The 57,671-nt window shown below is 69.4% G+C and carries 52 protein-coding genes (2 of these 52 only partly in view); 11 read left to right on the forward strand and 41 right to left on the reverse strand.

Annotation, left to right across the window (positions count from 1 at the left end; all coding sequences use genetic code 11):
- The 5 genes in view from HQ308_RS02120 to HQ308_RS02140 are tightly spaced (at most 57 nt apart) and all read right to left on the reverse strand, a layout consistent with a single transcriptional unit that may run on beyond the window.
- On the reverse strand, positions 1 to 1,094 hold the 5' portion of the coding sequence (locus HQ308_RS02120) for a ribonuclease J (protein ID WP_027505112.1). The gene continues 931 nt to the left of window position 1, outside the view; the window shows 1,094 of its 2,025 coding nt (coding positions 1-1,094); it begins with the start codon at positions 1,092 to 1,094; its stop codon lies beyond the left edge, outside the window.
- Positions 1,094 to 2,050 (reverse strand): 4-hydroxy-tetrahydrodipicolinate synthase, encoded by a 957-nt coding sequence (gene dapA, locus HQ308_RS02125; RefSeq protein WP_081821173.1) that lies wholly within the window; start codon positions 2,048 to 2,050, stop codon positions 1,094 to 1,096. Before dapA ends, HQ308_RS02120 begins: the two co-directional genes overlap by 1 nt.
- A gap of 57 nt (positions 2,051 to 2,107) precedes the next feature.
- Complete coding sequence (thyX, locus tag HQ308_RS02130) at positions 2,108 to 2,881, reverse strand: FAD-dependent thymidylate synthase (protein WP_222645317.1); 774 nt, start codon at positions 2,879 to 2,881, stop codon at positions 2,108 to 2,110.
- Positions 2,882 to 2,907: 26 nt separating this feature from the next.
- Entirely contained in the window at positions 2,908 to 4,149 is a 1,242-nt protein-coding gene (locus HQ308_RS02135) for a winged helix-turn-helix domain-containing protein (RefSeq protein ID WP_222645318.1), read from the reverse strand.
- The gene (locus tag HQ308_RS02140; protein WP_027505108.1) at positions 4,142 to 5,053 is read right to left on the reverse strand and encodes a DMT family transporter; all 912 of its coding nucleotides are present in this window, start codon (positions 5,051 to 5,053) and stop codon (positions 4,142 to 4,144) included. The genes HQ308_RS02135 and HQ308_RS02140 overlap by 8 nt, the downstream gene beginning before the upstream one ends.
- A 122-nt stretch (positions 5,054 to 5,175) precedes the next feature.
- Here HQ308_RS02140 and HQ308_RS02145 point away from each other — a divergent pair, with 122 nt between their 5' ends.
- Entirely contained in the window at positions 5,176 to 5,946 is a 771-nt protein-coding gene (locus HQ308_RS02145; protein WP_222645319.1) for a trans-aconitate 2-methyltransferase, read from the forward strand.
- Positions 5,947 to 5,984: 38 nt separating this feature from the next.
- Positions 5,985 to 6,638 (forward strand): DUF3105 domain-containing protein, encoded by a 654-nt coding sequence (locus HQ308_RS02150; protein ID WP_222645320.1) that lies wholly within the window; start codon positions 5,985 to 5,987, stop codon positions 6,636 to 6,638.
- On the opposite strand, the gene HQ308_RS02155 is transcribed toward HQ308_RS02150, so the two are convergent.
- From HQ308_RS02155 to HQ308_RS02220, 14 genes are all read right to left on the reverse strand, one after another.
- Positions 6,639 to 7,091 (reverse strand): NAD(P)H-dependent oxidoreductase, encoded by a 453-nt coding sequence (locus tag HQ308_RS02155; RefSeq protein WP_308115642.1) that lies wholly within the window; start codon positions 7,089 to 7,091, stop codon positions 6,639 to 6,641.
- Entirely contained in the window at positions 7,088 to 7,510 is a 423-nt protein-coding gene (locus HQ308_RS02160) for a hypothetical protein (protein ID WP_197027766.1), read from the reverse strand. Before HQ308_RS02160 ends, HQ308_RS02155 begins: the two co-directional genes overlap by 4 nt.
- 70 nt (positions 7,511 to 7,580) lie before the next feature.
- Positions 7,581 to 8,333, reverse strand: coding sequence for a 4-hydroxy-tetrahydrodipicolinate reductase (gene dapB, locus HQ308_RS02165; protein WP_027505103.1), 753 nt, complete (start codon positions 8,331 to 8,333; stop codon positions 7,581 to 7,583).
- 35 nt (positions 8,334 to 8,368) lie between these two features.
- A complete protein-coding gene (locus HQ308_RS02170) occupies positions 8,369 to 9,475 on the reverse strand; it encodes a zinc-binding dehydrogenase (protein ID WP_056444936.1) in 1,107 nt (368 codons plus the stop codon).
- Positions 9,476 to 9,484: 9 nt separating this feature from the next.
- Positions 9,485 to 12,178, reverse strand: a complete 2,694-nt coding sequence (locus HQ308_RS02175; protein ID WP_222645321.1) for a glucosidase — start codon at positions 12,176 to 12,178, stop codon at positions 9,485 to 9,487.
- Between the two features lie 54 nt (positions 12,179 to 12,232).
- Positions 12,233 to 12,952: an AMP-binding protein gene (locus HQ308_RS02180; RefSeq protein WP_222637672.1), complete on the reverse strand. Its 720-nt coding sequence runs from the start codon at positions 12,950 to 12,952 to the stop codon at positions 12,233 to 12,235.
- 120 nt (positions 12,953 to 13,072) lie between these two features.
- Positions 13,073 to 13,906 (reverse strand): IclR family transcriptional regulator, encoded by an 834-nt coding sequence (locus HQ308_RS02185; protein ID WP_037185313.1) that lies wholly within the window; start codon positions 13,904 to 13,906, stop codon positions 13,073 to 13,075.
- A gap of 31 nt (positions 13,907 to 13,937) precedes the next feature.
- A complete protein-coding gene (locus HQ308_RS02190; protein ID WP_222645322.1) occupies positions 13,938 to 15,842 on the reverse strand; it encodes a DUF294 nucleotidyltransferase-like domain-containing protein in 1,905 nt (634 codons plus the stop codon).
- Positions 15,820 to 17,337, reverse strand: coding sequence for a GMC family oxidoreductase (locus HQ308_RS02195; RefSeq protein WP_027505097.1), 1,518 nt, complete (start codon positions 17,335 to 17,337; stop codon positions 15,820 to 15,822). Before HQ308_RS02195 ends, HQ308_RS02190 begins: the two co-directional genes overlap by 23 nt.
- On the reverse strand, positions 17,334 to 18,878 hold the full coding sequence (locus HQ308_RS02200; RefSeq protein ID WP_027505096.1) for an APC family permease: 1,545 nt from the start codon (positions 18,876 to 18,878) through the stop codon (positions 17,334 to 17,336). The genes HQ308_RS02195 and HQ308_RS02200 overlap by 4 nt, the downstream gene beginning before the upstream one ends.
- Positions 18,879 to 18,908: 30 nt before the next feature.
- On the reverse strand, positions 18,909 to 20,438 hold the full coding sequence (locus HQ308_RS02205; protein WP_051613194.1) for an aldehyde dehydrogenase family protein: 1,530 nt from the start codon (positions 20,436 to 20,438) through the stop codon (positions 18,909 to 18,911).
- Between the two features lie 23 nt (positions 20,439 to 20,461).
- A complete protein-coding gene (locus HQ308_RS02210) occupies positions 20,462 to 21,619 on the reverse strand; it encodes an aromatic ring-hydroxylating dioxygenase subunit alpha (protein ID WP_222645323.1) in 1,158 nt (385 codons plus the stop codon).
- On the reverse strand, positions 21,616 to 22,758 hold the full coding sequence (solA, locus tag HQ308_RS02215) for an N-methyl-L-tryptophan oxidase (RefSeq protein WP_222645324.1): 1,143 nt from the start codon (positions 22,756 to 22,758) through the stop codon (positions 21,616 to 21,618). The genes HQ308_RS02210 and solA overlap by 4 nt, the downstream gene beginning before the upstream one ends.
- Entirely contained in the window at positions 22,755 to 25,229 is a 2,475-nt protein-coding gene (locus tag HQ308_RS02220; protein ID WP_222645325.1) for an FAD-dependent oxidoreductase, read from the reverse strand. The genes solA and HQ308_RS02220 overlap by 4 nt, the downstream gene beginning before the upstream one ends.
- A 212-nt stretch (positions 25,230 to 25,441) precedes the next feature.
- Between HQ308_RS02220 and HQ308_RS02225 the strand changes: the two genes are divergently transcribed.
- From HQ308_RS02225 to HQ308_RS02235, 3 genes are all read left to right on the forward strand, one after another.
- On the forward strand, positions 25,442 to 25,771 hold the full coding sequence (locus HQ308_RS02225; RefSeq protein WP_222645326.1) for a bifunctional 3-phenylpropionate/cinnamic acid dioxygenase ferredoxin subunit: 330 nt from the start codon (positions 25,442 to 25,444) through the stop codon (positions 25,769 to 25,771).
- Positions 25,772 to 25,791: 20 nt separating this feature from the next.
- The gene (locus HQ308_RS02230; RefSeq protein WP_222645444.1) at positions 25,792 to 26,937 is read left to right on the forward strand and encodes an FAD-dependent oxidoreductase; all 1,146 of its coding nucleotides are present in this window, start codon (positions 25,792 to 25,794) and stop codon (positions 26,935 to 26,937) included.
- Between the two features lie 120 nt (positions 26,938 to 27,057).
- Positions 27,058 to 28,140 carry a fused (3R)-hydroxyacyl-ACP dehydratase subunits HadA/HadB gene (locus HQ308_RS02235; protein WP_056444959.1) on the forward strand — a complete coding sequence of 361 codons (1,083 nt, stop codon included), beginning with the start codon at positions 27,058 to 27,060 and terminating at the stop codon, positions 28,138 to 28,140.
- A 6-nt stretch (positions 28,141 to 28,146) separates the two neighbouring features.
- On the opposite strand, the gene HQ308_RS02240 is transcribed toward HQ308_RS02235, so the two are convergent.
- From HQ308_RS02240 to HQ308_RS02255, 4 genes are all read right to left on the reverse strand, one after another.
- Positions 28,147 to 29,451, reverse strand: a complete 1,305-nt coding sequence (locus tag HQ308_RS02240; RefSeq protein WP_051613192.1) for a pitrilysin family protein — start codon at positions 29,449 to 29,451, stop codon at positions 28,147 to 28,149.
- 61 nt (positions 29,452 to 29,512) lie between these two features.
- Positions 29,513 to 31,795 carry a polyribonucleotide nucleotidyltransferase gene (locus HQ308_RS02245; RefSeq protein WP_222637680.1) on the reverse strand — a complete coding sequence of 761 codons (2,283 nt, stop codon included), beginning with the start codon at positions 31,793 to 31,795 and terminating at the stop codon, positions 29,513 to 29,515.
- A 361-nt stretch (positions 31,796 to 32,156) separates the two neighbouring features.
- A complete protein-coding gene (gene rpsO, locus HQ308_RS02250) occupies positions 32,157 to 32,426 on the reverse strand; it encodes a 30S ribosomal protein S15 (protein WP_027505086.1) in 270 nt (89 codons plus the stop codon).
- Between the two features lie 140 nt (positions 32,427 to 32,566).
- The gene (locus tag HQ308_RS02255; protein ID WP_222630856.1) at positions 32,567 to 33,535 is read right to left on the reverse strand and encodes a bifunctional riboflavin kinase/FAD synthetase; all 969 of its coding nucleotides are present in this window, start codon (positions 33,533 to 33,535) and stop codon (positions 32,567 to 32,569) included.
- A 66-nt stretch (positions 33,536 to 33,601) separates the two neighbouring features.
- On the opposite strand from HQ308_RS02255, the gene HQ308_RS02260 reads away from it, so the two are divergent.
- Positions 33,602 to 34,270 carry a metal-dependent transcriptional regulator gene (locus tag HQ308_RS02260; protein WP_027505084.1) on the forward strand — a complete coding sequence of 223 codons (669 nt, stop codon included), beginning with the start codon at positions 33,602 to 33,604 and terminating at the stop codon, positions 34,268 to 34,270.
- Positions 34,271 to 34,291: 21 nt separating this feature from the next.
- On the opposite strand, the gene truB is transcribed toward HQ308_RS02260, so the two are convergent.
- The 11 genes from truB to rimP form a co-directional block, all read right to left on the reverse strand.
- Positions 34,292 to 35,209, reverse strand: a complete 918-nt coding sequence (gene truB / locus HQ308_RS02265) for a tRNA pseudouridine(55) synthase TruB (RefSeq protein WP_056444968.1) — start codon at positions 35,207 to 35,209, stop codon at positions 34,292 to 34,294.
- A 47-nt stretch (positions 35,210 to 35,256) separates the two neighbouring features.
- Entirely contained in the window at positions 35,257 to 35,931 is a 675-nt protein-coding gene (locus HQ308_RS02270) for a 4'-phosphopantetheinyl transferase (RefSeq protein WP_222637813.1), read from the reverse strand.
- Positions 35,932 to 35,951: 20 nt separating this feature from the next.
- Entirely contained in the window at positions 35,952 to 36,911 is a 960-nt protein-coding gene (locus HQ308_RS02275; protein WP_027505081.1) for a metallophosphoesterase, read from the reverse strand.
- A 2-nt stretch (positions 36,912 to 36,913) separates the two neighbouring features.
- Positions 36,914 to 38,284: an MATE family efflux transporter gene (locus HQ308_RS02280; RefSeq protein WP_308115643.1), complete on the reverse strand. Its 1,371-nt coding sequence runs from the start codon at positions 38,282 to 38,284 to the stop codon at positions 36,914 to 36,916.
- A complete protein-coding gene (locus HQ308_RS02285; protein ID WP_222645446.1) occupies positions 38,281 to 39,222 on the reverse strand; it encodes a bifunctional oligoribonuclease/PAP phosphatase NrnA in 942 nt (313 codons plus the stop codon). The genes HQ308_RS02280 and HQ308_RS02285 overlap by 4 nt, the downstream gene beginning before the upstream one ends.
- A gap of 31 nt (positions 39,223 to 39,253) precedes the next feature.
- Positions 39,254 to 39,703 carry a 30S ribosome-binding factor RbfA gene (gene rbfA, locus HQ308_RS02290; RefSeq protein WP_027505079.1) on the reverse strand — a complete coding sequence of 150 codons (450 nt, stop codon included), beginning with the start codon at positions 39,701 to 39,703 and terminating at the stop codon, positions 39,254 to 39,256.
- A 19-nt stretch (positions 39,704 to 39,722) separates the two neighbouring features.
- Positions 39,723 to 40,013 (reverse strand): DUF503 domain-containing protein, encoded by a 291-nt coding sequence (locus HQ308_RS02295; RefSeq protein WP_027505078.1) that lies wholly within the window; start codon positions 40,011 to 40,013, stop codon positions 39,723 to 39,725.
- Between the two features lie 94 nt (positions 40,014 to 40,107).
- Complete coding sequence (gene infB / locus HQ308_RS02300; protein WP_027505077.1) at positions 40,108 to 42,972, reverse strand: translation initiation factor IF-2; 2,865 nt, start codon at positions 42,970 to 42,972, stop codon at positions 40,108 to 40,110.
- Between the two features lie 186 nt (positions 42,973 to 43,158).
- Positions 43,159 to 43,572, reverse strand: a complete 414-nt coding sequence (locus HQ308_RS02305; protein ID WP_308115644.1) for a YlxR family protein — start codon at positions 43,570 to 43,572, stop codon at positions 43,159 to 43,161.
- Positions 43,521 to 44,525 (reverse strand): transcription termination factor NusA, encoded by a 1,005-nt coding sequence (gene nusA / locus HQ308_RS02310; RefSeq protein ID WP_027505075.1) that lies wholly within the window; start codon positions 44,523 to 44,525, stop codon positions 43,521 to 43,523. Before nusA ends, HQ308_RS02305 begins: the two co-directional genes overlap by 52 nt.
- Positions 44,526 to 44,529: 4 nt before the next feature.
- The gene (gene rimP, locus HQ308_RS02315) at positions 44,530 to 45,144 is read right to left on the reverse strand and encodes a ribosome maturation factor RimP (protein WP_027505074.1); all 615 of its coding nucleotides are present in this window, start codon (positions 45,142 to 45,144) and stop codon (positions 44,530 to 44,532) included.
- 162 nt (positions 45,145 to 45,306) lie between these two features.
- Between rimP and HQ308_RS02320 the strand changes: the two genes are divergently transcribed.
- Together HQ308_RS02320 and HQ308_RS02325 are read left to right on the forward strand one after the other, a co-directional pair.
- Positions 45,307 to 45,846 carry a hypothetical protein gene (locus HQ308_RS02320; protein ID WP_231476265.1) on the forward strand — a complete coding sequence of 180 codons (540 nt, stop codon included), beginning with the start codon at positions 45,307 to 45,309 and terminating at the stop codon, positions 45,844 to 45,846.
- Entirely contained in the window at positions 45,843 to 46,289 is a 447-nt protein-coding gene (locus HQ308_RS02325) for a ferritin-like domain-containing protein (protein ID WP_027505072.1), read from the forward strand. Before HQ308_RS02320 ends, HQ308_RS02325 begins: the two co-directional genes overlap by 4 nt.
- A gap of 25 nt (positions 46,290 to 46,314) precedes the next feature.
- Here the strand turns inward: HQ308_RS02325 and HQ308_RS02330 are convergent, their stop codons facing one another.
- Complete coding sequence (locus tag HQ308_RS02330) at positions 46,315 to 46,821, reverse strand: hypothetical protein (protein ID WP_222645328.1); 507 nt, start codon at positions 46,819 to 46,821, stop codon at positions 46,315 to 46,317.
- A complete protein-coding gene (locus HQ308_RS02335; protein ID WP_056444999.1) occupies positions 46,818 to 48,572 on the reverse strand; it encodes a proline--tRNA ligase in 1,755 nt (584 codons plus the stop codon). Before HQ308_RS02335 ends, HQ308_RS02330 begins: the two co-directional genes overlap by 4 nt.
- Before the next feature lie 44 nt (positions 48,573 to 48,616).
- On the opposite strand from HQ308_RS02335, the gene yaaA reads away from it, so the two are divergent.
- Together yaaA and HQ308_RS02345 are read left to right on the forward strand one after the other, a co-directional pair.
- Positions 48,617 to 49,360, forward strand: a complete 744-nt coding sequence (gene yaaA / locus HQ308_RS02340; protein WP_056445002.1) for a peroxide stress protein YaaA — start codon at positions 48,617 to 48,619, stop codon at positions 49,358 to 49,360.
- Positions 49,357 to 50,583: a DUF2786 domain-containing protein gene (locus tag HQ308_RS02345; protein ID WP_222645329.1), complete on the forward strand. Its 1,227-nt coding sequence runs from the start codon at positions 49,357 to 49,359 to the stop codon at positions 50,581 to 50,583. The genes yaaA and HQ308_RS02345 overlap by 4 nt, the downstream gene beginning before the upstream one ends.
- Here the strand turns inward: HQ308_RS02345 and HQ308_RS02350 are convergent.
- From HQ308_RS02350 to HQ308_RS02360, 3 genes are read right to left on the reverse strand one after another with little or no spacing between them, the layout of a single operon-like run.
- Positions 50,574 to 52,031 carry an MFS transporter gene (locus tag HQ308_RS02350; RefSeq protein ID WP_222630838.1) on the reverse strand — a complete coding sequence of 486 codons (1,458 nt, stop codon included), beginning with the start codon at positions 52,029 to 52,031 and terminating at the stop codon, positions 50,574 to 50,576. The two genes, HQ308_RS02345 and HQ308_RS02350, sit on opposite strands and share 10 nt — an antisense overlap.
- Positions 52,032 to 52,039: 8 nt before the next feature.
- Positions 52,040 to 53,272, reverse strand: a complete 1,233-nt coding sequence (gene cobA, locus HQ308_RS02355; protein WP_222645330.1) for a uroporphyrinogen-III C-methyltransferase — start codon at positions 53,270 to 53,272, stop codon at positions 52,040 to 52,042.
- A gap of 35 nt (positions 53,273 to 53,307) precedes the next feature.
- Entirely contained in the window at positions 53,308 to 54,990 is a 1,683-nt protein-coding gene (locus tag HQ308_RS02360; protein ID WP_027505066.1) for an alkaline phosphatase D family protein, read from the reverse strand.
- A gap of 151 nt (positions 54,991 to 55,141) precedes the next feature.
- On the opposite strand from HQ308_RS02360, the gene HQ308_RS02365 reads away from it, so the two are divergent.
- A complete protein-coding gene (locus tag HQ308_RS02365; RefSeq protein WP_027505065.1) occupies positions 55,142 to 55,558 on the forward strand; it encodes a helix-turn-helix domain-containing protein in 417 nt (138 codons plus the stop codon).
- A 17-nt stretch (positions 55,559 to 55,575) separates the two neighbouring features.
- Here the strand turns inward: HQ308_RS02365 and HQ308_RS02370 are convergent, their stop codons facing one another.
- Together HQ308_RS02370 and HQ308_RS02375 are read right to left on the reverse strand one after the other, a co-directional pair.
- Complete coding sequence (locus tag HQ308_RS02370; RefSeq protein ID WP_222645331.1) at positions 55,576 to 56,226, reverse strand: pentapeptide repeat-containing protein; 651 nt, start codon at positions 56,224 to 56,226, stop codon at positions 55,576 to 55,578.
- A gap of 130 nt (positions 56,227 to 56,356) precedes the next feature.
- Positions 56,357 to 57,671, reverse strand: the 3' portion of a protein-coding gene (locus HQ308_RS02375) for a cobyrinate a,c-diamide synthase (protein ID WP_222645332.1). 68 nt of this gene lie beyond the right edge of the window; only the last 1,315 of its 1,383 coding nucleotides appear in the window; its start codon lies off the right edge, out of view; its stop codon occupies positions 56,357 to 56,359.

Genomic DNA, 57,671 nt, shown 5'->3' on the forward strand with positions numbered 1-57,671 from the left:
TGTGCGACGTCGATGACCTGCTGGATGCGGTGCACGTGGCTCGCGAACGACGCGACGATCACGCGGTTCCTGGCCTTGCCGATGACCGTGTCCAGGACACCGCCGATCTCACGCTCGGGCGTGACGAATCCGGGCACCTCGGCGTTGGTGGAGTCCACCAGGAAGAGGTCGACACCCTCGTCGCCGAGTCGCGAGAACCCGCCGAGATCGGTCAGGCGGCCGTCGAGCGGCAGCTGGTCGAGCTTGATGTCGCCGGTGTGCAGCGCGACACCGGCATCGGTACGGATGGCGACGGCGAGCGCGTCGGGGATCGAGTGGTTGACCGCGAAGTACTCGAGCTCGAACGGTCCGTGGTTCGTGCTCTCGCCCTCGCGCACCTCGACGAGCTTCGGCTTCTGGCGGTGCTCACGGCACTTCGCCGCCAGCAGCGCCAACGTGAACTTGGAGCCGATGACCGGGATGTCCGGGCGCAGGCGCAGCAGGAACGGCACGGCACCGATGTGGTCCTCGTGACCGTGGGTGAGCACCAGGGCGACCACGTCGTCCATCCGGTTCTCGATGTGACGGAAGTCCGGGAGGATCAGGTCGACACCGGGCTGTGCGTCCTCGGGGAAGAGCACACCGCAGTCGACGATGAGCAGCTTGCCCTTGTGCTCGAAGACCGTCATGTTGCGGCCGATCTCGCCGATGCCGCCGAGAGCGACGACGCGGAGACCGTTCTTCGGTGCCTTGGGCGGAGCTCCGAGTCGCTGCGTCTTGTCCACGACCGTGCGCGCATCGGGTCGCTGGATGGCAGCGGAGTTCTGCGGGGTGCGCGCGGGACGCGACCGAGGACCGCGGCCCCCACCCGAGCCCGAGTTGCCGTTCGACGATCGCGAGCCGCCCGACTGGCGGTCGCGGCCGGTCGGCGCGTCCTTCACGGGCGCCTCCTTCACGGGAGCGGCTTTCGCCGGCGCCTGCGCCGCGGGGGCGTCCTGCACGGGCGCGGCCTCGGCCTTCGGTGCAGGAGGAGCGGGCTGCTGTTCCTGCGGAGGAAGTTCCGCGGGCGGTCCGGCACTACGGGTGGCACTGCGCCGCCTGGGCGGTCGAGTCATCAAAGAACTCCTGCACGGTGAAGATCGGCTGCCAGAGCATCGATCTGATCGGTGGACGGTGGAACTTGCGGCAGACGGGGCTCCCCCACGTCGATGCCGAGAAGACGAAGGCCCGCCTTGGAGCCCGTGACGCCGCCGAGTCGGGCGAACGACCGCACGATCGGGAGCAGACCGACGTTGATGGCTTGCGCTGCGGCGATGTCGCCCGCGGCCCAGGCGGAGTGGAGATCCCGGAGCTTGCCGGGCACGAGGTGCCCGATGACGCTGACGAAGCCGACGGCCCCGACGGACAGCCAGGGCAGGTTGAGCGGGTCGTCGCCCGAGAAGTACTCGAGACCGGTCGAGGCGATGAGTTCGGCTCCCGCGGCGAGGTCGCCCTTCGCGTCCTTGACGGCGAGGATGCGCGGATGATCGGCGAGGCGACGCAACGTCTCCGTCTCGATCGGCACCACCGAGCGGGGCGGGATGTCGTACAGCATGACGGGCAGATCGGTCGAGTCGGCCACGGCGACGAAGTGGGCGTACAGGCCGGCCTGCGGCGGGCGCGAGTAGTACGGGGTGACGACGAGCAGTCCGTGTGCCCCGGCGTCGGCGGCGGCACGAGCGAGTTCGATGCTGTGCGCGGTGTCGTTGGTACCGGCGCCGGCGACGATGCGAGCGCGATCTCCGACGGCAGCGACCACGGCGCGCAGCAGGTCGGCCTTCTCGCGATCCGTCGTGGTCGGCGACTCGCCCGTCGTTCCCGAGATCACGAGGCTGTCGCACCCGCTCGAGACCAGATGCGCGGCCAGTGCGACGGAGGCGTCGATGTCGAGAGCACCGTCCGGAGTGAACGGTGTCACCATCGCGACGGAGACGGCACCGAACGGCGAGGGCGTGCTGCTCGTCTGCACTCGTGCCGCAGTGTCGACAGTCCCCGCAGCGTCGACAGTCCTCGCGGTGTCACCGATGGTCATGGTCAGGAAGGTTACCCGGTCCCCGTCCGGCCGCCGGACCCCCACGACCCGCGCCGCCTATTCCCCCGCGTACGAACTCCTGGCGACTTCCGTTCCGTCGGCCAGTGTCTCGATCTCGAAGTCGGCGAAGACGTCGGGTGCGACCTCGACGAGGCGCCGCAGGCAGGCCACCGCGAGCCGTCGGATCTCGAGATCCGCGTGCTCGGAGGCCCGCATGGTGACGAAATGCCGCCACGACCGGTAGTTCCCGGTCATCACCAGGCGCGTCTCCACGGCGTTCGGGAGCACTGAGCGCGCGGCCTGCCGCGCCTGCTTCCCGGCGACGACCGCAGGCGAGTCCGCACCGGTCTCCGCTTCGAGTGCGGACAGCAACGCGTCGTACGCGGCACGGGACGAGTCGGTCGCATTCTGGAACAACTCACGCAACGTCGCGTCGGACTCGAGAGCTGGAGGCACGACCATCAGCGCGTCGCGTTCGGACACCGAACGCTGGGAGAGCTGAGAGAAGGAGAAGTGGCGGTGCCGGATCAACTCGTGACTGCAGGAGCGTGAGATGCCGGTGATGTAGAAACTCGCGGACGCGTGCTCGAACACCGACCAGTTCCCCACGGCCAGTAGATGGTTGAGATACCCGGCGTTGGTCGCGGTGCGCGGATTGGGCTTCGACCAGCTCTGGTAGCAGGCCCGGCCGGCGAACTCGACCAACGCCTGACCGCCGTCGGCGTCGGTCCCCCACGGCACCTCCGACGGAGGGGTGAAGGACGTCGCGGCCACGAGCTGAACGGACAACGGGGCACCGGCTCGATGCTCTGACACTGGACGCTGGGACATTCGACACAGACTATGGGGTGGCGGAGTCATCGAGAGACGGCGCGTACCTCGCGGCCCAGGTCGGCCGCGAGATCCCCACGGTCACCGACCACGACGTCGGCCACGTCCAGCCATCGCGCCATCTCCGTCACCGACGCGGCCAGCGCCGCCGCCACCTCGCCACGGCGGCCGCGGGCGTCGACGGAGGGCTCGGTGAACGCACCGGGCACCGTGAGCACTCCGGCGGAGCGATCGACCCGGATGTCGACGCGGGCGACGAGCTCGTCGTGCAGCAGGAACGGGAAGACGTAGTACCCGTACGTCCGCTTCGGCTCGGGCGTGTAGATCTCGATGCGGTAGTGGAAGTCGAAGAGACGCTCGGTGCGCGGACGCCCGAAGATCAGCGGATCGAACGGGCACAGCAGTGCGGCCGACTCGACCGACCGCGGTACCCGGGTGTCTCGATGCAGGAAAGCCTGATCCCGCCACCCGGTCACGGTCACGGGCACCAGCACGCCCGCGTCCACCAGGTCGGCCACGGCCCGAGTGGTCTGGGCCGCCGACAGCCGGTAGTGATCGCGCAGGTCGGCCGCCGTGGCGACCCCCATCGCCTCGGCCGACTTCTCGACGAGCTGACGCACCGCGTCCACCTCGTCCACCCGTCGCGACACGACGTCCGGGGGCAGCACGCGCTCGGCGAGGTCGTACAGCCTCGTGAACCGTTCCCGCCGCGGTACCGACAACACGCCGCCGGCGAAGAGCTGTTCGCACACCACCTTGACGTCACTGTGGTCCCACCACGGCCCCTTGGGGCCGGGTCTCCGGCGATCCAGCAGAACTTCGAGCTCTCGCGCGGTGACGGGCCCCTGGTCGCGGATCGCGTCGAGCACGTCCTCCACCAGTCCGGGACTGCGCGCAGCGACCCTCGCGGCGCCGCCCCACCGACCGTGCTCGTACTGATCCATCCGCCACCGCATCAGCGGCCAGTCGGCGACGGGCAGGAATGCCGCCTCGTGCGCCCAGTACTCGACGAGCAGGCGCGGCGATCGCGCCATGTCGGTCCACGCCGCATCGTCCAGCGCCTGACGGTCGTAGGGGCCGACACGACTGAACACCGGCGCGTAGTGCGCCCGCACCGCCGCGGACACCGAATCGATCTGCAGCAACTTCGTCGAGCGCACCACACCCACCACCGCGCGCCTGCCGGAGACCGCACCGGACCGCGCTCGACCGAAGCCCTGGGCCGCGACGGCCGTGCGACGCGCTGCCGCCGCGGACAGCTCACGCATGGGCACCGCCCGCGTTCGTCCGGGCGTGGGTCACTCCGGCGTCGACGACGGACACCAGGAGCAGCACCGCACCGACGGCGCCCACCGCCGTGAGTCGTTCGTCCAGCAGGATCACTGCGAGGACGGTACCGGTGAGAGGTTCGAGGAGTGCGACGACCGCCGCCGTCGACGCCGCCGCGGTCCGCAGTCCGCGGAAGTACGCGCTGTAGGCCACAGCCGTCGGGACGAGGGCGAAGCTGAGCACGAGGAGAATGCTCGTCACCGACACGACCGGGAGCAGCGCCGTGCGGTCCGTGGCTGTCGCTGCCACCGCGAGCAGCGCCCCGCCCAGCACGAACGACCATCCGGTGACGACGGTGTCGTCGCCCTGCGCGGCATGTCGACGACCGACGAGGGTCATCGTCGCGAACGCACTGCCCGACACCACCGCCAGAGCGCCGCCCACGACGGTGGATCGCAGATCGCCGTCGGCCGGGGAACCGACGAGCAGCCCGAGCCCCGCGACACCGACGACGACGGTCCGCACGACGGCACCCGCCGGGCGGCGACGTGCCGTCAGCGACTCCACGAGGACGACCACCACCGGAGCCGACCCGATGGTCACCAGGGTCGCGGCCGCCACGCCCGCCGTGACGGTGGCCGCGAAGTAGGCACCCTGGAAGACCGCGGCGAGTGTTCCGATGACGGCGATGCGACGCCACACAGGTCGGCCGCGCGGCAGGACGCCCCCGGTCGCGGCCACGACCGCGAGGAGCATCAGCCCGCCGAGGCCGAGCCGGTACGCGGCGACCGCGGTGGACGGGAGGTCCGCGGAGCGACCCAGCGCGGTTCCGAGAACACCGCCGGTCCCCCACAGCACGGCGGCGACGACGAGCAACGCCACACCGGATCGCGGGTACTGCACCGGCAGCCTCCTCACCCTCACGTGTCCAGCGACCGTAGCGCCGGTGGACAGTGCTGCTCACTCCGGCGTAGCGTGCGTAACAGTACAAGCGTACTGTTTGCCGGCCCGACGAAGGAGCCATCATGTGGAGCCCGCCCGACTACCTCACCTTCGCCGACGAGCGCACCCGTCCGTTCCGCGAACTGCTCGCACGCATCTCTGTCGGGAGTCCCCGGCGCGTCGCCGATCTCGGCTGCGGCCCGGGCAATGCGACGGCGTTGCTCGCGCACCGCTGGCCGGACGCCGCCGTCGAGGCGTCGGACAACTCGCCGGACATGGTCGCGGCCGCGCGCGCTGCCGGTCTGGACGCCACCGTGCTCGACGTGCGGGACTGGGTGCCGTCCTCCGACACCGACGTCGTCGTCTCCAACGCGACTCTGCAGTGGGTGCCCGAACACCGGGAACTGCTGGCGCGCTGGCCCGGCCAGTTGCCGGACGGTGCCGTGATCGCCGTCCAGATGCCCGGCAATTTCGATGCACCGTCGCACCGCATCATCCGGGACCTCGCGACATCGGACGCCTGGGCGCCGCGACTTCCCACTCTCGAGCTGCGGCACGCGAACGCCGTGGACGATCCCGAGCAGTACGCCGACCTGCTGGCCGCCCGGGGTTGCGCCGTGGACGCCTGGGAGACCACGTACGTCCAGCAACTCCGTGGTGCCCGGCCCGTTCTCGACTGGGTCTCCGGCACCGCTCTCACCCCGATCTTCGACCTCCTCGACGAGAAGGGTCGGGACGAGTTCCGCGACGACCTCGCTCCGTTGTTGGCCGAGGCCTACCCGGCACGATCCGACGGGACCACCTTCTTCCCGTTCCGACGCGTCTTCGTCGTCGCGGTGGTGCGGAACGGCTGACGAGCAGGACGGTGCGGCCGGACGGATACTCTCGAATCATGCATCGGTCGGCGCTCGTTCCCCTGATCCTGTCGGCCGCCCTCCTCGCCGGGGGCTGCGGCAGGGCCGTCGAGGGACGTCCGACGGCCGACGAGTGGGTGCCCACCGCCGACAATCCCGACCCCTCTCTCGCGCTCGACGGCATCGAGGTGGTCGACTACCCGCCCGCCTACCACGTACTGCCGAACTACCGTGTGGCGTACGCCTTCTCACCGCCGATGGGTGGTCGACACGACAACGCGTGGGCGACGTGCACCGGCGTGGTCTATCCGGAGGCCGTGCGCACCGAGAACATGGTGCACTCCCTCGAACACGGTGCCGTGTGGATCGCATACGACCCCGAAGCGCTCGACGACGGCGAGATCGCAGCGCTGGCCGCGCGGGTGGAGGGCGAGCCGTACCTGATGATGTCGCCGTATCCGGGCATGGATCGCCGGATCTCGCTGCAGTCGTGGGGGCATCGCCTGGCAGTGGAGAGCAGCGACGACGAGCGCATCGACCGTTTCGTCTCGGCACTGCGCCTGAATCCGAACACTTTCCCGGAGCCCGGCGCGACGTGCGCGACCCTGCCCACCACGTTCGACACGGCGAACCCGCCGGCGTTCGTCGAGAGCGCGCCGGATCCCGCATCCCCGCTGACCCTTCCGGAGTGATCAGGCAGGCATGATCGTCGCGGCCACCGTGCCACCGAGTTCGACGAGCCGTTCCCGCGCAGCGGCGTCGAACCCGGTCACCTCGACGGGCACCGCGGCCGGCTCGAGGCCCCATCCGCTCACGATGCTCGACAGTGCGCGCACCGCGCCCGCAGTGTCGTTGTTGCCGTACACCCAGGCGCCCCAAGGCTTTCCGTTCATCGACCCGAGCGTCGGGTAGTACACCGTGTCGAGGAAATGCTTGAGAGCACCCGACATGTACCCGAAGTTCGCGGGAGTGCCGAGGAGGATGCCGTCCGCGTCGACCACGTCGGCGATCGTGGCACCCAGGGCCGGGCGCACCCGGACGTCGACACCCTCGATGTCGGGATCCCGCGCCCCGGCCAGCACCGCCTCGAGCATCTCCGCCATGGGCGGCGACACCGTGTGGTGCACCACCAGCAGGACGGTCACGCGCTCTCGGTGCGCTCGAGTTCCACGGCGCGCCGCATGATCTCGCGTGCGCGCCCGCGATCGCCCGCGTAGTCGTACGCACGGGCGAGACGGTAGTTGGTGCGCCAGTCGTCGGGCGACTTCTCGTACTCCGCCTTGACGTCCGCGAAGAGCGAATCCGCCGCGCCGCGCTCGATGCGCCCCGACGGCATGCGCGGAAGGTCGTCGACGTCCAGCTCGAGATTCTCGTCGTGGATCCGACGGGCCAGGTGCTGGTGCCGAAAACCCGCCCGCAGCGTCGCCGCCACGATCCACAGGCCCAGCAGCGGAAGGATCAGCACACCGATACCCAGCCCGATGTTCACCGGACCGCCGAGCTGGATGAAGTCGATCCCCCGCCCGCCCAGGATGACGAAGTAGACGCCGAGAACCAACACCATCACGGCGATGATCGCGACCACCCGCGAATACTTGCTCACTCCGACCGTCCTATGGACTTCCCGCTGCTCATCACAGATCCATCAGCGGTTCGATGCCCAACGTCAACCCGGGCCGCGCCGCGATGGACCGGACGCCCAGCAGCACACCGGGAGTGAAGGAGGTGCGGTCGATCGAGTCGTGCCGGATGGTGAGAGTCTCGCCCTGCGTTCCCAGGAGCACCTCCTGGTGCGCCACCAGACCGGCGAGGCGCACGGAGTGCACACGCACTCCGTCGACGTCGGCGCCGCGCGCACCGTCGAGTTCGGTGGTGGTCGCGTCGGGACTCGGGCCCACTCCCGCCGCGCGCCGCGCGTCCGCGATGAGCGCCGCCGTGCGGTACGCGGTGCCGGACGGCGCGTCCGCCTTGTTCGGGTGGTGCAGCTCGATCACCTCGACCGAGTCGAAGAAGCGTGCCGCCTGCTGCGCGAACGCCATCGACAGCACGGCGCCGATGGCGAAGTTGGGAGCGATGAGCACTCCGGTCGCGGGCGAGTCCGCGAGCCAGGACCGCACCTGATCGAGTCGCTCGTCGTCGAACCCGGTGGTGCCCACGACGGCATGGATCCCGGCGCCGATCAGGTACTGCAGGTTGTCCATGACGACACTGGGATGGGTGAAGTCGACCACGACCTGCGCGCCGTTCTCAGCGAACGTCTCGAGCCGGTCGTCCTTGTCCACGCGAGCGACGAGCTCCGTGTCGGCCGCGGCCTCGACGGCCTCGCACACCGCCTGGCCGACCTTGCCGGCCGCGCCGAGTACTCCGACACGTATCGCCTCTGTCACCTGTTCACCCCTCACCTGGAACCGTCGGGGACAGCCTAGTGGTCGAACTCGATGACCTGACGAATCGCCTTGCCGTCCGCCAGTTCGTCCATCGCCCGGTTGATCCCGTCGAGCGTGATGCGTGAGGACACCAGTTTCTCCACCGGGAAGCGGCCCTCGCGCCACATCTGCTCGTACGTCGGAATGTCCCGTTCGGGAACGGCGGACCCGAGGTAGCTCCCGACGATGGTCCGCGCCTCGGCCACGAGCGTGAGGGGCGAGATCGACGCTCGGGCGTCCGGCGACGGCAGGCCCACTGTCACGGTGGTGCCGCCCGGAGCAGTGGCAGCGAGAGCGGTCTCGAAGGCGCGCGCGTTGCCGGCGGCCTCCACGACGATCTGGGCACGCACGCCGGACTCGGCCAGTTCCTGCGGGGTGTACACGGACGTGGCGCCCAACTCGCGGGCCGTCTCCAGCTTCTCCGGCATCGAATCGACCCCGATGACGTCGCCCAGTCCGAGCGAGGCCGCGGTGAGCACCGCGGCCATGCCCACTCCGCCGAGCCCCACCACCATGATGGTGTCGCCCTCGGTGGGGGACGCGGCGTTCAGCAGTGCGCCGCCGCCGGTGAGCACCGCGCACCCGAGCACCGCGGCGACGGCCGGCGGGACGTCGTCGCCCACGGGCACCACCGACCGGCGGTCCACCACCGTGTGCGTCGCGAAACCGGACACCCCGAGGTGGTGCTTGATCTCGACGCCGTCGCGGCGCAGCCGCACGTCTCCGCCGAGCAGAGTGCCGGCGTTGTTGGCCGCGCTGCCGGGGATGCACGGTGTGCGCCCGTTCGACCGGCACCCCGAGCACTCACCGCATCGAGGCAGGAAGGTCATCACCACGCGCGTGCCGAGCGCGAGATCGACCCCCGGGCCGACGCCCTCGACGATGCCCGCGGCCTCGTGCCCCAGCAGCATCGGGACGGGGCGCACGCGGTTGCCGTCGACCACCGACAGATCGGAATGGCACAGCCCCGCCGCCTCGATGCGTACGAGGATCTCCCCCTCACCGGGAGGATCGAGCTCGAGCTCGGACACCGTCAGGGGACGCGACTCCGCGAACGGCCGCGAACGGCCGATCTCTTCCAGGACAGCTCCGCGAATCTTCATGCCGCCACGTTAACCCGGCGGCGTCGGCGGTTGCGGCACTCTGGGATTGAGAAGATGCGCGACCAGCGCGGTCCAGCCGGTCTGATGGCTGGCGCCGAGCCCCTCTCCGGTGTCCCCGTCGAAGTACTCGCTGAAGGTCGGATGCTCCGACCACAGCGGATCGTCCGAGGACTCGATGCGATCGCCGTCCGACGGCCGACCGGATCCGCGCACGCGGAACAGGTCCGCGAGGCCGTTCTCGATGATCTCGGCGGCCTCGACCAGGGTGTGCTGCACGCCGGACCCGGTGGGGATCTCGATGGTGAACGTGTCGCCGAAGTAGCGACCGTAGGCGCGGAGCTTGTCGGCGAGCAGCACGTTGACGGGGAACCACACCGGGCCGCGCCAGTTCGAGTTCCCGCCGAACATCGACGTGCGGGACTCCCCCGGCTCGTACTCGATGGACAGTGATCGGCCCTCGACCTCCATCGTGACGCCGTCGCGGTAGGACGCGGACAGCGACCGGATACCGAAGGACGACAGGAACTCGTCGCTGTCGAACATGCGCTCGAGGATGCGCCGCAGCCGATCGGGATCCACGAGGGCGAGGAGCATGCGCCAGGTCCCGTTGTCGTTGCGCGACATCATCGGGGACACCAGATCCGGTCTCCGGTGCTGCAACCACCGCAAGCGAGACGTCAGGTCCGGACACTCCTTCGGCACCCACGACGGGATCTCGGTGGCCCCCAGGATCGGCAGGAGGCCCACCATCGAGCGCACCCGCAGCGGCACCGCGTCACCGTGCGGTGGGGCGAGGACGTCGTAGAAGAATCCGTCCTCCTCGTGCCACAGCGACATCTGCGCCGACCCGAAGGATCCCACGGCCTCCGCGATGGACAGGAAATGCGCGAAGAACTTCGTCGCGACGTCGTCCCAGGCGGAGTCGTGGCGTGCCAGTTCGATCGCGATCTTGAACATCTGCTGGCAGTAGAACGCCATCCAACTGGTCGCGTCGGACTGCTCGAGTCGGAAACCGGGAGGCAGTGGCTCCGAGCGGTTGAACATCCCGATGTTGTCCATCCCGAGGAAGCCGCCCTCGAAGATGTTGGAGCCGCCCGCGTCCTTGCGGTTGACCCACCACGAGAAGTTCAACAACAGCTTGGTGAACACCCGGACCAGGAACTCACGGTCGCGGTGTCCGTCGATGCGGTAGACCTGCCACACCGCCCACGCGTGGACCGGCGGGTTGACGTCTCCGAACTCCCACTCGTACGCGGGCAGTTGACCGTTGGGGTGCATCGCCCACTCGCGACACATCAGCACGAGCTGTTCCTTGGCGAAGTCCGGGTCGACGTGCGCCAGCGGGATGGTGTGGAAGGCGAGATCCCATGCGGCGAACCACGGGTACTCCCACTCGTCCGGCATGGAGACGACGTCCGCGAGCGAGAAGTGCGACCAGGCATGGTTGCGGGCGGTCGCGTCGAGTCGCGACTGCGGCGCCGACGCTCCCACCGGATCACCCTGCGCCCACTCGCGTACGTCGTAGCGGTAGAGCTGTTTGCACCACAGCAGGCCGGCGTAGGCGCGCCGTGCGACGTGGCGGTCTGCCGCGGACAGATCCGGGCCGATGACGTGGTCGTAGAACTGGTCCGCCTCGTACCGTCGGTCGGCGAGGACCGCGTCGAAGCCGGGGCCGAACGTGAACGAGTCCGGCACCGCGGTGCTCAACCGGAGACGGATGCTGCGGGTCTCGCCGGGCGCCACGTCGTCGAGCGAGTACCAGAACGCACTCTTCGTCCCCGTGCCGTCCGGATTGACGGCCGACTCGTCGCCCTCGACGATGCGCCGCCCGATGCCGTCCTTCGTCCAGGCCGAGAGGTTCTCCGCGGCGCCGAACAGCTCCACCGCATTCGTCTCGTTGTCGCAGAACAGCACTCGCGCATCACCCTGAGCGGCGAGGTGGTACCGGCCGAGAAAACCGTGCTCCGCACGCACCACGGCCATGTCACCGGGAAGCGCGTCCGCCGTGACGTCGACGATGGAGGCGGTGCGATCGTCGCGCCCCCAGGACCACGTGTTGCGCAACCACAGATGCGGCACCACGTCGACCGATGCGGCCTCGGGCCCGTGATTGGTGACGTCGACGACGATGCACACGTCGTCCGGCGACGCCTTGGCGTAGGTGACGACCACGTCGAAGAACCGGTTCTCGTCCAGCACCCCGGTGTCGGCCAGTTCGAACTCGCGGTCCATGCGTGTGCGCGCGCGGCTCGCCTCACGCAGCCCCTCGTAGGGGTACTCGGCCTGCGGGTAGCGGTAGAGCCAGGTCATCCAGCTGTGGGTGGGCGTTCCGTCGAGCGCCCACCAGTACTCCTTGGCGTCCTCGCCGTGATTGCCCTCACCGTTGGTGAGTCCGAACAGCCGCTCCTTGAGGATCGAATCGCGCCGGTTCCACAGGGCCACCGAGAAATTGAGGAAGCCGAAGCGGTCGCAGATGCCCCCGAGGCCGTCCTCGCCCCATCGGTAGGCGCGCGAGCGGGCGTGGTCGAAGGGGAAGGACTCCCAGGCGTTGCCGTCCTCGGAGTAGTCCTCGCGCACGGTGCCCCACTGACGGCCCGCGAGATACGGGCCCCAGGTACGCCAGGCGCTCTGTGCTCCGGGCGATTCGGCGAGCCGAGAGTGCTCGACGGTCGGGTGTGCAGGCTGATCTGCGGCGTCGGTCACCGCCACAGTGTGCCCCGACGGACGCGGACGTGCATCGCACCGGAGGCCCGGGCGTCACACCGCCGCGGGAAATCCCCGTCCGGGCGCGCTGACGGTGCAGCCGGTGACCAGACCGGCCAGAAGTCCGACGAGACCCGCGACCGAGGCCGACGGGTGGGACAGGTCGAAGAGAGTGCCCGGCGCGAGACCCGCACGGACGGCGAGATCGGACACCGACGCGGCCAACTCCTCGTGCGTGACGGTGACGCGTCCGGTCGTGCCCGGACCGAGCGCGACGAGGGCGGGCCGCCAGGTGTCGAGTGCGGTGGGCCGGCCGGCTTCGGTGAGACCCTGATCCCAGGCGGGCGACTCCCACCAGACACCCTCGTGATCCACGACGGCGTCGCGACGAGCATCGAACGTCACCGACGCGGCCGGTACGGCACCGACGGCCGCGCAGGCGTGCGCGCGGAGCACGTCGGGAAGTTCGGCGTCGACGGCGAACAGGGGATGTCCGGAGGCGAGGACGGCCAGGACGGAGGTGACCGCGTCGACCGAGCCGTCGGCGAGTACGGCGAGCGGGACGCGGTCGCCGGCGTGGGCACGGCGCAGCGCGGCTCCGCGGTTTCTGGCGGCCACGGCGAGCTCGCCGTAGGTGATCGAGTCGGCGGGTGAGACCAGCGCGAGACTCGACGGGTTCCGCCGCGCCACCGCGTCGATCGCGGCGACGACACCGCTCTGGAGCGCCGACGACGGCGGTGCGTCGAGCACGCCGCGCGGGTGGAGACCGGTCATACCGCAACACCGCCAACTGCCGAGGAAACTATCGGCGATCAGGTCAAGGACTCTGTAACCATACCTGCAGTATGTTTCCATTCGTAACACTCACCGTCGAGACTGTGAGAAGTCACGGTGTCAGTCGCCGCCGTATCCCAGCTTGCGGCTGATCTCGAGGGCCGCACTCATCGCGTCGGCCGCGACGGACGCGAAGTCGTCCGGTTCGAGCCGGTAGGCCGGACCCGAGACGCTGAGCGCAGCCACGACGTCCCCGGTGTGGTCACGCACGGGCGCGGACACCGCGTTCAGACCGATCTCGAGTTCCTCACGCACTGAGGCCCAGCCCCGCGAGCGCACCGCCTCGAGCTCCTGCTCCAGCGCGGTCGACGAGGTCACCGTGGTCTCCGTGAAGGAGTCCAACCGGGACGGGAGGCGCCGACGTACCTCGTCCCGCGACAGTCCGCTGAGGAGGATCTTCCCGCTCGACGTGGCGTGGACCGGGCTGCCCTGGCCCACCCACGTACGCAGCGCGACCTCGGACTCGGACCGAGCCTTGACGATGTTCACGGCGCGGTCCTCGTCGAGCACCGCGAGGTTGGTGGTCTCCCCCACCTTCTCGGCCAACATGTCGCAGATGCCCTGCGCTGCCTTCGCGAGGTCGCGTTCGGCCGTCGCGGACCCGGCGAGGCGGACGATGGTGAACCCCAGCCGGTACTTGCCCCGTTCACCCACCTGCTCCACGAAGCCGCGGGCGTCCAACACCCCCAGCAGCCGCGAGACGGTGGACTTGTGCACCCCGAGTTCGTCGGCGATGGCCGTGACACCGGCCGTCCCGAGTCGAGCGACGATCTCGAGGACCTCGAGAGCGCGGTCGACCGACTGCACCGCGGTACCGCGCGTCACCGCTCTCCCCGCGTCGTCGCCGTCGTCGGTGCCGGACGTGTCGGACACGGAGATCTCGGAGGAAGCCATGATGGTGTCCGATTCTATCCGGCACCGGGTGTCAGCGGTCGCGCACCGCGCGGGGCACGGGGACACCGACGGTGGACGCCACGTGGCCCACCCGGCGCTGGACCGACGCGATCTCCCGGATCGCGTCCATCACCATGCTGCGCTCGAGGGGTGTCAGCTCACCGAGGGCCACGACGTCCGTCGGGGTGCGCCCGTCGCTCAGGCAGTCCACCTGATGGCCGAAACGCAGGTGCTGCAGCCGCTCGAACACGTCGACGAGCACGCGTGAGTCCGGTTCCGACAGCAATCCGTTGCCCGCCGCCGCGGTCAGCCGGGCGGGTGTCGACGCGCAGGCGACGCCGACACTCATACCGCCCCACCGCGCCAGGTTCACGATCGGCGACACCGCGTGCGACTTGAGATCCACCGTCGTACCGCGCCGCGCGAGCACGTCCCGCACCGACCGCACCCGTGCTCGGGTGGCCAGCGCATCGCGGAGCTGGAGCCGCAGCGCCTCGGGATGCTCGACGGCCATCTCGCGGTACGCGTCCGGAACCGAGTGGAGATCGGGATCGCCCCACACCACCCGGCCGTCGACCAGGAGCGAGGACATGACGATGCCGCGATTGCCCAGGGGGTCGTCGAGCCAGCCGCTCGCGGCGGCGCGCCACGCGGAGGCCGATCGGGCGAAGCGGGGGCTGGACGCGATCGCGTTGTTGGTGTCGGCGGGCAGTCCGCAGGCGTCGAGCGTGCGGTGCACGGCGCGAGCGAGGTCGCGGAGCGCCTCCTCTCGGCCGGCGAGACCGTCGCTCCACGACAACGCGCTGTCGACGTCGGACGACGGCATCGCCTCCCGTCGTCCGACGCTTCCCAGCGACAACCACGCGAGATCCCGGCCGCGCAGCGGGGTCGGCGATGCCGCGATCGCCAGCTCCACGGCACGACGGACGAGGGCGTCCACCACCACGGACAGGATCCCGGACGCGGCCCCCGCGGTGGTCCCGGTGCGCCACAGGTCGACGATCAGCGGACGCAGACCCGCACTCACCTCGATCAACGCGTCGGTGGACACGGCTGCCTCGACGTGCCGACGCAACGAGAAGCTGCGGGTGGTCGAGTTGGCCAGCAGATCGGCGCTCTCGAGGACACCGACCAGACCGCCTCGGACATCGACGACCGGCATGTGTTGCACGCCGAGCTCGAGCATCTCGAGCAGGACGCCGGTGGGCGTCCGGTCCGCGTCCACCACGGCCGCGGGCACTGTCATGACGGATCCGATCCGCGTGTCCACCGGCACACCGGCGGCGACCACCCGCGTCCGCAGGTCTCGATCGGTGAAGATGCCGTACCGGCCCCGCGTCGTCGGGATCACCACGCACGACGACCCGCGCTCCGTCATCAGGCAGACCGCGTCGCGGATCGAGGTGTGGGCGTCCACGGTCGCCGCCGCACGACGCACGAGGGCGGCCGCGGTGCCGCCGGGCGCCGCCGACAGACCGGCGCCGTCGGGACTCGGTGAGGCGATGGACCGGCCGCCGAAGGACTGCGCGATCGTGCGAGCCAGGTACGTCACGCCCGCGGGGCTCGCGAACACCGGTCGCACGGACGGACCCGGCAGGCGCACGACGACCGACGGCCGCGCCGCCGTCGCCGTGAAGGTCGTGCGCACACCGACGAGCATGGCCGAGAAGCCGAACAACCCACCCGGCTCGATCGTGTCGAGCGGCGCGGCGCCGTCGACGTCGTCGGGGTGCAGCAGGTCCACGCTGCCGGACCACACCACCCACACCGCGTCGATGTCGTCGACACCCGGTCCGACCACGACGTCGCCCGCCGCGTACTCGGCGGTGGACGCCGTCGCCGCCAGATCGGCGAGATCGCTTCTGGTCAGCGAGTCGAACGGAGAGTGACCGGCGAGGAATTCTGCGAGCGTGTCAGCCGGTGACGAGGTCGGCACACCGTTCCGCCATCGTCATAACCGTGATGTTCGGGTTCACCGCCGGCAGCTTCGGCATCGCCGACGCATCGACCACCCGCAGATTGTGCACGCCCTTGACGCGCAATTCGGGATCGAGCACCGCCATCGGATCCGACGCGGCACCCATCTTCGCGGTGCCGGCCGGGTGATACACGGTGTTGTGAGTGCGATGCACGTAGTCGAGGAGATCGTCGTCGGTGACGGCGTCCGGCCCCGGCGCCAACTCGCGGGCGATCCAGTCCTTCAGCTGCGGCTGGTCGGCGATGCGTCGAGCGAGCTTGAGACCCGCGAGCATCACGCGGTCGTCGTGCCCCTCGCTGTCGGTGAAGTACCGCGGATCGACCTTGGCGCGATCACGGAAATCGCGTGAGCGCAGTCGGACGGTTCCGCGTGAACGGCCCTGTGTCACATTGGGAGTCAGGCAGAAGCCGTTGTCCGTGGTGGGGTAGCCCCAGCGCAGGGTGTTCATGTCGAACGGCACGCTGCCGTAGTGCATCATCACGTCCGGATACGTCAGATCGTCCTCGGTCGTGGCGAACAGGCCGATCTCCCACCACTGCGACGACGTGGTGACCATCGGCTTCGACGCCTCCCAGAACACCAGGCCCTCGACGTGGTCGTCGAGGTTCGCGCCGACGCCCGCCGAGTCGACACGCACCGGAATCCCCATCTCGCGCAGGTGCACCGAGGGCCCGATTCCCGACAGCATCAACAGTTTCGGAGTGTCGATCGCACCCGCGGTGACGATGACCTCACGGCGTGCGGAGACGACGTCGTGCCCCGTCAGATCAGGACGCTGATACCGCACTCCGGTGGCCGTGAGCGAGTCGTCGATGACGATCTCGCTGACCCAGCAACCCGTGCGGACCTCGAGATTGGGGCGCGTCGCCATGATCGGATGCAGGTACGCGTGCGAGGTGGACATGCGCAACCCGTCGTCGGACGAGTTGATCTGGAACCAGCCGGCCCCGTTGAGCACCGTCTCACCGCGATTGAACTGCACGGTCGGCAGTCCCACGCCGGCCGCGGACTCGAGGACGGCGGCACCACACGGATCGAGTGGCGGAACGTCCCGCAGCGTCACCGGTCCGGTGACGCGCGAGACGTACGGGAGGATCGACTCGGCGTTCCAGCCCGTGGCGCCCATGGCCTCCCAGTCGTCCAGGATTCCGGCCGGTGGATGGAACGCGATGCACGAGTTGTGAGACGAGCAGCCGCCCAACACCTTCGCCCGCGCGTGGCGCATGAAGCTGTTGCCGCGTTCCTGCGGCTCGACGGGATAGTCCCAGTCGTAGCCGGAGTCGAGCAGATGCATCCACCGGTCGAGCACCAGGATGTCGTCGTTCCCGACGTCCGTGGGTCCCGCCTCGACCAGACACACGGTCACGGTGGGATCCTCGCTGAGGCGTGCGGCGAGAACACATCCCGCAGTTCCGCCGCCCGCGATGACGTAGTCGAAGATCGCGTCCGTCATACCTTCTCGCCTTCCGCCGTACCCGCTGTGGTGGTCGCTGCGTGTGACGTCAACGTACCGATGTGTCCGCGACCGACGGTGAAATACCACAGATATCCGAGCCCGAGGATGACACCGATGTAGACGAACGCACCCCAGGTGTTGTACCAGGGTGTCCCGTAGACGGCTTCGCGCGGCCACGCCAGATTCAGCGCCATGCCGGCGCCCCACACGACCGCAAAGATGTTGACGGGCAGACCCCAGCGACCCATCGTGAAGTAGCCACCCTCCTTCAGGTCCTTCGGCGGCCACTCGCCCTTCAGTCGCTTCTTCAAGAGCGGTCCCGTGACCATCAGATACGCCAGGTAGATCATGATGATCGCGATCGACGTGAGCACCGTGAAGATCTTGGGCTGCCCCACGTTGATCACGAGGATCAGGATCGAGAGCAGACCGATCACGACGGCGGGCACCACGGGCGTCTGGTACTTCGGATGCACGGTGGCCAGCCGCTCGCCGAACGGCAGCGCGTTGTCGCGCGCCATCGCGAAGGTGAGGCGGATCGCCGCCGTGTGCACCGCGAGCGAGCACACCGTGACGGCCACCAGGATGCAGATAAGGAACACCGTTCCCAGGGGTCCGGACAGCACCGAGGTGACGATGGACTGCAGTCCACCCTGCGGCGTGCCCAGCTCGGGATCGTTCAGATCCGGCGCCGCCATGACGGCGAACACGAGGATGGCGCCGCCGATGACGAACGACGCGAGGATGGCCCGCAGGATCGCCTTGGGGGCGGTACGCCGCGGTTCGACGGTCTCCTCACCGAGCGAGCTCGCCGTGTCGAAGCCGTACATCACGTAGCCCGACGCCAGCGACGCCACGAGGAACGCGCCCAGGTACCCGGCACTCTCCTCGGTTCCGTACCCGTTGGTGGAGAAGAAGATCTCCGGGCCGCGCTGAATGTTGAACGCCAGGATCACGGCGATGAGCACGGCCGCGACGAGTTCGATGAAGACGCCGGCACTGTTGATCCGCGCCATCAACCGGATGCCCGCGGCGTTCACCAGAGTCGTGAACGCGATCATTATGGTGCCGAGAACGACGGCATTGGTGGCGTAGTCGTACTCCCCCGTGCCGTCCCCGATGAGCTGGAAGCCGGACCACAACCGAGGCAGGTTCACCTGCAGGGCGAGCACCACCGCCGACAACGTGACGATCGACGCGGTGAGCATGAGCCACCCCGACGACCATCCGACGATGCGGCTGCCGAGCAGCTTCGCCCAGTTGTAGACCGAGCCCGCCACCGGATACTTGGCCGCGAGTTCCATGAAACACAGCGCCACGGCCATCTGCCCGACGAAGACGATGGGCCAGGACCACAGATAAGCCGGGCCCGCGGACCCGAATCCGAAGTAGAACAGCTGGAACGTGCCGGTCAGGATCGAGATGTAGCTGACGCCGGCCGCGAAACTCGCGAACTTGCCCAGACTGCGGTCGAGAGATTCCTTGTATCCGAAATCGCCGAGACCGCCGTCCTCGACGTCGGAAGTGGAAGACACCATGTCGCCTCGCTCACGTGAGAATGGAAGAAACTAGCTGGTGGTGCCGAACCACTCCGCCCGAGGTGCTGCGGTGTTGTTCCAGATGTGCTTGGTCTCCTGGTACTCGTGGAGTCCCGCGGGCCCGAGTTCGCGCCCGTTGCCCGACTTCTTGAAACCGCCCCACTCGGCCGCGGCCGTGTAGTACCCGAAGTCGTTGAGCCACACGGTTCCGTGTCGCAGCCCGCGCACCATGCGTTCGCCGCGTTCGGGATCGGTGGTGCGCACACCGGCCGCGAGACCGTAGTCCGTGTCGTTGCCCAGTCGCAATGCCTCTTCCTCGGTGGTGAACCGTTCGACGGTCAGTATGGGCCCGAACGTCTCGAGCTGCACGATGTCCATCTCACGAGAGCAGTGGTCGAACACCGTGGGCAGGAAGTAACTTCCGTCCGCCAGAGCCGGATCGGACGGTGCGCGGCCGCCCGTGCGCAGAACTGCACCCTCCGCGAGGGCGGTCTCGACGAACGCCTCCATCTTGTCGCGTTGAGTCGTGGAGACCAGTGGCCCCGTCTCGCTGGACGGGTCCGTTCCCGGTCCCATCCGGATGGCTTCGGCGCGGCGCACGATCTCGTCGACGAACCGATCCGCCACCGAGTCCTCGACGATGAGACGTGTTCCGGCCGAACACACCTGGCCGGAGTGCAGGAAGACGCCGGTGAGCACCTGGTCGACGGAGGCGTCGAACGTGTCCTCGTCGGCGGCGTCCGCGAACACGATGTGCGGATTCTTGCCCCCGAGTTCCACCGCCACCTTGGTCACGTGCGGCGCGGCACTCGCGAGGATCGCGCTGCCGGTCGCCAGTCCACCGGTGAACGACACGAAGTCGACGTCCGGATTGTCCGTGAGCGCCGGCCCGATGGTCGCGCCGCTGCCCTGCACCAGATTGACGACACCGTCCGGCACCCCCGCTTCCTCCAGCAGATGGGTGAACGCGATGGTGCTCAGCGGGGTGACCTCGCTCGGCTTGAGCACCATCGTGCAGCCGGCAGCCAGCGCAGGCGCGATCTTCCACGAGATCTGCAGCAGAGGGTAGTTCCAGGGCGCGATCATCACGCAGACACCGATCGGCTCGTGCACCACGCGCGAGATGACCGCAGGATCACCCACGTCGACGAGACGATCGCTCGAGACGGCGGCGAGCTGAGCGTAGTACCGGAACACCGAGGTGACGTCGTCGATGTCGATGCGGCTCTCCGCCAACGTCTTCCCGGTGTCGAGGGTCTCGATGACCGACAGTCGCTCCTTGTCGCGCTGCAGGAGATCCGCCACGCGGTCGAGCACCGCACAGCGTTCCGCGACCGGGGTGGCGGGCCAGTCGCCGCGATCGAAGGTGGCACGGGCCGCGGCGACGGCGGCGCGGGCGTCGTCCGGCGAGGCCTCGTCGACCGACACCAGGACTCGACCGGTCGCGGGGTCGATGCAGTCTCGGGTCTCCCCCGAGGTGGCAGGGACCCACTCACCCCCGATGAGGAGAACGCGCTCGAACAGTGTCGGATCGACGTCGTGCTCGGTCTGTTGATTCACTGCCCCACCCTTTCACCGATCGGTCACCCCTGCAGGCGCCCGTCCTCCTGCAGGCGTTCCGCCAGCCAGTCGTGGAAGAGCCCGATGTGATGCTCGGCCGGCACCAGAACGCCACCGTCACGGTATGCCCGTGAGCTCATCGCCGGTTGGGTTCGCTCACATGCGTCGAAATCCTGCACGTTGACGCGATGGAACAACTCGACCGATCGGCTGACGTCGCGGCCGGACTCGACGACGTCCCGCGTGTACAGCCAGTCGCACTCGACGACGGTGCGGTCCGCGGACACCGGGTACATGCGGTGCAGGATCACGTGGTCGGGAACCAGGTTGACGAAGACGGTCGGCTTGATCGTGATGGCGTAGTACCGCCGGTCCTGATCCTCCGAGAGCGTCGGCAGGGCGCCGAACCCCGCGGACCCGTCCACGGTGAATCCGTCGATCTCCGCGCCGAACTCCGCACCGTGGCCGACGAAGTACTGGGCCGCGAGCCCGTCCGCGAACTCGGGGAGGACCTCGGTCAGCTCCGGGTGGATCGTGGCGCAGTGATAGCACTCCATGAAGTTCTCGACGATCAGCTTCCAGTTGGCCGCCACGTCGTAGACCTCGCGGCGACCGAGTTCGAGAGACGGCATGTCGTACCGGTCGACGGCCGTCGGGTCGCCGAGCCGCTCGGTGACCGCGCCGATCACCTCGTCCTCGAAGGACGGCGGCTCGTCCGCAAGGCACAGCCACGCGTAGCCGAGCCACTCCCGGAGCGCGACGGGGATCAGACCCCACTCCGTACGGTCGAGCGGGGCACCGGACCCGTCCGACAACGCGGACAGATTGGGAGCGGCCACGAGCTTCCCGTCCAGCCCGTACGTCCAGGCGTGGTACGGACACTGCAGATTACGCTTGACCTGGCCCGACTCCTCCGTGCAGATCTGTGCGCCGCGGTGGCGGCACACGTTGAGGAACGCGCGCAGAGCCCCGTCACGCCCGCGCACCACCAGCACGCTCTCGCGGCCCACGTCGACGCGGCGGAAGGCGCCGGGTGCCGCGAGATCGGCACTGCGGACGGCGCAGAACCACATCGTCTCGAACACGTGCTCCTGCTCGGCCAGAAACGTCTCCGCGCTGGTGTACCAGGATCCGGGGAGAGTGGGGATCAACGACTGGGTGCGGGGCGCGGCGCTTGTCATACGGTCACCAATCGGCGGGGATCGAAGAGGGTGATGGGGTGCGCGGTCGTCCCGGTGGTCGCGAGGTCGGCCAGGATCTCACCGACGACGGGCACGAACTTGAAACCGTGGCCGGAGAACCCGCACGCGACGGTGACGTTGGTGGCGTCGGGGTGCCGCGCGATGACGAAGTGCTCGTCCGGAGTGTTGGAGTACATGCACGTCGCGGAGTGCACGCTCGGCCCGTCGAGGCCGGGCACCGTCTGCCGCACCCGGGTCTGCATCGCCTCGATCTCGTGCGGGTGCACCGTACGGTCGATGGTGTCCGGCGTGCACTCGATGCCCTTGCGGAAGAAGGCCACCTTGACGCCGCCGTCGGGACCGTCGATCGCCGGGAAACCGTAGTCCTGCATACCGTCCGCGGCCTCGTGGATGAAGATCGGATTGTTCTCGTACGCGGCGGTACCGGCGCTCGCGCCGAACCAGTGCAGTACCTGGCGCTCGACGACGATCGGTACCGCGAACTGCTCGAGCAACTGCGGCGCCCAGGCACCGGGGCAGATCACCACCTGGCCCGCCGTGTGGGTTCCCTTGTCGGTGGTGACGGTGACGCCGTCCCCCGACTCCTCCCAGCCGAGCACCGTCTCACCGAACTGCAATGTCGCACCGCGGTTCTCGGCGAGGTCCAGATGGGCCTGAACGGTGAGTTCGGGCCTCGCGAAACCCGCGGCGGCCTCGAACAGTGCCACCTCGTCGGGGTCGGGATCGAAGGTGGGGAACGCCTCGCGCACCTGCGCGGCATCCAGGATCTCGTGCGGCAGCGACCATTGCCGTGACGCCAGCAGCGAGCCCGAGAACGTCACCGAGCTCTCGCGCCCGAGGAACAGTCCTCCGGTGATCCGATGCACCTCCTTCCCGGACATGCTCCTCAGTTCGTCCCACAGTTCGTAGGACCGCAGGAGGAGCGGGACGTAGGCCGGGTCCTCGAAGTAGGACTGCCGGATGATCCGCGATCCGCCGTGGCTCGATCCCTTGTCGTGGGCGGGGGTGAACTTCTCGAGTCCCAGCACCCGCTGTCCGCGGTCGGCCAGATGGAAGGCGGCGGCGCTGCCCATGCCGCCGAGTCCGATGACGATGACGTCGTAGCTCACGTGGTTCATCTCCTGATCAGCTGTCCGGCGGGATCGACGACCGCGTCGTCGGACACCGTCGCACCCAGTGCGGCGGCGAAGTAGGTCACCGACACCGCGGTGCCGAGTGGAGTGTCCAGCGGAAGCCAGGCGTACGCGACGCACCGCCCGAGGGTCGCCGACCATCCCGCGCTCGTGACGTACCCGACGACCGTGCCGTCGAGAGAGACCGGCTCCTTCCCTAGCACCACGGCGTCCGGGTCGTCGAACACGAGGGTCCGCAGCCGTCGCGTCGCGGGCCGAGCGGCCAGGGCCGACCGACCGACGAAGTCCGTGGCGTCCTTGACGGCGAACTCGACGCCCGCGTCGGCCGGGGTGTCCTCGGAGGTCATGTCGTGCCCCCACGCGCGGTACCCCTTCTCGAGTCGCAGGCTGTCGAACGCGAGCCGACCGGCAGCGATCACCCCGTGGTCGGACCCGGCCTCCCACAACAGGTCCCACAGGGCGCCGCCGTACTCGGCGTCGGTGTAGATCTCCCACCCGAGTTCGCCGACGTACGACACCCGCATCATGATCACGGGAATCGCACCGAGGTACGTCCGCACTGCGCGGAAGTAGCCGAAGGCCTTGTGTCCCAGGTCCGCGTCGGCCAGCGGTGCCACCATCGCGCGGGCACGGGGACCCCACACTCCGACACAACACGTCGCTCCGGTGACGTCCCGCACCGTCACCGGACCGTCGGGCGTTCCCGCCCTGGCGCGGCGCAGCATCGCATCGAGGTCGAGTGGACCGTTCGCTCCGACGCGATAGTGATCGGCGCCGAGTCGCGCGACCGTGAGGTCGCTGCGGATCCCGCCTCTCTCGTCGAGCATCAGCGTGTAGGTGACACGGCCGATCGCGGTGTCCACGTCGTTGGTGGTGAGGTGCTGCAGGAAGTGGGCTGCGCCGGGTCCCTCCACGTCGTACCGCGTGAGCGGTGTCATGTCGTACATCGCGACCCGGCTCCGCGTCACCGCGGCCTCGGCCACGGCGATGTCGGAGAAGTGACGCGCGGACCACTCGTCGCGGACCGGAAGGTGGAACCCGGTCTCGAGCAGCGCCGCGAGTTCGCCCGCGTTGCTCTCGTACCAGGCGGGGCGCTCCCAGCCTCCGCCCTGGACGAAGCGGGCGTCCAGCGCGACCTCCGCGGCGTGGAACGGGCTGCGCCGCAGTCCTCGCAGCGCCGTGCGCTGCTGGCGGGGGTGCACGATGTCGTACACCTCCACGAACGCCTGGGCGCTGGTGGCGGCGATGAAGGCGGGACTGCGCTCGACCGATTCGAAGCGATACAGATCGGACTCGTGGAGGTCGATCTCCGAGGCGCCGTCGATCAGGGTCTGGGCGAGAGCGCGCGCGATACCGGCGGAGTGCGTCACCCACACCGCCTCCGCCACCCAGAAGCCGGCCAGATGCCGGTGCTCCCCGACGATCGAGTGACCGTCGGGAGTGAAGGAGAAGATGCCGTTGAATCCGGATTCGACCTTCGACTCCCGCAGCGCCGGAAGCACTCTCGCGGACTCACGCCAGGCCGGCGCGAAATCGTCCTCGGTGAACGGCAGCATCGACGGCATCGGTGGGGGCGCCACGGACGACGCGTCACCGTCCGCGTCCCACGACAGCGTGCCCATGTCCGCGGGCATCGGGTCGTGGCCGTAGTAGCCGATACCCAGACGATCCCCGTGCTCCCGGTAGTAGAGGTCGCCGTCCTGGTGACGAAGGATCGGCAGACTCGCGTCCGTCGCACCGGTGTTCCGGCCGACCAGCGCCTCGATCTGTCCGGTGTAGGCGTACTGGTGCGCCATCGGGACCAGGGGAACAGTGAGGCCCACCGTGCGCCCGAGCTCGGCACCCCAGAAGCCCGCGGCCGACACGACGATGTCCGCCGGCACGTCGCCGTGCGGGGTCCGCACTCCCGTCACACGTCCACTCGCCTGGAGGATCTCGGTCACCGGACTGTCCCCCCGGAACACCGCCCCGCGCGCCTGCGCCGCACGCGCCTGCATCTCGGCGGCCCGCACCGCCCGGGCGAGACCGTCGCTCGGAGTGTGGAACGCGCCGAGCACGACGTCCGGGTCCACGAGCGGGTGCAGAGCCGCCGCGGCCGCGGCGTCGACGAGCCGTCCCTCGATGCCCCACGAGCGCGCCCACCCGGCCTTGCGTTGCAGATCCGTCCACCGAGCCTCGGTCGTCGCGATCTCGAGGCCGCCGAGCGTGTCGAAGCACGGTCCGTCGTCGTGCGTGAGTGCGCGGAACTTGTCGGCCGTGTAGGCCGCGAAGTGGGCCATGGAGCGCGAGGGATTCGTCTGGAACACCAGCCCGGGGGCGTGCGAGGTGGATCCGCCGGTGGAGAACAGCGGCCCCTGGTCGAGCACGGTGACGTCCGTCCACCCACGGGCGGTCAGTTCGTCCGCCAGGGAGGTCCCGACGATGCCGGCGCCGATGACGACGATACGAGGTGTCACGAGCGTCCCCCTGGGACCTGTTGCGATCAGCGCAACGATGAGTGGTTTACGCAACACAGACTCGACGCCCCGGGCCGGGCTGTCAACCCGGCACGCTGTGGTTCGACACACCTGTGCAGCGATTGACGCGGTGGATCGTCCTGGTGCATCCTGTTGCGCAGATCGATTACAGTTGCGATCGACGCAACACCGTCACACTCGCGGGAGGCATCATGCCGGACACCGTTCATCGCGTCGCCGTCTGCTCCGCATCGGCCCTCCCCGTGGGCGAGGTCGCCACCGTCACCCCGCCGGGTCACACCGCTATCTCCGTCTTCCACACCGAGGATGGCCTCTTCGCGATCGACGACACGTGCACACACCAGGACGCCTCGCTCGCCGACGGATGGGTGGAGAACTGCGCGGTCGAGTGCCCGCTCCACGAGTCGTGCTTCGATCTGCGGACCGGCGCCCCCTCGGGCACACCGGCGAAGACTCCCGTTCGGACATATGCGGTGCACTTCGTCGACGGCGCGGTCGTGCTCGACCTCCCCGGCTCGTGACGACCCCCGACAGGCCCGACATCGAGACGGTGGACTCCGTCCTGGTCGTCGGGGCGTCGCTCGCGGGCTCGACCGTCGCGACCGCTCTCCGCGAGGACGGGTTCACGGGCCGCGTCACCGTCGTCGGCGACGAGCCCCACCTGCCGTACGATCGCCCGCCCCTCTCCAAGGCCTTCCTGCAGGGATCGGCTCCCGACCCGTGGCTCGTTCCCGAACCCGATGCGCTCGACGTCGACTGGGTGCTCGGGACACCGGCTGTCGGCATGACCGGTCGGAGCGTGGAGCTCGCGGACGGGCAGGAGGTGAGTGCCGACGTCGTCGTCATCGCGACCGGCGCGCGCGCACGGACCCTGCTGGGCGCCGACGACCTCCGCGGCGTTCACACGCTGCGCACGTTGGACGACGCCGCCGCACTGCGCTCGTCGCTGGCCACGGCGACCACCATGGTGGTGATCGGCGCGGGATTCATCGGAGCCGAGGTGGCCTCCACGGCCGCCGGCCTCGGCATCTCCGTCACCATCGTCGAGGCGTCCACCGCTCCCCTGTCCGGCCCGCTCGGCCTGACGATGGCGGAGGTCTGCGTCGATCTGCATCGTGCGAACGGCGTGACCCTCCTGCTCGGCGCCGCCGTCGACTCTCTCGAGGGCCGCGACGGGGCCGTCACCTCCGTCCTGCTCGGGGACGGGACGGTACTGCCCGCCGACGTCGTGGTGATCGGAATCGGATCGATCCCCAACACGGAGTGGGCGGCAGCGTCCGGCCTCGCCATCGACGGCGGTTTCGTCACCGACGCGCAGTGCCGCACCACCGTTCCGGGCGTCTACGCGATCGGGGACTGCGCTCGCGCGTTCGACGAGGTGCTGCAGGACCACCATCGCAGCGAACACTGGTCGCACGCGGTCACCCAGGCTCGGCGAGTGGCGCGGTCGATCGTGGGGGCGCAGCCCGCGCCGTCCGGTGTTCCGTATTTCTGGTCGGACCAGTACGGCTCTCGCATCCAGTTCGCCGGCCGTCGCCAGTCGACCGATTCGGTGCGCGTGGTCGAGGGCGACCCGGAGGCCGGCTCGTTCGTCGCCGTGTACGAGCGAGCGGACGACGTCGTCGCCGTCCTGGCGATGAACAACGCCCGATCGTTCACCAGGATGAGGAAGAGCCTCGGGGCCTGATTCTCCGCATGCCGATCAGCATTGGGTGCGTATAACAATCTCGAAGTCGCTTTTCTGTGATCAGCCCGGAGAACTCCGTTGGCACTGCACAGCGCTCGTCGCCGGGGATAGGTTGCCGTCATGACTGCCGAGATCCTGGCCACCGACGCCGTCGCGAGCGACACCACGTTCGACCCGGCGCAGCATGCGCTGGACATGGTGGGCTACCACTACCGCGCCGACGACTACTACGAGGTCGGCCGCGAGAAGGTGCGGGAGTACGCGAAAGCCGTCCGCGACTTCCATCCGGTCCACTGGACCGAGGAGGGCGCACTCGAGGTCGGCTATCCGGCGCTGATGGCGCCGCCCACGTTCTTCTCGCTGGTCGGCATCATCGCCCAGCAGAAGCTGCTCGAGCGCATCGCCACCGGATACGACCTCAGCCGGATGCTGCAGACAGACCAGCATGCCGAGTACTTCGCGCCGATCCTGGCGGGCGACCGGCTCACGTGCGACGTCTCGCTCGACTCCTTCCGCACGGTCGTCGGCCGCGACATGATGGTGACCAAGACCGTCATCACCAACCAGCGCAACGAGCTGGCGCAGATCACGTACACCACACTGCTCATCGGGCGCGCCGACGACGGCGACGACAGCATCGCGGACGTCGCGCGCGGCATGGTCATGAACGGCATGTTCACCCTGTCCACGTCCGACGAGGTGGCCGACGTCAATCCCGGCGGTGACGACCTCGAGACGGTCTACGCCCCGCCCGTCGTCGTCCCGCACACCGGCCATGCCCGTCGGCGCTTCGAGGACGTGGCGGTCGGCGACGCACTGCCCACCAGGACGGTGCTGCTCTCGCGCGGCGATCTCGTGAACTACGCGGGCGTGGTCGGCGACAACAACCCCGTGCACTGGAGCGACCACTTCGCGTCGCTGCTCGAGCTCGACACCGTCGTCGCCCACGGCATGCTCACCATGGGCCTCGGCACCGGCTTCGTGTCCGAGTGGCTCGGCGACCCGGGTGCCCTGAAGGACTGCACCGTGCGCTTCACCAGCCCCGTCATGGTCGACCCGGTGTCCAAGTCGGAGATCGTCATCGACGGCACGGTGAAGTCGAAGGACGAGGCGACCCGGACTGCGGTGGTCTCCATCGACGCCCGCTACAAGGGCAAGCGCATCCTCGGCCACAAGGCCATGGCCACCGTTCACCTGGCCTGAGACGCCTCAGCTCCCGGCCACGGCTCCGCGTACCGAGGCCGGGAGCTTCGTCACCTTCGAGAACGGCCCGACCACGGCGGCCGCCATGGGCCGCGCCAGCAGGGTCCGGGCGACATCGCGGACCTCGTCGTTGGTCACCTGATCGATGCGCGCGAGCGTCTCCTCCACCGACCTGTGGTCGCCGTAGTTGAGCTCGCTGCGACCGATCCGGTTCATTCTCGATCCGGAATCCTCCAGTCCGAGAACCAGTCCCCCGCGCATGCTCCCCTTCGCGCGAGCGCACTCCGCGTCCGTGATGCCGTCGGTGGCCACCGACGCGAGCACGTCGCGGATCACCGAGGTGACCTCGCCGAGATTCTCGGGCTGGCATCCGGCGTACACCGAGAACGCACCCGTGTCGGAGAACGTGTCCACCGACGAGTACACCGAGTACGCGAGACCGCGCTCCTCCCGGATCTCTTGGAACAGACGCGAACTGAGCCCTCCACCGATGGCGGTGTTCAGAACCGACAACGCCCACCGATGACCCTCGTGGCGTCCGAACGCCCGCACGCCCAGGCACAGGTGCGCCTGTTCACTGTCCCGCGTCGTCAGGCTCAGGGCCGGGCGCGCGGTGATGCGGCCCGCTCCCCCACGCCGCGGTGCCGGTTCGGCGGCACCGGCGATCCGGTCGGCGAAACTGCGACGGACCCCCGCCACCACGTCGTCGTGGTCGACGTTGCCGGCGACCGCCACCACCATGCGCGGCGGGGTGTAGCGCCGAGTGTGGAACGAGTGCAGCTGATTCCGCGTCATGGACTCGATGGACTCCACCGATCCGATGACGGGACGACCGATGGGGTGGTCACCGAACAGCGCGGTGAGGAAGGCGTCACCGAGCAGGTCCTCGGGGTCGTCGTCGCGCATCGAGATCTCCTCGAGCACCACCTGGCGTTCGACATCGACGTCCTCGGCGCGGCAGCGACCGCGGAGCACCACGTCCGCCACCAGATCGAGTCCGAGGTGCAGGTCCTCGTCGAGCACGTGCGCGTAGAAGCACGTGTGCTCCTTGGACGTGAACGCGTTGAGCTCGCCGCCGACTCCGTCCATCACCTGCGCGATGTCCAGAGCCGTACGGGTGGGGGTGGCCTTGAACAGCAGGTGCTCGAGGAAGTGCGCGGCACCGGCGACGGTGCGGCCCTCGTCGCGCGAACCGACGGCGACCCAGACGCCGACCGAGGCGGACCGCACGCCGGGAACGAACTCCGTGACGACTCGGACGCCGCCCGGCAACACCGTGCGGCGGACGCCGGACGGTTCGGGTGTACGCACACGGCGGCGCGGCCGGGAGCCCGAGAGCTCCGCAGACCGCGCCGCCGCGTTCGTGTACTTCTTACTCAGCGCTGACCTCGTCGGAGGTGGCGACCTGATCGTCGGCCGGCGCGGCGGCTGCCGCGTCGTCCTCGACCGGGACGAGGCTGATCTTGCCGCGGTTGTCGATGTCGGCGATCTCCACGCGGAGCTTCGATCCGACGCTGACGACGTCCTCGACCTTGTTGATGCGCTTGCCGCTGCCCAGCTTGGAGATGTGCACCAGGCCGTCACGACCGGGGAGCAGCGAGACGAACGCGCCGAATGCCGTGGTCTTGACGACGGTTCCGAGGAACCGCTCGCCGACCTTGGGCAGCTGCGGGTTCGCGATGGCGTTGATCATGTCGATCGCGGCCTGTGCGGACGGGCCGTCCGCAGCACCGACGTAGACGGTGCCGTCATCCTCGATCGAGATGTTGGCGCCGGTCTGCTCGGTGATCGAGTTGATCATCTTGCCCTTGGGCCCGATGACCTCGCCGATCTTGTCCACGGGGACCTTGATCGCGGTGACACGCGGTGCGTACGGGCTCATCTCGTCCGGCGCGTCGATGGCCTCGGCCATGACGTCGAGGATCGTGACGCGCGCGTCCTTGGCCTGCGACAGTGCACCGGCCAGAACCTGCGACGGGATGCCGTCGAGCTTCGTGTCCAGCTGCAGGGCGGTGACGAACTCGCGGGTGCCGGCGACCTTGAAGTCCATGTCGCCGAACGCGTCCTCCGCACCGAGAATGTCGGTGAGGGCGACGTAGCGGGTCTCACCGTCGACCTGGTCGGAGACCAGACCCATGGCGATGCCGGCGACCGGTGCCTTCAGCGGCACGCCGGCGTTGAGCATGCCCAGCGTCGACGCACAGACCGAGCCCATCGACGTGGAGCCGTTGGAGCTGAGCGCCTCCGAGACCTGACGGATGGCGTAGGGGAACTCCTCCTGGCTGGGGAGCACGGGGAGCAGCGCGCGCTCCGCGAGGGCTCCGTGGCCGATCTCGCGACGCTTCGGCGATCCGACGCGTCCGGTCTCGCCGGTGGAGTACGGCGGGAAGTTGTAGTGGTGCATGTAGCGCTTGCTGGTCTCGGGTCCGAGCGAGTCGATCTGCTGGGCCATCTTGACCATGTCGAGGGTGGTGACGCCCAGGATCTGGGTCTCGCCACGCTCGAACAACGCGCTGCCGTGGGCGCGCGGGATGACGGCGACCTCGGCGGAGAGCTCACGGATGTCCGTGATGCCGCGGCCGTCGATGCGGAACTGGTCCCGCAGGATGCGCTGACGCACGAGCTTCTTGGTCAGCGAGCGGAACGCTGCGCCGATCTCCTTCTCGCGGCCCTCGAACCGGTCGCCCACGCTGGTGAGGATCTGGTTCTTGACCTCGTCGAGCTTGCTCTCGCGCTCGGTCTTGCCCGCGATGGTGAGCGCCTCGTTGAGCGGGATCTGAGCCGCACCCTCGACAGCCTCGAACACGTCGGACTGGTACGCGGGGAAGAGCGGGAAGTCGCCGGTGGGCTTGGCGGCCGCCGTGGCGAGCTGCTTCTGCGCCTCGCACAGCGATGCGATGAACGGCTTCGCTGCTTCGAGGCCCTCGGCCACGATGGCCTCGGTGGGCGCCTGCGCGCCGTCCTCGACGAGGGCGATGACCTTCTCGGTCGCCTCGGCCTCGACCATCATGATCGCGACGTCGGCGTCCGCACCGGTGCCCGAGACGACGCGGCCGGCGACGACCATGTTGAACACGGCCTTCTCGAGCTGCTCGTTGGTGGGGAACGCGACCCACTGCTTGTCGATCAGGGCGACACGGACGCCGCCGATGGGGCCGGAGAACGGCAGGCCCGCGAGCTGGGTGGACGCCGACGCGGCGTTGATGGCCACGACGTCGTAAAGGTCCTTCGGATCGAGGCTCATCACGGTGATGACGACCTGGATCTCGTTGCGCAGTCCGTCGACGAACGTCGGACGCAGCGGCCGGTCGATCAGGCGACAGGTCAGGATGGCGTCGGTGCTGGGGCGTCCCTCACGACGGAAGAACGATCCGGGGATGCGGCCGGCGGCGTACATCCGCTCCTCGACGTCCACCGTGAGCGGGAAGAAGTCGAAGTGGTCCTTGGGGTGCTTCGAGGCGCTGGTGGCCGAGAGCAGCATGGTCTCGTCGTCCAGGTACGCGACGACGGCGCCGGCGGACTGCTTGGCCAGCCGGCCGGTCTCGAAGCGGATGGTGCGGGTGCCGTACGACCCGTTGTCGATGACGGCGGTGGTCTCGAACACGCCCTCGTCGACCTCGGTGGCCGCTGCGGTGTTCGTGGTGGTCTCTGACATGGAAGTCTTCTCGTCCTCTCGTCTTCGCCGTGCCCACCCGGGCGCGCACTCGAACCCGGTGGTCCGGTGCGGCGTCCCCGAGTCGACGTGCGAGCGGAGGCGGCCCACGATCGAAGTCCCCCGGGCCGGGTCGCGCTCCGCGCGTCCGGAAACCGAGAGACCACTACCGAAGACCGACACCGCGACGTGTGTCGGGGACGAACGGCTGATGGTGCTCACCGCCGAGTCGGCGGCCTACCTGTGATGCTGTGCACTCCCGGAGAGGGAGTACTGCTGTGACACTACCGGTCCACGACGAACGGCCGACGAGGAACAGCCGTGGGCTGCCTCGCCGGCGCGATCGCGTGAACCATGACGGAAATTATCGACGCAGTCCCAGACGCTCGATGAGCGAGCGGTACCGCGCGACGTCGACCTTCTGCACGTACTTGAGCAGACGACGACGACGACCCACGAGCAGCAGCAGGCCGCGACGCGAGTGGTGATCGTGCTTGTGCACCTTGAGGTGCTCGGTGAGATCCTGGATGCGCTTGGTGAGCATCGCCACCTGGGCTTCCGGCGATCCGGTGTCCGTCTCGTGGACGCCGTACTCGCCGAGGATCTGCTTCTTCTGTTCGGTGGTCAAAGCCACAGTGAAACTCCTGATGCAGTGCCGTCCGCGCGTGGATGGTGCCGCACCCGAGGGCGCGGTGTTGCAGCCGCCGCGGACCGCAGCGAACAACAGTCGTCCATTCTACCTCAGTGGCCGAGGCCCGAACGACACCTCTTCATTCAGGCGTCCAGGGCGGCGAGGATGTCGCGGGCACGGTCGACGTCGAGATCCATCTGCGCGATCAGCTCGTCCACCGACGCGAAGGCCTCCATGCCGCGCAGACGCTCGACGAAGTCCACCGCGACGTGCTGCCCGTAGAGATCGGCGTCGCCGTCCAGGACGAACGCCTCCACCGTGCGGGTGCGCCCCGAGAACGTGGGATTGGTCCCCACCGACACCGCTGCGCGACAACGCTTTCCGGGAGTCACGGTACCCATGATCGGTCCGGGCCCGAGCACCGTGAACCACGACGCGTACACCCCGTCCGCCGGGATGGCGGCGTGCATGGGCGGCTTGACGTTGGCCGTGGGGTAGCCGATGGTGCGGCCACGGCCGTCACCGTGCACCACCACGCCCTCGACTCGGTGGGGTCGACCGAGCGCGTCGGCGGCGGCCGCGACGTCACCGGCGTCGACGCAGGCGCGAATGTAGGTGGAGGAGAACGTGACCGACTCCTCGGCCAGCAGAGTGACACCGTCGACCGCGAACCCGAACCGCGTGCCGGCGGACCGGAGCAGATCGACGTTGCCGGCGGCCTTCTTGCCGAACGTGAAGTTCTCCCCCACCACGACCTCGGCGGCGTGCAGCCGCTCGACGAGGATGTCGTGGATGTAGCGATCGGGGGTGAGCTTCATGAACTCCGGCGTGAAAGGCATGACGCAGAAGACGTCGATGCCCAGTTCCTCGGCCAGTTCGGCACGCCGGGTGAGGGTGGTCAGCTGGGCCGGGTGACTGCCCGGACGCACCACTTCCATCGGATGCGGATCGAAGGTCATGAGCACACTCGGCACTCCGCGTGCCGCCGCCGATGTCACGGCGCGGTCGATCAATTGGGCGTGGCCGCGGTGTACGCCGTCGAACACGCCGATCGTCAGAACACATCTGCCCCAGTCGGCCGGGACATCGTCGAGACCTCGCCATCTCTCCACGACCAGGAGCCTACGGGCCGACGATCGACCGGTCACGTCCGGCGCACCGACGGCTAAGCTGTCGGCGTGCCAGCCCCTGCCCTCTCCACCGTCGCGCAGGACTACCTCAAGGTCATCTGGACCGCGAGCGAGTACTCCGACGAGCCGGTGAGCACCAAGATGCTCGCCTCCCGGATGTGCGTCTCGCCGTCCACGGTCTCCGAGGCCGTACGCAAACTCGCCGATCAGGGCCTCGTCGACCACGCCCGCTACGGGTCCATCACGCTCACCGAGGCCGGGCGGCGCGCCGCCATCGGCATGGTCCGCAGGCATCGGCTCATCGAGACCTGGCTGGTCGAGGAGATGGGCTACGGCTGGGACGAGGTGCACGACGAGGCCGAGGTGCTCGAACACGCGGTGTCGGACCTGCTCGTCGAGCGCATCGACGCCAAGCTCGGTCGGCCGTCACGCGACCCGCACGGTGATCCCATCCCCACCATCGACGGCACCATTCCCGCGCCGCCGGCGGTACCGCTCAGCGATTTCGTCGCGGGCCAGAAGGGCCACGTCACCCGCATCTCCGACTCGGATCCGGACATGTTGCGGTACTTCGATTCCATCGGCATAACCCTCGACCTGTCGATCACGATGGTCGAGCGCCGCGACTTCGCCGGGACCGTGGCCGTACAGGTGGCCGACACGGTACTCGACCTGGGTCATGTTGCCGCCGAAGCGATCTGGATGACCACGGACTGACGCCGGACCGCCCCGACGAACTCAGGGGCGCAGCGTGGCCGGCCGCACGACCATCACGGTGCTGGCCCGCTTGCCGCGTTCCTGCACCAGGGCGATGGTGTGGCCGTTCTCGTCCAGTGCCGCGTAGATGCCGGGCATCCCGATCGGGTCGAGCCAGCGTCCCTGGCTCAACGATTCGGCCTCGTCCGACGTGACCGTCCGGTGCGGGAACGCCGTGCGAGCGGCAGCGTCGATGTCGAGGCTCACGTGCGGGTCGTCCCGCACCTCGTCGAGAGTGCGGGCGTGCTCCAACGTGAACGGTCCGACCCGGGTGCGCCGCAACGCGGTCAAGTGGCCGCCGACGCCCAGGGACGCACCCAGGTCTCGCGCGAGCGCCCGCACGTAGGTCCCGGACGTGCACTCGACGTGGACGTCCAGATCGATCACGTCGCTCCCCCGGCGACGCTCCAGGACGTCGAAGCGGGAGACGGTGACCGTGCGCGGTTCGAGCACGACGTCCTCGCCCTCCCGAACGAGAGCGTGGGCGCGCTTGCCGTCCACCTTGATGGCGCTGACACTCGACGGGACCTGACTGATCTTCCCGGTCAGCGCGGCGACGGCCTCGTCGATCCCGGAGTCCGTCACCGCACTCGTGTCCGCCGTCGACACCGTCTCGCCCTCGGCGTCGTCGGTGGTGGTGGCGGCTCCGAGGCGGACGGTCGCGGTGTACTCCTTGGTGGTCAGCGACAGCAGACCCAGCATCTTGGTCGCTCGCTCGACACCGAGCACCAGCACCCCCGTCGCCATGGGATCGAGAGTGCCGGCGTGTCCGATGCGGCGCGTCTTCAAGGCCTTGCGACAGGCGGAGACGACGTCGTGGCTGGTGACTCCGCCACTCTTGTCCACCACCAGAAGTCCGGCGCCGTCGAGTCCTGTGGGGGGTTTGGGGTGAGCTGGCACGAGGGAGAAGTCTGTCAGAAGATCGCGGGAAGGCCGGAGGCCGGCCGTCAGAAGACCGTGATCGCAGTGACGACGAGGCCGTCGGAGACGGCCCAGCGTCCGTCGAGGGAGGTGAGCGGTGCGCCGCTGGTGGTGTCGCCGGGGACCAGCAGCCGGGAGCGGAAGGTACCGGTGATGGTCGAGCGTCCCGCCGAGTCGGCATCGCGCTCGAAGGTGATGTGCGCGTCCTCGAATCCGAGCCACCGCCCGGTCAGCGGGTACCAGGCCTTGTACGTCGCCTCTTTCGCGCAGAACAGCAGTTTGTCCCACTGCACCTCGTCGTCGGTGCGGGTGGCCAGGACCTCACGCTCGGCCTCGATGCTCACGGCTTTCAGCACGCCGTCCGGTAGCGGTTCGTGCGGTTCCGCGTCGATGCCCACCGAGCGGACCTGCAACGCGTAGCCCACGGCGGCGGCGCGATAGCCGTCGCAGTGCGTGAGCGAGCCGACGACGCCGCCCGGCCACACCGGCGATCCCATCTCGCCGCGCAGGATCGGACCGGGCTCGAGTCCGAGCCGGCCCATCGCGAGTCGGGCGCAGTGCCGCGCCGAGGTGAACTCGCGCTTGCGCTTGTCGACGGCCTTCTCCACGAGATGCGCCTCGCGGGGGTGCGGGGTGAGACCGGGCGGATCCTCGAACAACTCCTCGGCGACGACGCCGCGCGCGAGCAGCCCGCCGAGCAGGGAGGTCTCTCGTGCCGTCGTCACAGTCGCTTCTCCGCTCGCATCTTCTCCACTTCCGCTTCCATCTCCGGCGTGACCGTGAAGTGGCCGCCGAACTTGTTCAACGATCCCGGCGGGTACTCGGGGACCGGAAGGATCTGTCGCAGCACCTGATCCGGGAGTCCGCGGCGTTTCCACTCGCGCGGGTAGCCCACCGACACCTCCTCGAATCGGACGCCGTCGTAGTACGTCGTCCGTGGGATGTGGAGGTGGCCGTAGACCGCACACAGGGCGTTGTAGCGGGTGTGCCAGTCCTTGGTCGCCGTGGTTCCGCACCAGAGGGCGAACTCGGGATAGAACAGCACCTCGGTGGGCTGCCGCACCAGCGGCCAGTGGTTGATCAGCACCGTCGGGATCGAGGTGTCCACCTCGGCCAACCGCTTCTCGGTGATCGCCAGCCGCGCCGCGCACCACGCGTCGAGGGATGCGTAGGGCGTCGGGGTGATGAGGAACTCGTCGGTGGCCACCACGTTGCGGCTGCGCGCCAGGGCCAGACCGTCGAGCTTGTTCGTGGTGCCCGCGGGCAGGAACGAGTAGTCGTACAACACGAACATCGGCACCAGCGTGACAGGGCCCACATATCCCGACCGGCCTCCGGCCTGCCCGACCTCCCCCTCCCACACGGGGAACGGGTCCTCGGGCGTCAGCACACCCAGTTCCCGGCACATCGTGACCAGGTAGTCGTAGCGCGCCTCACCGTGCATCTGTACCGGGTCCTTGACCGTGGTCCACAGCTCGTGGTTTCCCGGCACCCAGATCACGGTGTCGAACTTCGACTTCAGCTCGGCGAGCGCCCAGCGAATGTCGTCCGTCTTCTCCGACACGTCTCCGGCGACGATCAGCCAGTCCTCGGGGCTCTCCGGTTCGATGGCCTCGGTGACGGGCCGGTTGCCCTTGTGACCGACGTGGATGTCGCTGACGGCCCACAACTTGGCTGGCACACTCACGACCCTTCTGCGGTTGATGTTCGGCTCCCGACGGTATCGGTCCCCGTTCTGATCCAGGCGCCCGACGCGGTCCGCCAGACCACGGAGACCGCTCTCAGGCTGACGAACACCATCAGGCCCACCCAGATTCCCGGCAACCCCCAGTCGAGGATCGCCGCGAGCCAGATCAGCGGTAGGAACCCGACGACGGCGCTCGCGAGAGTCGCGTTCCGCAGGAAGGCGGCATCACCGGCCCCGAGCAGCACACCGTCGAGGGCGAACACGACGCCGGCGACGGGGATCAGCGCGACGAACAACCACCAGATGCCGTCGATGCTCGCCAGGGTCGACGAGTCGGACGTGAAGAGCGGCGGGATCACGGCGTGGGTGGCGGCGAACAGTCCTGCGAGCACCACGGCGAAACCGACGGACCACGCGGTCACCCGCGAGGCGAGCATCGACGCGGCGCGGCCACGGCCCGCTCCCAACGCGGCGCCGACCAGGGACTGTGCGGCGATGGCCAACGAGTCCAGCATCAACGCGACGAGATTCCACAACTGCAGAACCACCTGATGGGCCCCGACCGCACCGGCACCGAAGCGGGACGCCACGGTCACCGCGGACAGGAAGCAGGCCTGGAAGGCGAACGAGCGGAGCACGAGGTCCCGGCCGAGGACGAGCTGGCGGCGGATGATCGCGAGATCCGGCCGGAGCGAGCAGGTCCGCGGCCCGCGCATCAGGGCGGAGACGAACAGCGTCGCTGCGACGGCCTGGCCGATGACGTTGGCCACGGCGGATCCGACGAGGCCGAGGGCCGGAACGCCGATCAGACCGTGCACGAGGACGGGACACAGCACGGCCGACAGTGCGAGCCCCGCCACCACGTACCGCAACGGCCGCACGGTGTCCTGCACGCCGCGCATCCACCCGTTCCCGGCGAGCGTGACGAGGATCAACGGGGTGCCGAGCACGCCGACCCGGAGCCACGTGGTGGCCTCGGCGGTGATGTCTCCCCCACCGCCCAGCACCGACAGGATCGGGTTCGCGAAGAGCTGGACCACCAGGATCAGCAGGAGGCCCAGCACCACTGCGAGCCACGTGGCCTGGACGCCCTCGTTGCGGGCGTCGTCGTCCCGGCCCGCACCGTGCAGCCGTGCCGCGCGCGCGGTCGTCCCGTACGAGAGGAACGTCAGCTGCGTACTCACCTGGGCGAGAACGAGGCCACCGACGGCCAGACCCGCGAGTGGGAGCGCACCGAGTCGACCCACCACCGCGGAGTCGAAGAGCAGGTACAGCGGCTCGGCCACCAGGACGCCGAGTGCAGGGAACGCGAGGCCGAACAGGGTGCGAGCGGACACCCGCCCGTCCACGGCGGAGCGATCGGTCACCCGAGCGCGGCGACCAGGGCGGCGACGTCGTCCTCGATCGGGCCCGTCGCGGTGTAGCCGGCGGAGAACTTGTGGCCGCCCCCTCCCAGCGCGGACGCCACGACGGAGACGTCGACACTGCTCTTCGCGCGCAACGACACGGCCCAGCCCGCCTCGTTCTGCTTGAACACGGCGGCCACCTCGGCCTCCGCGGTGGTGCGCACGATGTCCACGACGCTCTCGATCTCCTCGGGACGCAGTCCGCGAGAGTCCTCGAGCCGCACGATCGCGTAGACGAGCCCACGCGAGCCGGCCGCGTCCGGCACCAGGCGCGCCGAGCCCAGGACGGCGCCCAGCATCGGCAGCCAGGCGAAGGGGTGGGTGTCGAGCAGGCGACGCGAGATGGCGGCGCCGTCGATCCCGGTCGCGAGAAGTCGCTCGGCCAGCAGGTGGGAGCCCGGCCGGACCCAGCGGAACGATCCGGTGTCGGTCACGAGGCCGGCGAACAGGCAGTGCGCGAGGTCCCGGTCGATCTCGACGCCCCACTCGTCGAACAGCACGGCGACCACCGCGGTGGTGGACTCCGCACTCGCATCGATCACGTGATGCGTGCCGTAGAAGGTGTTGGACCGGTGATGGTCGACGACCAGGGACACGGCGCCGTCCAACCGGTCACCCAGTGACCCGAGCCTGCCTCGACTGCCGGCGTCCACGGTGACCACCAGGTCCGCGTCCGTCGGGACCTCGGCGGGCGGCACCAGGAACTCCGCTCCCGGCAGACCGATCATCGACTCGGGCAACGAGGCGGGCGCCGCGAAGGACACGGTCGGCCGCGCGCCGCGTCGCGAGAGCGCGATGGCCAGGGCGAGCGCACTGCCGATGGTGTCGGCGTCGGGTTGCACGTGGCACAGCAGAGTCACCGTCCGGGCGTCCTCGAGAAGACGGACGGCTTTCTGCATGTCTGCGCGCAGCGTGTCGGTCACCGGGGTCTCAGAGCTCGTCGGTGTCGCTTCGAGGCACCTTGTACGGATCCGGATCACCGGCGGGCTGCGCCCCCGCAGCGGCCTGAGCCACCTTGTCGTCGATCTGGCGGGCACGCTCGAGCAGTTCCTCCATGTGGCGCGCGGTGTCGGGCACCGTGTCCGCACGGAAGGTCAGCGTCGGGGTGAAGCGCACGCCGGTACCGGCACCGACCTTGGTGCGCAGAGCGCCCTTGGCCTTCTCCAGACCCAGAGCGGCAGCCTGGAAATCGGGCTCGGCGTCGAGCGTCTCGCCGCGCACGGTGTAGTAGACGGTGGCGTCGTGCAGGTCCGGGGTCACCTTGGTGTCGGTGACCGTCACGAACGACAGCCGCGGATCCTTGATCTCGTGATCGATGGCCGTCGCGACGATCGCACCGATGCGCTTGGCCAGTTTACGAGCGCGGGCTTGGTCCACCACGATGCGTCTCCTTCGTCCATCAGTCCTCGGGCCCGAACACTCGGCGCCGAACTGCGAGTAGTTGTAGTTCCGGCCTCTCGGCCACGTGTCGCTCGCACGAGTCGAGTACCTCGTGCAGGTGGGCGACGTCCCCGGTGGCGATGGCGACACCCACCATCGAACGACGGTAACGCTCCTGTTCCCCGGTCTCGGCGGCCGACACACCGAAGCGCTGCAGGGCAGCGACGACGGGCTTGATCACCGAACGTTTCTCCTTCAGCGAATGTACGTCGCCGAGCAGGATGTCGAGTTCGAGAGCACCGAGAAACACGAGCACCTCATCGATAGCAGGGTCGGACACCGTCTTCGACGAACGGGTGTGGCCCGCGGACATGCCGCGGGCCACACCCGTACGTTCTCGTCGATCAGTCGCGCGGCTTCTCCCGAAGCTCGTACGCCTCCACGACGTCTCCGACCTTGATGTCGGAGTACGTCACCGTCAGACCACACTCGTAGCCCTCGCGGACCTCGGTGGCGTCCTCCTTCTCGCGCCGGAGCGACGAGATGGTGACGAGCTCGGCGACCACGTTGTTGTCACGCAGCAGTCGAGCCTTCGCGTTGCGGCGCACCAGACCCGAGGTGACGAGGCAACCGGCGATGTTTCCGACCTTCGAGGAACGGAACAGCGCGCGGATCTCGGCCTGGCCCAGCGTGACCTCTTCGTAGACCGGCTTGAGCAGACCCTTGAGCGCCTTCTCGATCTCGTCGATCGCCTGGTAGATCACCGAGTAGTACCGGATGTCCACGCCCTCGCGGTTCGCCAGCTCCGTCGCCTTGCCCTCGGCACGGACGTTGAAGCCGATGATGATCGCGTTGGACGCCGACGCAAGGTTGACGTTGGTCTCGGTGACACCACCCACGCCGCGGTCGATGACGCGCAGTTCGACCTCGTCGTCGATCGCGATACCGACGAGCGCCTCCTCCAAGGCCTCCACGGTGCCGGAGTTGTCGCCCTTCAGGATCAGGTTGAGCTGCGACGTCTCCTTCAGTGCGGCATCGAGATCGTCGAGGCTGATCCGCTTGCGCGACTTCGCTGCCAGCGCGTTGCGCTTGCGAGCGTTGCGGCGGTCCGCGATCTGACGGGCGATCCGGTCCTCGTCGACGACGAGCAGGTTGTCACCGGCACCCGGCACCGACGTGAAGCCGATGACCTGGACGGGACGCGACGGGAGCGCCTCGATGACGTCCTCGCCGTGCTCGTCGACCATGCGACGGACGCGGCCGTAGGCATCGCCGGCGACGATCGAGTCACCGACACGCAGGGTTCCGCGAGCGATGAGCACGGTGGCCACCGGTCCGCGACCACGGTCGAGATGTGCCTCGATGGCGACACCCTGTGCGTCCATGTCCGGGTTGGCGCGCAGATCGAGCGCCGCGTCGGCCGTCAACAGCACTGCCTCGAGAAGGGCATCGATGTTGGTGCCCTGCTTGGCCGAGATGTCGACGAACATCGTGTCGCCGCCGTACTCCTCGGCGATGAGGCCGTACTCGGTCAGCTGCTGCCGGATCTTGTCCGGGTTCGCGCCTTCCTTGTCGATCTTGTTGACCGCGACCACGATCGGCACGTCTGCTGCCTGGGCGTGGTTGATCGCCTCCACCGTCTGCGGCATGACGCCGTCGTCGGCCGCGACCACGAGGATCGCGAGGTCGGTGGCCTTGGCACCACGGGCACGCATGGCCGTGAAGGCCTCGTGACCGGGGGTGTCGATGAAGGTGACCAGACGCTCGTTGCCCTCGAGCTCGGTGAGGACCTGGTAGGCACCGATGTGCTGCGTGATGCCACCGGCCTCGCCCTCACGCACGGTGGCGTTACGGATCGAATCCAGCAGTCGCGTCTTGCCGTGGTCGACGTGACCCATGACGGTGACCACGGGGGGACGCTGCTCGAGCTCGTCCTCGCCGCCCTCGTCCTCGCCGTAGGTGAGGTCGAACGAGTTCAGCAGTTCGCGGTCCTCGTCCTCCGGGCTCACGACCTGGACGACGTAGTTCATCTCGCCGCCGAGCAGTTCGAGCGTCTCGTCGTTGACCGACTGAGTCGCCGTCACCATCTCGCCGAGGTTGAACAGCGCCTGCACGAGTGCAGCCGGGTTCGCGTCGATCTTGTCCGCGAAGTCGGACAGCGATGCGCCGCGAGCGAGACGGATCGTCTCACCGTTGCCACGGGGCAACCGCACGCCACCGACTGCGGGAGCCTGCATGGATTCGTACTCGGCGCGCTTCGCCCGCTTCGACTTGCGGCCACGACGGACTGCGCCGCCGGGACGACCGAACGCGCCTGCCGCGGCACCGCGCTGGCCGGGACGGCCACCGCCACCGGGACGACCACGGAAACCGCCACCGGCAGGTGCGCCGGCACCGGGAGCGCCGGGTGCACCGCCGCCGCCACCGCGGTAACCGCCGCCGCCACCGGCACCGCCGGGACGACCGCCCGGTGCGCCGCCGGGACGACCCGGACGACCGCCGGCTGCGGGAGCCGGGCGAGCCGAGCGGCTCGGCATGGCACCCGGGTTCGGGCGGGGAGGCATGGAGCCGGGATTGGGACGGGGTCCGCCGGGGCGAGGTCCACCCTGACCTGCGGGGGGACGACCTGCTCCACCCTGAGCGGGTGCGCCGCCGGCCGGACGAGGTCCACCCTGGCCCGGAGCCGGACGCGGGGCGCCGGGTCGCGGACCGGCCTGTCCCGGAGCGGGACGCGGCGCGGGGCGCTCGACGGGTGCGGACGAGTAGGGATTGTTGCCGACGCGCGGTGCCTTCGGTCCCGGCTTGGGGCCGGGAGCAGCGGGCGCTGTGGGCGCCGACGCTGCCGGTGCCTCGGGGGCGGGTGCCGCCGGAGCAGCCGGTGCCGCGGGAGCGGCAGGTGCTGCGGGTGTCGGAGCCGGGGCAGCGGGTGCCGGGGCGGCGGGAGCCGACGGGGCCGGAGCCTGCGCGGCGGGCGCCTCGGGTGCTGCTGCGGCCGGTGCCTCGGGGGCCGCCGGAGCCGGCTTCGGACCGGGGCGGGGGCCGCCCGGCTTCGGGCCTGCGCCGTTTCCGGACGGACGGGCGCCGGTCGACGGTGCCGCGTCGCCGGACGCGGACGGGTACGACTCACGGAGACGTCGCGCGACCGGTGCTTCCACGGTCGACGACGCCGACTTCACGAACTCGCCCTGCTCTTTCAGCCGAGCGAGTAGATCCTTGCTGGTGACACCGAGTTCTTTAGCCAACTCGTGCACGCGGGCCTTGCCTGCCACTGCTCTCCTCACTGAGAGGTCGAGCGCGGCTCCTATGGCAGGCGCCCGCACGACCTCGGGTTATCTCGAAACGATGTTCATCGTCGGTGCTTCACGGTGTGCTCATGAATTCGTGTACCTGTTCTCCTCGTGGCGCGGCGAGGTGCCGCGACCGTTCGGCCGGTCGATCGGGTGTGGTCCACACCGTCACGGTGCGAACTCTCGGGCAAGCGCGGACAGGTCCAGCGGACCGGTCACGCGCAAGGCACGCCCGACGGCTCGACGTCGCTCCGCCTGCTGCAGACAAGTCGCGTCGGGATGCAACCATGCACCCCGGCCGGGCAGTCTGCGGCGATGATCGACCACGGCACCGACCGTGCCGGTGTCGGAGACGCCGGCGACGATCCGCACCAAGGCGGAAGGCGACTCGCGCTGTCTGCATCCTACGCACGTACGCACCGGTCCAGCTGGTGCGGACGCGGTGTCGTCGGACAACGCGTGTCGAGCCGTGTCACAGTCTAACGCGGATTCGGTCCGGTTCGGAACGTCGCCCGCTCGCGCGCGCCGACTCAGTGATCGTCCTCGGTCGGCGCGGCGTCGCTCCGGATGTCGATACGCCACCCGGTCAGGCGCGCGGCGAGCCGCGCGTTCTGACCTTCCTTGCCGATCGCGAGCGACAACTGGTAGTCGGGCACCACCACACGAGCGGCGCGGGCAGCCGCGTCGACGACCGTGACAGAGACAACCTTCGACGGTGACAACGCATTCCCGACGAACACGGCGGGATCGTCGTCGTAGTCGATGATGTCGATCTTCTCGCCGGCCAGCTCGCTCATGACGTTGCGGACACGCTGGCCCATCGGACCGATGCACGCGCCCTTGGCGTTGAGGCCGGACACCGACGTCCGCACGGCGATCTTCGACCGGTGTCCCGCCTCGCGGGCCACCGACACGATCTCCACGGACTCGTCCGCGATCTCCGGCACCTCGAGCGCGAACACCTTGCGGACCAGGTTGGGGTGCGTCCGGGACAGGGTGACCTGCGGGCCGCGATTGCCGCGGGTGACGCCCACGACGTAGCACTTGATGCGGTCGCCGTGCTCGTACGTCTCACCGGGCACCTGCTCCGCCGGCGGGATGGTCGCGTCCACGCCCTCGGAGTCGCTGCCGATCCGCACCACGACCGTGCCGCGTGCGTTCAGCCGTGCGTCGGCCTGGATGACACCGCCGACGATCTCGCCCTCGTGCGTCGAGTACTCACCGAACGACTTCTCGTTCTCGGCGTCTCGGAGTCGCTGCAGGATGACCTGACGCGCGGTGGTCGCGGCGATGCGACCGAACCCTTCGGGGGTGTCGTCCCACTCGGAGACGAAGTTCCCGTTCTCGTCGGTCTCGCGTGCCATGACGCGGACCTCGCCACTCTTGCGATTCACGTCGATGTAGGCGTCGGACCGGTGACCGGCCGTGTGCTTGTACGCGGTGAGCAGCGCACTCTGCAGCGTCTCGATCACCGCGTCGATGGTGATGCCCTTCTCCGCCTCGATCGCGCGGAGGGCAGTCATGTCGATGTTCACGTCGTTATCGGCTTTCGTCGTCTGTGTCGTCGTCTTCGTCACCGGAGACGGGCTCCTCCGGCGGGTTCAGCGGATCGAAGCGTCCGGGCGTGACGCCGCCCGCCATCTCGAGCTCCGCAGGATTGGGCTTCTTGAACTCCACCTGCACGGTGGCCGACGTGACCGCGTCGAGCGGCACGGTGCGCAGCGTCGGACCGGTGCGCGAGCGGAGAACGAGATCCAGTTCGGTCGTACCGCCCTCCGAGGTCCTGAGCTCCCCGACGCGGGCGTCGATCGTCTCGTCCCCGAGCACGACGGTGACCATCCGGCCGCGAGCACGACGCCAGTGGCGAGGCTCGGTCAGGGGTCGGTCGACACCGGGCGTGGTCACCTCGAGGTTGTACGCGGTGTCCCCGAATTCGGTTGCCGCGTCCAGGATGTCGGAGATCTCGTGGCTCAGCCGAGCGAGCGCGTCGAGCTCGAATCCGGAATCCCGATCGACGATCACCTTGACGACGCTGTGAGCACCGGCCTTCGACACGGTGACGTCCTCGAGATCGAGATCGCCGTCGGTGAACCCCGGGCCCGCCACGTGTGCGGAGAGGAGTGCGACGACCCTCTCCCTGGATGGAACCGGCATCGCTCGACCACTCCTCGCTGAAGTTGTACAGCTCGCCACCGGCGAACTGGGAAGGGACCACGATACCGCGACCGGGGCGCGTCTCCCGACACGCTGCGTCGTCGCGCCGAGAGTGCTCGTGTCCGGCGCGGGGACGGTGTCCGTGTCTGGCACGATGACCGGGTGCCACCGACAGTTCCGCACCGACCGGTCTTCCTGCACGGCCGCAGTCTCCCGACGCTCTCGCGGCGCACGATGTTGCGCGGTGCGGGAGCAGCGGTAGCGGGCACGACGATCCTCGCCTCGACGGTCGCGTGCTCGGACGGTGCGCAGGACGACGAGGCGGCGCAGCCCGATCCGCTCGCGGCCCATGCCGCCCGGGCCCGCCGGGACGCCGCCGCCGCGACGGCGGCGATCGCGCAGAACCCGGCGGCGGTCGACACTCTCACCGTGATCGCCGATCAGCGGACCGCCCACGCCGACGCGCTCGACACCGAGATCGCACGTCTCACTCCCCCGCCCACGGTGTCGGAGACCGCCGCTGCGGCGACCGGCACTGCCGAGCCGGTGTCGGCTCCGGCACTCACCGACTTGTCCGCGGCGCTGTCGGACGCGGGCCGCAGCGCAGCCGACGACGCGCGTGCGCTGTCCGGTTACCGAGCGGGCCTGCTCGGGTCGATCAGTGCCGCGTGCACGCTGGCGTCCGCGGCGGTGGCCGGATGAGTGATCTCGGCCCGGAGCAGCAGGCCCTCGTGGACGCGCTGAACGTGGAGTTCGCCGCCGTCTTCGCCTATGGCGTCATCGCGGCGTTCTCGAACCCCACCCGCGATCCGATGGTCGCGCAGTACGCCGCCGACCACCGAGCGCGGCGCGACGGCACCATCGACGCCCTGACCGCGGCCAGCGTCACCGCACCGGAGCCCGCGGCCGGGTACACGGTGCCGTTCCCGGTGACCGACGCGGTGGCGGCGGCACGGCTCGCGGCGCAGGTCGAGGACGACGCCGCAGTCGCCTGGCGGTCGGTCGTCGAACGGGCCCAGTCCGGGCACACCCGCGACATCGGCATCGTGGCCCTCACGGACTCCGCTCGGCGTGCCTCGGCGTGGAAGGCGATCCTCGGCATCTTCCCGTCGACGGTGGCCTTTCCCGGCACTCCGGCGACCTGACTCCTCCGCCGGTCTGGACCTCGACTCAGGGCTGATCGGTCACGGCGGCGACGATCACCGCGGTGCCCGCGGTCCACGACGCCGCGGCGAGCCGTGGGTGACCGTCGACCATGTCCTGCACCGCCGTCCACGTCGCCCCGTCGGCGTCACCGGTGACCACCACGGCGGTCCCGGGTCGACCGAGCACCAGCGCCCACTCGAGGTACTGCACGGCCTCGGCCGCACCGGCCCTCGAGACGTCGGCGGACACCACACCGAAGGTCGTGTCGTCGTCCGTGCGGAGCTGCGGCAACGATCCGGCGGGATCGCCGGCGACGATCTCCACCCGGCCTCGTGCCGCCTCCGCGTCGGCCCGGACGGCCGCGACACTCTCGTCCGCGGCGAGCACCACGACGGATCCGCGCTCGCCGACCGCGTCGGCCGCGAGAGCGGCCGAGCGCCCGTGTGTCGGCGCGATCAGCAGGACTCGGCGAGCGTCGACGAGCCGGGTCAGGACGGCAGGGAGAGACTCGCTCGACGACGAGGTGCTCACACGGGTCGCCCGACCGCGCGCAGGACCTCCCGGCCCGCCGACTCGGCCGGAACGTCGCGAGCCTCACCGGTGAAGCGATCCTTCAGCTCGACGGTGCCGTCCGCCCAGCCGCGACCGAGGACGACGACGAGCGGCACACCGATCAGCTCGGAGTCCTTGAACTTCACACCGGGAGACACCTTGGGACGGTCGTCCAGGACGACCTCGAGCCCGTGCGCGTCGAGTTCGACGGCGAGCGCCTCGGCACCCTCGCGCGCGCCCACGTCCTTGTTGGCGATGACGATGTGCACGTCGGCGGGTGCGACGGACGCGGGCCACCGCAGACCCTTGTCGTCGTGCATCTGCTCGGCGATGACAGCCACCAGGCGAGACACGCCGACGCCGTACGAGCCCTGGAGCAAGCGGGTGGGCTTGCCGTTCTCGCCGAGGACGTCGACCGCGAAGGCGTCGGTGTACTTGGTACCGAGCTGGAAGATGTGGCCGATCTCGATGCCGCGAGCGGACACCAGTGCGCCGCGGCCGTCCGGAGAGGGATCACCGTCGCGCACCTCGGCAGCCTCGATGGTGCCGTCCGCGACGAAATCGCGGCCCGCGACCAGATCGACGACGTGCTTGCCCTTCTCGTTCGCGCCGGTGATCCACGCCGTGCCGTCGACGACGCGAGGGTCGACGAGGTAACGCACGCCGTTGTCCTGCAAGGCCTTCGGTCCGATGTACCCCTTGACGAGGAACGGATTGGCGGCGAAGTCCGCGTCGCCCAGCATGACGAATTCGGCGGGGGCGAGGGAGGCCTCGAGGCGCTTCTCGTCCACGTCACGATCACCGGGAACGCCGATGGCGAGCAGTTCCCACTCACCGCCGGGGACGCGTGTCTTGAGCAGCACGTTCTTGAGCGTGTCCGCCGCGGTGACCGTGCGGCCGAGATCCGCACCGTTCGCCCAGTCGACGAGCGTCGCGATGGTCGGGGTGTCGCCGGTCTCGTGCACCGTCGGTTGCGGCAGGCCCTCGAGGGGGATCGACGGCGGAGCCGGCGTCGTGACGGCCTCGACGTTCGCGGCGTACCCGGACTCGACACACCGCACGTAGGTGTCCTCGCCGACGACCGATTCCGCGAGGAATTCCTCGGACGCGCTCCCGCCCATCGCCCCGGACGTGGCTGCGACGATGACGTAGCTGACACCGAGGCGCTCGAAGATTCGCTGGTACGCCTCGCGGTGGGCCTCGTAAGAGGTCTTCAGACCCGCCTCGTCGAGATCGAACGAGTACGAGTCCTTCATGACGAACTCACGGCCGCGCAGGATGCCGGCCCGCGGACGCTCCTCGTCGCGGTACTTGGTCTGAATCTGGTACAGCGTGACCGGCAGGTCCTTGTAGGAGCTGTACTCCCCCTTGACCGTCAGCGCGAAGAGCTCCTCGTGCGTCGGCCCGAGCAGCATGTCGACGCCCTTGCGATCCTTGAGCCGGAACAGCCCGTCGCCGTACTCGGTCCAGCGGTTGGTCACCTCGTACGGTTCGCGCGGCAGCAGCGCCGGCAGCGAGATCTCCTGGCCACCGATCGCGTTCATCTCCTCGCGCACCACCTGCTCGACGCGGCGCAGCACCCGGAGCCCGAGCGGCAGCCACGAGTACACACCGGGAGCGATGCGGCGGACGTAGCCGGCGCGCACCAGGAGCTTGTGGCTCGGTACCTCGGCATCGGCGGGATCGTCGCGGAGCGTGCGCAGGAACAGGTGGGACAGACGGGTGATCACAGGCGCACAGCCTAGTCCGTGGGTGTGTCGGTACCGTTCCTGCCGTGCTCGTTCTTCTGCCACCGTCCGAAACCAAGTCCGCGGGCGGCCGCGGTGATCCGCTCGATCTCGACCGGCTGTGGCTTCCGCAGCTCACCGACGTCCGATCGACGCTGGTGAACGCTCTCGTGTCCCTCGCCGACGATCCCGCGGCCTCCCGCACGGCCCTGGGACTCTCGCCGAAGCAGGACGACGAGATCGAGCGCAATGCGGCCCTGACGGTCTCGGCGACGAGACCGGCTCTCGAGCGCTACACCGGAGTGTTGTTCGACGCGTTGGACGCGGCATCGTTCACCCGGGCGCAGAAGGCCAAGGCTCGGCAGCGCCTCGCGATCGGGTCCGCCCTCTTCGGTGCGGTGCGAGCGGACGATCCGGTTCCGGCGTACCGGCTCTCGGGCGGGTCCGCACTGCCCGGGCTCCCCACGCTCCGCGCCCTGTGGAAGCCGGTGCTGCCCGCGGCGGTCACCGCCGCGGCCGACGGTCTCGTCGTCGATCTGCGCTCGGGAATCTACCGCGACCTGGGCCCCATACCCGGCGCGGTCACCGCCACCGTGCTCACCGAGCAACCCGACGGATCCCGCACCGTCGTCAGCCATTTCAACAAGCATCACAAGGGACTGCTGGCACGGGCGCTGACCGTCACCCGCGCGGAACCCACGAGCGCACGGGCCGTCGCCGCGGTCGCCGTCCGTGCAGGACTCCGAGCCGAGGTCGCATCGCCGACCGAGGTGATCGTGCTGACCGAATGAACCCGGTCCCGGAACTGCTGCAGCGCGGCGCCGATGCCGCCGTCGGTCGCACCGCCTCGCAACGCGTGGTGGACGACGTCGCGGACCAGTTGGTCGCCTGCACCGACGCGAATCCCCTCGCTCAGGGGTCCGTCACGCTCCTGTCCACGATCACGGCGCTGTACGAGGAGGGGTGGCAACCGCTCGACCTGCTGCACGTCGTCCGCCGCCACTGCACCGCCGAGGTCACCGGACTCGCCGCGGCGGCCCTCCTGCACGAGGCCGAGCTCTCCGACGCCACCGCGCGCGCGCCCGAGAGCTGGGTGCGCCAGGTCGAGGCGATCCGGGCGCTGCGCCCGGACGTCGAGTCGCCTGTCGACGCGTCTCCGAGTCTGCTCGCCGCGCGTCTGCGCCTCGGCGGTGCGTCCGACTACATCGCCGTCAGTGACCAGTGGATCGCCGTGCTCACGCTGCTCGGGCGGTGGCAGAGCCTGCCCCGACTCACCCGGATCGGTGCGCTGCCGTCGCAGTGGCCGTCGGCCCGGACCGCACGCCTGCTGCCGCCCGACACCGTCGTCGGGTCCGGCATGCTCGGACGCATCAGGGGGCTTCTCGCCAAGGCGGACTCGACCGAGTTCGAGGAGGAGGCCGATGCGTTCACCGCGAAGGCGCAGGAACTGATGACGAAGTACTCTGTCGACACCCTCGTGCTCGCCGAGGGCCGGACCGACGTCGTGAGCAGGCGTGTGCACGTCGACAATCCGCACGCGGATGCGCGTGCACAGTTGCTGCACGTGGTGGCGACGGTCAACCGCACCCGGGTGGTCTGGGACACCGATCACGCCCTCGCGACGGTGGTGGGTGCACCCGTCGACGTGGAGCAGACCGAGATGCTCTTCACCTCCCTCTCGGTGCAGGCGGCGCGCGCTCTGGCTCGCGCTCCCCGACCGGCTCGGCGGAAGAAGGCGGCATCCGGGTTCGACACGGCGTTCCTGTGGGCCTACGCCGTACGGCTGGGTGAACGCCTCGCCGAGTCGGACGCGCTGGCCCTCGAGGAGGCGAGTCGACGGTCCGGCGAATTGCTGCCGATGCTGGCGACGCAGACAGTGGCCGTCGAGGCAGAGGTCGAGCGACTGTTCCCGGCCACCCGGTCGGTCCGTGGACCCCGGCTGGACCTCGCGGGATGGGAGTCCGGGCGCGCGGCGGCGAACGAGGCGGACCTTCCCGCCGACCGTCAGCGGTGAACCGCGTCCTGGGCTGCCTTGGCCTGGGCGACGTCGGCCGCGCTGTAGCGGATGAACAACGCCGAGACGGCGGCGACCGCGGCGAGAACGGCGCAGCCGAGAAGAGCGAACGTGTAGCCCTCTCCCAACGCGACGATCTCCGGCCGGGTCATGTCGACGGCCGAGCCCGTCCGACCGCCCAGTGAGAGCGTCTTCGACGCCGCCATCGCGCTGACCACAGCGAGGCCGAGTGGGCCTCCCAGGTTCTGCGCGACGAGCGAGATGGCGGTGAGTGGCCCGATGTTCTTCTGGTCGACGTTGGCGATCGCGCAGAGCGGGAGGGCGATGACCGCCAGTCCGACGCCGAAACCGATGCCGCCGATGGGGAGGAACAGGTTCTTCCAGTACGTCGACTCCACCGTGATGGTCGACGCGAAGATCAGGTACCCGACGGTGAGGACCGCGCCGGTCGCGATGATCCAGCGTGGTGCGACCCGCGGCGCCAGCCACGACGACGCGACGGCGGCGAGCGCCATGCCGCCACCGAACGGGATGAACGAGATGCCGGCGCGCAGCGGGCTGTAGTCCAACACGTCCTGGACGAACACCGCGACGATCACGGTCATCGCGAACAGGGCGCCGCCGGAGAAGAAGATGGCGACGAAGGTGGCGACGCGGTCCCGGTCGCGGAAGAGTTCGAAGGGCAGCAGTGGGTTCCTGGCGCGCCGCTCGACGGTGAGGAACGCGAGCAACAGGAACAGACCGACAACGATCGCGGTGAGGGTGACGACGTCCGTCCAGCCTCGTTCCGGACCCTCGACGATGCCGAACACGACACCGGTGGATCCGAGCGTCGCGAGGATCGCCCCCGGCACGTCGAGGGGTGCCCGTTCGCCGGCCGTCTCGGTGAGCGCGCGCCATCCCAGGGCCAGGATCGCGAGACCGATCGGCACATTGATGAGGAAGATCCACCGCCACGAGACCTCGGTGAGCGCGCCGCCGATGATGAGACCGGAGAAGGAGCCGACACCGGTCATGGCCGCGTAGATGGCGATGGCCTGGTTGCGGACGGGCCCCGGCGCGAACGTGGTGGCCACCAGTGCGAACGCCGTGGGCGACGCGACGGCGGCGCCGGCGCCCTGGATCACGCGGGCCAGCACCAGCATCGCCTCGTTCTGCGCGAGTCCGCAGGCAGCGGACGCCACCGTGAACAGCGCGACTCCGACGAGGAACATGCGCTTGCGTCCGAAGGCGTCGCCCATGCGCCCGCCGAGGAGCATGAGCCCGCCGAAGGCCAGTACGTACGACGAGACCACCCAGTTGCGACCGGCATCGCTGAGGCCGAGTTCGGCCTGCAGCGGAGCGAGCGCGAGGTTCACCACGGTGCCGTCGAGCACGGCCATCAACTGCATGCCGCTGAGCGCGATGATCGCGAGTCCGAAGGCCCGCTCGGTCACGGGATAGGTCATCGGCCGGGTCACGAGGCGGCGCCGATCACGGCCGCGGCGTCGAATCCCGCCACCGGTCCGATGACGATGATGGCCGGGGGGCGCACGTTCTCCGCACGCACCCGCTCGGCGACGGTGGTCAGATCTGCCCGCACCACTCGCTGCGACCGCGTCGTGCCCTCCTGGACCACCACGACCGGCGTGTCCGCGGCGCGCCCGTTCTCGACGAGCACGTCCGCGAAGGCTCCGATGCGCTCGACCGCCATGAGCAGCACGATCGTGCCGCGCAGCCGGCCCAGGGACGGCCAGTCGATCAGCGAGTCCGGGTGATCCGGGCGCAGATGACCGCTGACGACGACGAACTCGTGCGTGACGCCACGATGGGTGACCGGGATACCGGCGGCGGACGGCACCGAGATGGCGCTGGTGATGCCGGGAACGACGGTGACGGGAATGCCCGCTGCGTTGCACGCCTCGAGCTCCTCGTATCCGCGGCCGAAGACGTAGGGATCGCCGCCCTTGAGTCGGACCACGAACCGGCCGGCGCGGGCATGCGTGATCAACGCGTCGTTGATGGCCTCCTGTGCCATGAACCGGCCGTACGGAATCTTCGACGCGTCGATCACCTCGACGTGCGGTCCCAGTTCGGCCAACAGCTCGGGCGGCGCGAGACGGTCGGCCACCACCACGTCGGCACGCGCCAGCAGGCGGCGCCCCCGCACGGTGATGAGGTCCGGGTCCCCCGGTCCACCGCCCACGAGTGCGACCCCCGCGATCGACTTCTCCGGTGCGTCCGCGATGGCCCCGGACTGCAGCCCGTCCAGCACGGCGTTGCGCACGGCGGCGGACCGGCGATGCTCTCCGCTGGCGAGCACGCCGACGGTCAGACCGTCGTACTCCGCGCTGGCAGGCGTGACCGCCGTGCCGTCTCTCGCCACGTCCGCGCGCACGCAGAAGATCCGGGAGCGCGCCGCTTCCGCGACGATGGCCGCGTTGGTCTCGGCCTCGTCGGTGCAGGCGATGGCGTACCAGGCCTCGTGCAGATCGCCGTCGCGATAGTCGCGCAACTCCAGCTCGATCTGACCGAAGCTCGCCATGCCCTCGACGGCCGGGGTGGCCTCGCGGGTGATGACGACGACCTTCGCGCCGCACGACACCAGCAGCGGGAGCCGCCGCTGCGCGACACTGCCCCCACCGACGACGACCACGCGACGACCGGCCAGATCGAGCCCTGCGAGGTAGGGAGAATCGGTCGCGTCCACGTCGGAAGACCCTACCTGTCGTGGCACGGGCACGATCAGCGCTGCCGCACCCCGGACGGCGTGAGGTCGTAGCGAGCCGTGGTGCTGAGCGTCTGACGCCCGTTCACCACCGCGGCGTGGTTCACCTCGAGACGCAGCGCCTGCGAGTCCGTGGTCAACGACATCACCCCGTTGTCGAACCAGGGACCCGCCTCCGTGCTCCACTCCGCGTGCACGGGTTCCGCCTTGGCTCCGCGCGCCAGGCGCGCGAGCATCCTCGCCACCGGGCGACGGATCGCCAGGCGGTTGACCGCCCGGATCGGCAGGTTCAGTGGATTACGGAACGGCGACATCGTCAGCTGGTACAGAGACGTCGACGTCGACACGCGGGTCTCCGCCTTCGCGACGTAGGAGCAGTGCACGTCACCCGACAACCACACGACCGACTTCGGCGCGTCCGGCCCCACGACCACCTCGTCGACCAGATCCACCATGTCGCCGAACGACTTTCCGAACGCGGCCCAGTGCTCGAGATCGAGCGCGATACGCAGCTTCTCCCCGATCCGACCGAACCGCTTCCCCCACGCGCCCTGCGCCACCGCCTCGTTCCACTGCTCCACCGCGTGCAGCCCCGGAAGCATGAGGAAGGGCAGCGACGACCCCAGGAGCACGTGCTCCTTGCCCGACTTCAGCGTGTGCTCGCGCACCCATGCCCACTCGACGTCGTCGACCATGGCCCTGCGCTCGGGCGACAGGTCACGCGAACACCGGCTGTCGATCATCACCAGACGCGTGTTGCCGATGTCGCGGTGATAGCTCCAGCGCGCCGAGGACGGTTCCGCGTCCGCCTTCAGGGCGAACTCGGCGAGCAGCGTCTCACGCTCGGAGTCGCTCGCGGCGGATCGCACGGCCGCGTACATCGCGTCGTCCTCGAGTTCGCGCGGGGACAGGTTGCCCAGGTGTTGGTAGACCCAGTACGAGGAGAAGGCGCCGATCACGCGGTCCTCCCACCAGGACGCCTGTGTCACCTCCGCGCGCCAGTCCGCGGAGGAGTTCCAGTCGTCCCGCAGATCGTGGTCGTCGAGGATCATGCACGTCGGGACCGTGGCCATCAGTTGGCGGACGCGGTCGTCGCCCCACGACTCCTGGTAGAGCCAGGTGTACTCCTCGAAGTCGCAGATCTCGTCCTCGACCTCCTCCGAGCGGGCGCCGGCAGCACGCTCGCCGGCCTCGCGCCGGGCGTGCAGGCGCTCGACGATCTCGGGCGACGGATCGTCCGCGTAGACCTGGTCGCCGAGGAAGACCAGGAGATCCGGCCAGGTGTCGGGCTCTTCGCTCGCGACACGGTCGGCGAGCCCGACCAGAGCGTCGGCGCCGATGCGCGTCAACGCCTCGTCGCTGTAGGTGTCACCCCGCCGGCAGGATCCGAAGGCGACGGTGACGGGCTCGTCGTCGCACATCGTGTGCACGACGGCCCGGCGGTCGGGAGTGGGCCACACCTGCTCGCCGTCGATCGCGACGGTGTAGTCGACGAGTGAGTTCTGCGGCAGATCCTCGACGGCGACGAGGGCGTAGTGGTGCCCGTGGAGACCCCACGTGCGCTCGTCCACCGAGGCGCCCGAGGACGTGGTGACCGTGACGGTGCAGGAGTGCGACGTCTCCACCCAGAAGGTCGCGCGATCGGTACTGACGTAGCGGACGAACGGCCCCAGGATCAGTCTCTGGTCGATGTCGGTCATTCGATCCAGATTGCCACCAATGCCCGATTTCCGCGCCGTTCACCGGCAACCTGTCGGAAAAGTCTCCCGACGACATGTCCGGGAAAAGCCGCCACGGGGCACGTAGATGTCCCAATTGACGTGTGCGACAGGGGATGTTTACGTTGTTTGGATGACTGTGCGGATGTATTCGGTCGACGATGTCGCCGACATGCTGGGGCTGCACGTGCGCACCGTCCGCGGCTACGTGCGGTCCGGGCGCCTTCCCGCCGTCCGCATCGGCAAGCAGTACCGCATCTCCGGCGAAGACCTCGAGACGTTCACCGGGCAGGCCGCCTCCACACTGCGCACCGAGCATCGCGTCGAGGTCACCTCGATCGTCGACATCGACACCGTCGACCGCGAGACCGCGGATCGGCTGACCGCACTACTCGCGAGAGCCACCGGGGACGCGCGTCCCGACAGTGAACCGTTGCGCGTCAACACCGCCTACGACGCGCAACGCGACCGGCTCAAGGTCGTCGTCCTCGGCGCCCCGCGGGAGGTGTCACGGCTCCTGGACTACCTGGAGGGACTGCTCGCGGCGTGATCGGTGGAGGACGTCGATCAACTACCGAAGAGCCCACCGGGCACAGGTGCCGGAACGGGAAGGGGGGTTGCCGGACCCTCGGACACCGTGCAGGACGTGTCGAGGTTGCTCGCAGCCGACGGGTCGGTACCGAAGATGTTGGCGCCGCACACCTGGGCGCCGAAGAACTTCGTGCCCGCGAACCGAGCATGCGAGAGATCAGCGTCTCGCAGGTAGGACACGGTGAAATCCGTGCCGCTCAAGCCCGTCCGCGTCAGATCTGCCTGATCGAGCATCGTGTCCGACAGTGCTGCATTCGTCAGATCGGCGTTCGCCAGCGACGCGTGATGGAAGTCCGCGCGGCTGAAGGACGAGCCCGCGAGATTCGCACCCCGCAGATTCGCGCCGGTGAAGCGGCCGCCGAATCCGACCACGCCGGACAGGTCCGCTCCACTGAGGTTCGAGCCCGAGAAGTCGGCTCCCGACAGATTCGAGCCCGCGAGATCCGCGCCGCTCAGGTCCATACCGGTGCAGACCGTGCCGTCTGCCGGCGAGGTGATCACGCACCCTTTGATCTCGGTGGCACCGGCTGCGGCCGGTGACGCCACGGCCAGCGCCGCCGCTGCGACGACGACGGATCCGACACTCGCCCACGAGACGCGTGCGCTACCGAACATTCTGCTGACCATGTGAAGGACCCTCTCGCCGGATGCACTCCCCAGGAAACCGGGTGCAAACAATCTTTCGGTATGTATCCGACCGACAGTAGACACCAGAAGTTTGTGAGATGCAACCAGACGGGCGCCGAGACGCTGTGGGTCAGTTCGGCCGGCAGGCCGCCACGAACCGAGCGAATCCCCGGGCCGTCGCCAGCGGATGGGTGTGCAGATACGACGCGTGCACCCGTCCGCCGGCGCCGACGGATCCCTCCTGCACGGTGCTGCCGTCGCGCCGCCAGGCCCACGCGGGTTCGAACGATCCCGCCCGGACGACGTGGGTGCGGTGGAATTCGTGGCCGGTGATGCGCTGGCCGACGTCGAACATCACCGACCCCGTCAGCGCCACCGCGTCTCGATAGCCGAGGGTGAGCCTCGACCCGAACTCGACGTCGAGGTCGAGCACTGCCGCCATGCGGTGCCCGTCCAGCGAGGTGGCCAGGTACAGGAGGCCCGCACACTCACCGTGCACCGGCCACCCGGCGTCGGCGAGAGCCCGGATGTCGTGCAGCAGTGGCTCGTTGGCGGCCAGCTCGGCGGCGTGGAGCTCGGGGAAGCCGCCGGGGACGACCAGGCCGGTGGCACCCTCGGGCAACCGGTCGTGGCGCGGATCGAACACCGCCACGTCCGCTCCCGCGGCACGCAGCACCTCCGGTTGCTCGGCGTAGCCGAACGTGAACGCCGGGCCACCGGCGACGGCGACCACCGGACGCGGACCCTCGATCCGCACCCCCACCGCGGCGTTTGGACTCCACGGCTCCGCCGTCGGAACCTGCGCCGTCGCCGCGATGCGAGCGAGAGCGTCGACGTCGACATGGCGCGACACCAGCTCGGTCATCGCCGCGACGGCGTCGACCGCGGCGGAGCCGTGCTCGGCTGCGGTCACCAGGCCGAGGTGACGCGACGGCACCTCGAGCGCGCCGGCGCGAGGCACCGACCCGATCACGGGAACGCCGACCCGGTCGCAGGCCTGTCGCAGCACCGCCTCGTGTCGCTCACTGCCGACCCGGTTCAGGATCACCCCGGCGACGTGGACCGAGGGGTCGTACGTCGAGAACCCGTGGACCAGCGCGCCGATGCTCTGGCTGTGCCCTCGCGAATCCACCACCAGGATCACCGGCGCACCGATCGCGGCGGCGACCGCGGCCGTGGACCCCTCCGCAGCGGGTTCGGTGGCGTGGGGGTCGATGCGACCGTCGAAGAGACCCATGACGCCCTCGACGACCGCGATGTCGCACCCGCTCGCACCCCAGCGCAGCGCGGGCACCATCGCGTCGCGGCCCGTCATGACGGCGTCGAGGTTGCGACCGGGCCGTCCTGCGGCGACGGCGTGGTACCCGGGATCGATGTAGTCCGGGCCGACCTTGAACGGAGCGACCCGCCTGCCGGCGGCGCGCAGTGCGCCCATGATGCCGGTG

Origin of the sequence: Rhodococcus sp. BP-241 (genome assembly GCF_019836145.1) — a bacterium.
GTDB lineage: Bacteria > Actinomycetota > Actinomycetes > Mycobacteriales > Mycobacteriaceae > Rhodococcoides.

What these genes read in the sequence shown, in the direction of transcription:
- HQ308_RS02135 (WP_222645318.1), bottom strand. Translation starts at nt 4,149, where the DNA reads ATGCGTGAGCTGTCCGCGGCGGCAGCGCGTCGCACGGCCGTCGCGGCC.
- HQ308_RS02195 (WP_027505097.1), bottom strand. Translation starts at nt 17,337, where the DNA reads ATGACGGACGCGATCTTCGACTACGTCATCGCGGGCGGCGGAACTGCG.
- thyX (WP_222645317.1), bottom strand. Translation starts at nt 2,881, where the DNA reads ATGTCCCAGCGTCCAGTGTCAGAGCATCGAGCCGGTGCCCCGTTGTCC.
- HQ308_RS02160 (WP_197027766.1), bottom strand. Translation starts at nt 7,510, where the DNA reads ATGGTGTTGGTTCTCGGCGTCTACTTCGTCATCCTGGGCGGGCGGGGG.
- dapA (WP_081821173.1), bottom strand. Translation starts at nt 2,050, where the DNA reads ATGACCATCGGTGACACCGCGAGGACTGTCGACGCTGCGGGGACTGTC.
- HQ308_RS02225 (WP_222645326.1), top strand. Translation starts at nt 25,442, where the DNA reads ATGCCGGACACCGTTCATCGCGTCGCCGTCTGCTCCGCATCGGCCCTC.
- HQ308_RS02285 (WP_222645446.1), bottom strand. Translation starts at nt 39,222, where the DNA reads ATGCAGAAAGCCGTCCGTCTTCTCGAGGACGCCCGGACGGTGACTCTG.
- HQ308_RS02345 (WP_222645329.1), top strand. Translation starts at nt 49,357, where the DNA reads ATGAACCCGGTCCCGGAACTGCTGCAGCGCGGCGCCGATGCCGCCGTC.
- HQ308_RS02170 (WP_056444936.1), bottom strand. Translation starts at nt 9,475, where the DNA reads ATGAAGATTCGCGGAGCTGTCCTGGAAGAGATCGGCCGTTCGCGGCCG.
- HQ308_RS02185 (WP_037185313.1), bottom strand. Translation starts at nt 13,906, where the DNA reads ATGGCTTCCTCCGAGATCTCCGTGTCCGACACGTCCGGCACCGACGAC.
- HQ308_RS02200 (WP_027505096.1), bottom strand. Translation starts at nt 18,878, where the DNA reads ATGGTGTCTTCCACTTCCGACGTCGAGGACGGCGGTCTCGGCGATTTC.
- HQ308_RS02180 (WP_222637672.1), bottom strand. Translation starts at nt 12,952, where the DNA reads ATGACCGGTCTCCACCCGCGCGGCGTGCTCGACGCACCGCCGTCGTCG.
- HQ308_RS02365 (WP_027505065.1), top strand. Translation starts at nt 55,142, where the DNA reads ATGACTGTGCGGATGTATTCGGTCGACGATGTCGCCGACATGCTGGGG.
- HQ308_RS02210 (WP_222645323.1), bottom strand. Translation starts at nt 21,619, where the DNA reads ATGACAAGCGCCGCGCCCCGCACCCAGTCGTTGATCCCCACTCTCCCC.
- HQ308_RS02370 (WP_222645331.1), bottom strand. Translation starts at nt 56,226, where the DNA reads ATGGTCAGCAGAATGTTCGGTAGCGCACGCGTCTCGTGGGCGAGTGTC.
- HQ308_RS02360 (WP_027505066.1), bottom strand. Translation starts at nt 54,990, where the DNA reads ATGACCGACATCGACCAGAGACTGATCCTGGGGCCGTTCGTCCGCTAC.
- rimP (WP_027505074.1), bottom strand. Translation starts at nt 45,144, where the DNA reads ATGCCGGTTCCATCCAGGGAGAGGGTCGTCGCACTCCTCTCCGCACAC.
- HQ308_RS02350 (WP_222630838.1), bottom strand. Translation starts at nt 52,031, where the DNA reads ATGACCTATCCCGTGACCGAGCGGGCCTTCGGACTCGCGATCATCGCG.
- HQ308_RS02245 (WP_222637680.1), bottom strand. Translation starts at nt 31,795, where the DNA reads ATGTCAGAGACCACCACGAACACCGCAGCGGCCACCGAGGTCGACGAG.
- HQ308_RS02325 (WP_027505072.1), top strand. Translation starts at nt 45,843, where the DNA reads ATGAGTGATCTCGGCCCGGAGCAGCAGGCCCTCGTGGACGCGCTGAAC.
- HQ308_RS02150 (WP_222645320.1), top strand. Translation starts at nt 5,985, where the DNA reads ATGCATCGGTCGGCGCTCGTTCCCCTGATCCTGTCGGCCGCCCTCCTC.
- HQ308_RS02145 (WP_222645319.1), top strand. Translation starts at nt 5,176, where the DNA reads ATGTGGAGCCCGCCCGACTACCTCACCTTCGCCGACGAGCGCACCCGT.
- solA (WP_222645324.1), bottom strand. Translation starts at nt 22,758, where the DNA reads ATGAACCACGTGAGCTACGACGTCATCGTCATCGGACTCGGCGGCATG.
- HQ308_RS02235 (WP_056444959.1), top strand. Translation starts at nt 27,058, where the DNA reads ATGACTGCCGAGATCCTGGCCACCGACGCCGTCGCGAGCGACACCACG.